The sequence below is a fragment of the Arthrobacter ginkgonis genome (assembly GCF_039540195.1).
Classification (GTDB): domain Bacteria; phylum Actinomycetota; class Actinomycetes; order Actinomycetales; family Micrococcaceae; genus Zafaria; species Zafaria ginkgonis.
In genome coordinates, this window is the sequence record NZ_BAABEO010000008.1 from 699,124 (window position 1) to 755,288 (window position 56,165).

Annotated in this window: 53 protein-coding genes (1 of these 53 running past the window's edge); 26 read left to right on the top strand and 27 right to left on the bottom strand. The window is 70.1% G+C overall.

Features of this window, described 5'->3' with window-relative positions; all coding sequences use genetic code 11:
• Positions 1-58: 58 nt before the first annotated feature.
• Both aroQ and ABD912_RS05830 read left to right on the top strand, forming a co-directional pair.
• Complete coding sequence (gene aroQ, locus ABD912_RS05825) at positions 59-538, top strand: type II 3-dehydroquinate dehydratase (protein ID WP_345149154.1); 480 nt, start codon at positions 59-61, stop codon at positions 536-538.
• Between the two features lie 67 nt (positions 539-605).
• Positions 606-1,604, top strand: coding sequence for a DUF2332 domain-containing protein (locus ABD912_RS05830; protein ID WP_345149157.1), 999 nt, complete (start codon positions 606-608; stop codon positions 1,602-1,604).
• Between the two features lie 17 nt (positions 1,605-1,621).
• On the opposite strand, the gene ABD912_RS05835 is transcribed toward ABD912_RS05830, so the two are convergent.
• Positions 1,622-2,809 carry a MarP family serine protease gene (locus tag ABD912_RS05835; RefSeq protein ID WP_345149158.1) on the bottom strand — a complete coding sequence of 396 codons (1,188 nt, stop codon included), beginning with the start codon at positions 2,807-2,809 and terminating at the stop codon, positions 1,622-1,624.
• 263 nt (positions 2,810-3,072) lie between these two features.
• On the opposite strand from ABD912_RS05835, the gene ABD912_RS05840 reads away from it, so the two are divergent.
• Positions 3,073-3,750, top strand: a complete 678-nt coding sequence (locus ABD912_RS05840; RefSeq protein WP_149956068.1) for a Crp/Fnr family transcriptional regulator — start codon at positions 3,073-3,075, stop codon at positions 3,748-3,750.
• A gap of 139 nt (positions 3,751-3,889) precedes the next feature.
• Here the strand turns inward: ABD912_RS05840 and ABD912_RS05845 are convergent, their stop codons facing one another.
• The 3 genes from ABD912_RS05845 to ABD912_RS05855 are packed head-to-tail and all read right to left on the bottom strand — an operon-like array spanning position 3,890 to position 5,511.
• A complete protein-coding gene (locus ABD912_RS05845) occupies positions 3,890-4,813 on the bottom strand; it encodes an NUDIX hydrolase (protein ID WP_345149428.1) in 924 nt (307 codons plus the stop codon).
• A gap of 43 nt (positions 4,814-4,856) precedes the next feature.
• Complete coding sequence (locus ABD912_RS05850) at positions 4,857-5,333, bottom strand: RidA family protein (RefSeq protein ID WP_345149161.1); 477 nt, start codon at positions 5,331-5,333, stop codon at positions 4,857-4,859.
• Positions 5,334-5,355: 22 nt separating this feature from the next.
• Positions 5,356-5,511: a hypothetical protein gene (locus ABD912_RS05855; protein WP_329861861.1), complete on the bottom strand. Its 156-nt coding sequence runs from the start codon at positions 5,509-5,511 to the stop codon at positions 5,356-5,358.
• A 79-nt stretch (positions 5,512-5,590) separates the two neighbouring features.
• Between ABD912_RS05855 and ABD912_RS05860 the strand changes: the two genes are divergently transcribed.
• Positions 5,591-7,828 carry a transglycosylase domain-containing protein gene (locus tag ABD912_RS05860; RefSeq protein WP_345149164.1) on the top strand — a complete coding sequence of 746 codons (2,238 nt, stop codon included), beginning with the start codon at positions 5,591-5,593 and terminating at the stop codon, positions 7,826-7,828.
• The gene (locus tag ABD912_RS05865) at positions 7,818-8,780 is read left to right on the top strand and encodes a metallophosphoesterase (RefSeq protein ID WP_345149165.1); all 963 of its coding nucleotides are present in this window, start codon (positions 7,818-7,820) and stop codon (positions 8,778-8,780) included. The genes ABD912_RS05860 and ABD912_RS05865 overlap by 11 nt, the downstream gene beginning before the upstream one ends.
• A gap of 107 nt (positions 8,781-8,887) precedes the next feature.
• Here the strand turns inward: ABD912_RS05865 and ABD912_RS05870 are convergent, their stop codons facing one another.
• Entirely contained in the window at positions 8,888-9,043 is a 156-nt protein-coding gene (locus ABD912_RS05870; RefSeq protein ID WP_345149167.1) for a hypothetical protein, read from the bottom strand.
• A 214-nt stretch (positions 9,044-9,257) separates the two neighbouring features.
• Here ABD912_RS05870 and ABD912_RS05875 point away from each other — a divergent pair, with 214 nt between their 5' ends.
• Entirely contained in the window at positions 9,258-10,472 is a 1,215-nt protein-coding gene (locus ABD912_RS05875) for a helix-turn-helix domain-containing protein (protein WP_345149169.1), read from the top strand.
• Between the two features lie 194 nt (positions 10,473-10,666).
• On the opposite strand, the gene ABD912_RS05880 is transcribed toward ABD912_RS05875, so the two are convergent.
• Both ABD912_RS05880 and purD read right to left on the bottom strand, forming a co-directional pair.
• Positions 10,667-11,572, bottom strand: coding sequence for a phosphoribosylaminoimidazolesuccinocarboxamide synthase (locus ABD912_RS05880; protein ID WP_345149171.1), 906 nt, complete (start codon positions 11,570-11,572; stop codon positions 10,667-10,669).
• Positions 11,572-12,858, bottom strand: a complete 1,287-nt coding sequence (gene purD / locus ABD912_RS05885; protein ID WP_345149173.1) for a phosphoribosylamine--glycine ligase — start codon at positions 12,856-12,858, stop codon at positions 11,572-11,574. The genes ABD912_RS05880 and purD overlap by 1 nt, the downstream gene beginning before the upstream one ends.
• 92 nt (positions 12,859-12,950) lie before the next feature.
• Between purD and ABD912_RS05890 the strand changes: the two genes are divergently transcribed.
• The 7 genes from ABD912_RS05890 to ABD912_RS05920 all read left to right on the top strand — a co-directional run bounded on the left by ABD912_RS05890 (position 12,951) and on the right by ABD912_RS05920 (position 19,064).
• A complete protein-coding gene (locus ABD912_RS05890) occupies positions 12,951-13,574 on the top strand; it encodes a class I SAM-dependent methyltransferase (RefSeq protein ID WP_345149175.1) in 624 nt (207 codons plus the stop codon).
• Between the two features lie 50 nt (positions 13,575-13,624).
• Complete coding sequence (locus ABD912_RS05895) at positions 13,625-14,629, top strand: asparaginase (protein WP_345149177.1); 1,005 nt, start codon at positions 13,625-13,627, stop codon at positions 14,627-14,629.
• Between the two features lie 91 nt (positions 14,630-14,720).
• Positions 14,721-15,104, top strand: coding sequence for a sterol carrier family protein (locus tag ABD912_RS05900; protein WP_345149178.1), 384 nt, complete (start codon positions 14,721-14,723; stop codon positions 15,102-15,104).
• A 3-nt stretch (positions 15,105-15,107) separates the two neighbouring features.
• A complete protein-coding gene (locus ABD912_RS05905) occupies positions 15,108-15,437 on the top strand; it encodes a hypothetical protein (protein ID WP_345149180.1) in 330 nt (109 codons plus the stop codon).
• A 74-nt stretch (positions 15,438-15,511) separates the two neighbouring features.
• The gene (gene purF, locus ABD912_RS05910) at positions 15,512-17,059 is read left to right on the top strand and encodes an amidophosphoribosyltransferase (protein WP_345149181.1); all 1,548 of its coding nucleotides are present in this window, start codon (positions 15,512-15,514) and stop codon (positions 17,057-17,059) included.
• A 14-nt stretch (positions 17,060-17,073) separates the two neighbouring features.
• On the top strand, positions 17,074-18,219 hold the full coding sequence (gene purM, locus ABD912_RS05915; protein ID WP_345149183.1) for a phosphoribosylformylglycinamidine cyclo-ligase: 1,146 nt from the start codon (positions 17,074-17,076) through the stop codon (positions 18,217-18,219).
• Between the two features lie 272 nt (positions 18,220-18,491).
• Complete coding sequence (locus tag ABD912_RS05920; protein WP_345149185.1) at positions 18,492-19,064, top strand: 2'-5' RNA ligase family protein; 573 nt, start codon at positions 18,492-18,494, stop codon at positions 19,062-19,064.
• On the opposite strand, the gene ABD912_RS05925 is transcribed toward ABD912_RS05920, so the two are convergent.
• From ABD912_RS05925 to ABD912_RS05945, 5 genes are all read right to left on the bottom strand, one after another.
• Positions 18,981-19,928 carry an AEC family transporter gene (locus ABD912_RS05925; protein ID WP_345149186.1) on the bottom strand — a complete coding sequence of 316 codons (948 nt, stop codon included), beginning with the start codon at positions 19,926-19,928 and terminating at the stop codon, positions 18,981-18,983. The two genes, ABD912_RS05920 and ABD912_RS05925, sit on opposite strands and share 84 nt — an antisense overlap.
• 50 nt (positions 19,929-19,978) lie before the next feature.
• Positions 19,979-21,307: an enolase C-terminal domain-like protein gene (locus ABD912_RS05930; RefSeq protein ID WP_345149187.1), complete on the bottom strand. Its 1,329-nt coding sequence runs from the start codon at positions 21,305-21,307 to the stop codon at positions 19,979-19,981.
• A 9-nt stretch (positions 21,308-21,316) separates the two neighbouring features.
• A complete protein-coding gene (locus tag ABD912_RS05935; RefSeq protein WP_345149188.1) occupies positions 21,317-22,918 on the bottom strand; it encodes an aldehyde dehydrogenase (NADP(+)) in 1,602 nt (533 codons plus the stop codon).
• A 133-nt stretch (positions 22,919-23,051) separates the two neighbouring features.
• On the bottom strand, positions 23,052-24,002 hold the full coding sequence (gene kdgD, locus ABD912_RS05940; RefSeq protein ID WP_345149190.1) for a 5-dehydro-4-deoxyglucarate dehydratase: 951 nt from the start codon (positions 24,000-24,002) through the stop codon (positions 23,052-23,054).
• Positions 24,003-24,158: 156 nt separating this feature from the next.
• Positions 24,159-25,043 carry a LysR family transcriptional regulator gene (locus tag ABD912_RS05945; protein WP_345149192.1) on the bottom strand — a complete coding sequence of 295 codons (885 nt, stop codon included), beginning with the start codon at positions 25,041-25,043 and terminating at the stop codon, positions 24,159-24,161.
• 165 nt (positions 25,044-25,208) lie between these two features.
• On the opposite strand from ABD912_RS05945, the gene ABD912_RS05950 reads away from it, so the two are divergent.
• The 4 genes from ABD912_RS05950 to ABD912_RS05965 all read left to right on the top strand — a co-directional run bounded on the left by ABD912_RS05950 (position 25,209) and on the right by ABD912_RS05965 (position 28,784).
• Positions 25,209-26,204: a Bug family tripartite tricarboxylate transporter substrate binding protein gene (locus ABD912_RS05950; protein ID WP_345149194.1), complete on the top strand. Its 996-nt coding sequence runs from the start codon at positions 25,209-25,211 to the stop codon at positions 26,202-26,204.
• 31 nt (positions 26,205-26,235) lie between these two features.
• Entirely contained in the window at positions 26,236-26,772 is a 537-nt protein-coding gene (locus ABD912_RS05955) for a tripartite tricarboxylate transporter TctB family protein (protein ID WP_345149196.1), read from the top strand.
• An 84-nt stretch (positions 26,773-26,856) separates the two neighbouring features.
• Complete coding sequence (locus ABD912_RS05960; RefSeq protein WP_345149197.1) at positions 26,857-28,383, top strand: tripartite tricarboxylate transporter permease; 1,527 nt, start codon at positions 26,857-26,859, stop codon at positions 28,381-28,383.
• Complete coding sequence (locus tag ABD912_RS05965; protein WP_345149199.1) at positions 28,380-28,784, top strand: universal stress protein; 405 nt, start codon at positions 28,380-28,382, stop codon at positions 28,782-28,784. Before ABD912_RS05960 ends, ABD912_RS05965 begins: the two co-directional genes overlap by 4 nt.
• A 105-nt stretch (positions 28,785-28,889) precedes the next feature.
• On the opposite strand, the gene ABD912_RS05970 is transcribed toward ABD912_RS05965, so the two are convergent.
• From ABD912_RS05970 to ABD912_RS05980, 3 genes are all read right to left on the bottom strand, one after another.
• A complete protein-coding gene (locus tag ABD912_RS05970; RefSeq protein WP_345149201.1) occupies positions 28,890-29,693 on the bottom strand; it encodes an IclR family transcriptional regulator in 804 nt (267 codons plus the stop codon).
• Positions 29,694-29,884: 191 nt separating this feature from the next.
• Positions 29,885-30,271, bottom strand: coding sequence for a universal stress protein (locus ABD912_RS05975; RefSeq protein ID WP_345149203.1), 387 nt, complete (start codon positions 30,269-30,271; stop codon positions 29,885-29,887).
• Positions 30,272-30,286: 15 nt separating this feature from the next.
• A complete protein-coding gene (locus ABD912_RS05980) occupies positions 30,287-31,282 on the bottom strand; it encodes a 2-hydroxyacid dehydrogenase (protein WP_345149205.1) in 996 nt (331 codons plus the stop codon).
• 291 nt (positions 31,283-31,573) lie between these two features.
• Between ABD912_RS05980 and ABD912_RS05985 the strand changes: the two genes are divergently transcribed.
• The 5 genes from ABD912_RS05985 to ABD912_RS06005 are packed head-to-tail and all read left to right on the top strand — an operon-like array spanning position 31,574 to position 37,367.
• Complete coding sequence (locus ABD912_RS05985; RefSeq protein WP_345149207.1) at positions 31,574-33,166, top strand: ABC transporter substrate-binding protein; 1,593 nt, start codon at positions 31,574-31,576, stop codon at positions 33,164-33,166.
• Between the two features lie 30 nt (positions 33,167-33,196).
• The gene (locus tag ABD912_RS05990) at positions 33,197-34,186 is read left to right on the top strand and encodes an ABC transporter permease (RefSeq protein ID WP_345149209.1); all 990 of its coding nucleotides are present in this window, start codon (positions 33,197-33,199) and stop codon (positions 34,184-34,186) included.
• 12 nt (positions 34,187-34,198) lie between these two features.
• Positions 34,199-35,221, top strand: a complete 1,023-nt coding sequence (locus ABD912_RS05995) for an ABC transporter permease (RefSeq protein ID WP_345149212.1) — start codon at positions 34,199-34,201, stop codon at positions 35,219-35,221.
• A gap of 2 nt (positions 35,222-35,223) precedes the next feature.
• A complete protein-coding gene (locus ABD912_RS06000; RefSeq protein WP_345149430.1) occupies positions 35,224-36,267 on the top strand; it encodes an ABC transporter ATP-binding protein in 1,044 nt (347 codons plus the stop codon).
• Complete coding sequence (locus ABD912_RS06005; protein WP_345149214.1) at positions 36,264-37,367, top strand: ABC transporter ATP-binding protein; 1,104 nt, start codon at positions 36,264-36,266, stop codon at positions 37,365-37,367. The genes ABD912_RS06000 and ABD912_RS06005 overlap by 4 nt, the downstream gene beginning before the upstream one ends.
• A gap of 73 nt (positions 37,368-37,440) precedes the next feature.
• Here ABD912_RS06005 and ABD912_RS06010 read toward each other — a convergent pair whose 3' ends face one another.
• Positions 37,441-38,118 (bottom strand): GntR family transcriptional regulator, encoded by a 678-nt coding sequence (locus tag ABD912_RS06010; protein ID WP_345149216.1) that lies wholly within the window; start codon positions 38,116-38,118, stop codon positions 37,441-37,443.
• A 193-nt stretch (positions 38,119-38,311) separates the two neighbouring features.
• On the opposite strand from ABD912_RS06010, the gene ABD912_RS06015 reads away from it, so the two are divergent.
• The 3 genes from ABD912_RS06015 to ABD912_RS06025 all read left to right on the top strand — a co-directional run bounded on the left by ABD912_RS06015 (position 38,312) and on the right by ABD912_RS06025 (position 41,680).
• Entirely contained in the window at positions 38,312-39,880 is a 1,569-nt protein-coding gene (locus tag ABD912_RS06015) for an ABC transporter substrate-binding protein (protein WP_345149218.1), read from the top strand.
• Between the two features lie 104 nt (positions 39,881-39,984).
• Positions 39,985-40,911 carry a dihydrodipicolinate synthase family protein gene (locus tag ABD912_RS06020; RefSeq protein WP_345149220.1) on the top strand — a complete coding sequence of 309 codons (927 nt, stop codon included), beginning with the start codon at positions 39,985-39,987 and terminating at the stop codon, positions 40,909-40,911.
• 49 nt (positions 40,912-40,960) lie between these two features.
• Positions 40,961-41,680, top strand: a complete 720-nt coding sequence (locus ABD912_RS06025) for a sulfite exporter TauE/SafE family protein (RefSeq protein WP_345149222.1) — start codon at positions 40,961-40,963, stop codon at positions 41,678-41,680.
• Positions 41,681-41,753: 73 nt separating this feature from the next.
• Here ABD912_RS06025 and ABD912_RS06030 read toward each other — a convergent pair whose 3' ends face one another.
• The 7 genes from ABD912_RS06030 to ABD912_RS06060 all read right to left on the bottom strand — a co-directional run bounded on the left by ABD912_RS06030 (position 41,754) and on the right by ABD912_RS06060 (position 49,301).
• On the bottom strand, positions 41,754-42,767 hold the full coding sequence (locus ABD912_RS06030) for a 2-hydroxyacid dehydrogenase (RefSeq protein ID WP_345149223.1): 1,014 nt from the start codon (positions 42,765-42,767) through the stop codon (positions 41,754-41,756).
• Positions 42,761-44,080, bottom strand: coding sequence for a glucarate dehydratase family protein (locus ABD912_RS06035; RefSeq protein WP_345149224.1), 1,320 nt, complete (start codon positions 44,078-44,080; stop codon positions 42,761-42,763). Before ABD912_RS06035 ends, ABD912_RS06030 begins: the two co-directional genes overlap by 7 nt.
• Before the next feature lie 140 nt (positions 44,081-44,220).
• Positions 44,221-44,913, bottom strand: coding sequence for a FadR/GntR family transcriptional regulator (locus ABD912_RS06040; RefSeq protein WP_345149225.1), 693 nt, complete (start codon positions 44,911-44,913; stop codon positions 44,221-44,223).
• Positions 44,914-45,015: 102 nt separating this feature from the next.
• Positions 45,016-46,194: an L-talarate/galactarate dehydratase gene (locus ABD912_RS06045; RefSeq protein WP_425548022.1), complete on the bottom strand. Its 1,179-nt coding sequence runs from the start codon at positions 46,192-46,194 to the stop codon at positions 45,016-45,018.
• Between the two features lie 142 nt (positions 46,195-46,336).
• A complete protein-coding gene (locus ABD912_RS06050; RefSeq protein WP_345149227.1) occupies positions 46,337-48,004 on the bottom strand; it encodes an MDR family MFS transporter in 1,668 nt (555 codons plus the stop codon).
• Positions 48,005-48,124: 120 nt separating this feature from the next.
• Positions 48,125-49,030 (bottom strand): Sir2 family NAD-dependent protein deacetylase, encoded by a 906-nt coding sequence (locus tag ABD912_RS06055; protein ID WP_345149230.1) that lies wholly within the window; start codon positions 49,028-49,030, stop codon positions 48,125-48,127.
• A gap of 49 nt (positions 49,031-49,079) precedes the next feature.
• Positions 49,080-49,301 (bottom strand): DUF3073 domain-containing protein, encoded by a 222-nt coding sequence (locus ABD912_RS06060; RefSeq protein WP_345149232.1) that lies wholly within the window; start codon positions 49,299-49,301, stop codon positions 49,080-49,082.
• 194 nt (positions 49,302-49,495) lie between these two features.
• On the opposite strand from ABD912_RS06060, the gene ABD912_RS06065 reads away from it, so the two are divergent.
• Entirely contained in the window at positions 49,496-50,125 is a 630-nt protein-coding gene (locus tag ABD912_RS06065) for a septum formation family protein (protein ID WP_345149234.1), read from the top strand.
• 60 nt (positions 50,126-50,185) lie between these two features.
• Here ABD912_RS06065 and clpB read toward each other — a convergent pair whose 3' ends face one another.
• The 4 genes from clpB to ABD912_RS06085 form a co-directional block, all read right to left on the bottom strand.
• Positions 50,186-52,771 carry an ATP-dependent chaperone ClpB gene (gene clpB / locus ABD912_RS06070; RefSeq protein ID WP_345149236.1) on the bottom strand — a complete coding sequence of 862 codons (2,586 nt, stop codon included), beginning with the start codon at positions 52,769-52,771 and terminating at the stop codon, positions 50,186-50,188.
• Positions 52,772-52,905: 134 nt separating this feature from the next.
• Positions 52,906-53,889 (bottom strand): quinone oxidoreductase family protein, encoded by a 984-nt coding sequence (locus ABD912_RS06075; RefSeq protein ID WP_345149237.1) that lies wholly within the window; start codon positions 53,887-53,889, stop codon positions 52,906-52,908.
• A 101-nt stretch (positions 53,890-53,990) separates the two neighbouring features.
• Positions 53,991-54,779 carry an IclR family transcriptional regulator gene (locus ABD912_RS06080; RefSeq protein ID WP_345149238.1) on the bottom strand — a complete coding sequence of 263 codons (789 nt, stop codon included), beginning with the start codon at positions 54,777-54,779 and terminating at the stop codon, positions 53,991-53,993.
• A 129-nt stretch (positions 54,780-54,908) separates the two neighbouring features.
• Positions 54,909-56,165 carry the 3' portion of an MFS transporter gene (locus ABD912_RS06085; protein ID WP_345149239.1) on the bottom strand. Its footprint extends 93 nt past the window's final position, so the window shows 1,257 of its 1,350 coding nt (coding positions 94-1,350); its start codon lies off the right edge, out of view; it ends in the stop codon at positions 54,909-54,911.

Genomic DNA, 56,165 nt, shown 5'->3' on the forward strand with positions numbered 1-56,165 from the left:
GCGGAAGGTGCGGCGCGCCGCCGTCGTACGTCCAGGACGTGCGTCCTTTAATGGACCCATGACTGAGAACACCGCCCCGCCGGCCGCAAACACGGACTCCGAAAACACGATCATCGTCCTGAACGGCCCGAACCTGAACCTGCTGGGCACCCGCGAGCCCGCCGTCTACGGCAGCCAGACGCTGGCCGACGTCGAGGACCTCTGCCGCACCGCCGCCGCCGCGGAAGGACTCGGGGTCCGGTTCGTCCAGTCCAACCACGAGGGCGCCCTGATCGATGCGATCCACGCCGCCCGCGGCACCGCCGTGGGGATCGTCTTCAACCCCGGCGCCTACACGCACACCTCGATCGCGCTGGCCGATGCCGTCTCCGGCGTTGAGCTTCCGGTCATCGAGGTGCACATCTCCAACGTGCACAAGCGCGAGGCGTTCCGCCACCACTCCTACATCTCCCCCGTCGCCGCCGCGGTGATCGTGGGCGCCGGCACCAACGGCTACCGGCTCGCCATCCAACACCTCGCGTCCATCACCCGCGACTGAACTTCCCGCCTCCGCCACTGAACGGACAGCACCCGCGACGGGCCACGGCCCGCCGGAAAGGAACGCCATGGAGAACCACCCGGACCGCACCGGCAGGACGGCCGCCGAGGAGGTCGCCCACGCCTGGGCGGGCTACGCCCAGGTCTGGTTCCCCGGCCATTCCGAGCTGTACGCGCAGTGGTGTTCCCGTACCGCCGCGGACCCTGACCTGCTCGCGCTCATCGCCGCGCTGCCCCCGGAGAAGCGGACCCCGCTGCTGGTGTTCGCCGCCGCCCGCTACCTCGGCTGCGGCGATGTCCCGTATCCCCGGTTCCGCGCGTTCGCCCTGGAGCGCTGGGAGGAGGTGGCCGGCGTCGTGCTCGGCCACCGCGTCCAGACCAACGAACCGGCCCGCTGCGCCACCCTGCTGCCGGCCCTGGCGCTGGTGGCCGAGCGGGAGCGGCGCCCGCTGGCGCTGATCGAGGTCGGCCCGTCCGCCGGGCTGTGCCTGCTGCCGGACCTGTACTCCTACGAATACGACGGCGGCCCCCGGCTGGGTTCCGGGACGCCGCTGCTGCGCTGCGCCACCTCCGGCAACCCGCCGCTGCCGGACCGGCTGCCGGAGGTGGCCTGGCGGGCCGGGGTGGACCTGAACCCGCTGGACGGCACCGATCCGGACACCGTCCGCTGGCTCGAGGCCCTGGTCTGGCCGGGCGAGACGGAGCGCTTGGCGAACCTGCGTGCGGCGCTGGAGACCCTGCGCCAGGCCCGGCCCCGGCCGGTGCTGGAGCGCGGGGACCTGAACGAACGCATCGCGGACCTGGTGCGCCGGGCCCCGGAGGGATCCGCCGCCGTCGTCTTCCACTCGGCGGTACTGGCCTACCTGTCCCCGCCGGACCGGGCGCGCTTCGCCGAGACCGTGCGCGGGCTCGACTGCCACTGGATCTCCAACGAATCCTTCTTCCTGGACGCGGCCGGGGATGAATCGCCGGCCGCACGCGTTGGGTATTTCACGCTCTCGCTGGACGGGACGCCGCTGGCCCACACGGGCCAGCACGGGGCGGAACTGCACTGGCTGCGGGACTGACGGGCAGCCGTTGGGGGTTAGTGGACCGAGCAGGCGCCCGTGGAAACGGTCTCGGTGAGGTACGGGGAATCCTCGACCAGCGGTTCCACCTCGTCCAGGCCGAGGGCGTAGCCCACCTCAAGCCCGTCCGCTGCCTTGGCGAAGACGACGCCGGTCAGGCGGCCCTGCGGGTCCAGCAGCGGGCCGCCGGAGTTGCCCTGCCGGACCTGCGCACCGATCTGGTAGATCTGCAGGGGCGAGGGGTCGGCGCCGTAGATGTTCTGCACGCTGACCGTGCGCAGCGACTGCACCACGGCCGGTTCGGCGCTGAACGGGCCGCCGGCCGGGAAACCCATGAACACCGCGGTGTCGCCGGTGGACAGGTTCTCCCCCACCGGGACGGGCGCCAGGTCCAGGCCGTCGACGGCAAGCACGGCCAGGTCCCTGACGGAATCGAAGTGGACCACGCGGGCCGGCAGGGCGCGGCCGTCCTGGGTGTTGACCACCGGGTCGGAGATGCCGGAGACCACGTGCGCGTTGGTCACCACGCGGTCGGTGGCCGCGGCGAAACCGGAACCGGTCTGGTTCACGCCGCATTCGAAGGCCGTGCCGGTGATCTTCACCACGGAGTCCTCCGCGGCCTCGACGCCTTCCGAATCCGGAAGTTCGGCCGGGGCGGCCTCCACGGTGGTGGGCGCGAACGGCTCCAGCAGTTCGGGGATGGTCTGGCCCATGACCAGCGACCGCGCCTGGGCCATCGCGGTGTCCACTGGGGTTGGGGTCAGGTCGCGGATGGACTGGATGACCCGGGAGGACGCGATCTGCTGGGACAGCAGGGGCAGGCCCATGGTTGCCGCGGAGAAGGCGACGGCGGAGACCACCACGGCGGCCACCGCGACATTCGCCACACCGCCCAGCAGGCGGTCGAAGGACTTCAGCGCGGGCAGATTCAGCCAGAGGCGTACCCGGGCGCCGATCGTGGAGCCGATCGCCTGGCCCATGAGGATCAGCACCACTGCGGTGGCCACCACCCAAAACAGGCGCCAGCCGGGGGCCGTGACCCAGGTGGAAACCACCGGGATGGCGAAAAAGGTGGCGATGCCGCCCACCACGACTCCCACGATCCCGCCGAGCGTGACGAAAAAGCCCTTGCGCAGCCCGGAAATCAGGAAGCCGGCCAGGAAAATGAGCAGGATGACATCCAGCCAACCGAACCCGAAAACCACCAAAGGACTCCAAACTGACGCGGCCGTGAAGAAGCATCGCCGGTCTTCGGCCGGCGCGGCCATACCCCACCAGTCTACCGGGCGCCGACCCCGCCGCCGGAACCCCTCTGTTTCCCCCGTGACGGAATCGCCACCCTCCGGGCCGGCGGCGGCACGCATGACGAAGATCCCAAATCAAGGCCCTAAGCCTGTGGAAGGTGTCACAGGGCCGCCAACATGCGGCACAATGGGGGGAGCGCCAAACACACGTGACAGGAGAATTCATGGATATCGAGGTACTGCGCCGGGCCCCCCTCTTCGCAACACTGGGCGATGAGGTGTTCGCAGCCCTCACCGATGAGCTGACCGAAGTCGACCTTTCCCGCGGGGCGTCGGTCTTCCGCGAAGGAGACCAGGGCGACCAGCTCTATTTCATTGTCTCCGGAAAGATCAAGCTGGGCCGCACCGCTCCCGACGGCCGTGAAAACCTGCTGGCCGTGCTCGGCCCGGGCGAGCTCTTCGGCGAGATGGCGCTCTTCGATCCCAGCCCCCGCAACGCCACCGCCACCGCGGTCTCCGAGACCCGCCTGGCCGGGCTGCGCCACGAGAACCTGCGCAAGGTCATCCAGAGCAACCCCGAGGTTTCCGCCCAGCTGCTCCAGGCCCTGGCCCGCCGCCTGCGCCGCACCAACGAGTCGCTGGCCGACCTGGTCTTCTCCGACGTTCCGGGCCGCGTGGCCAAGGCGCTGCTGGACCTGGCCGACCGCTTCGGCCGTCCGGCCACCGACGGCATCCTGGTTGCCCACGAACTCACCCAGGAGGAACTGGCCCAGCTGGTCGGCGCTTCCCGCGAGACCGTGAACAAGGCCCTCGCCGAGTTCGTCCAGCGCGGCTGGCTGCGCCTGGAGGCACGCGCCGTGGTCATCCTGGACATCCAGCGCCTGCGCCAGCGTTCCCGCTAACGCACAGGGCAGGCCCTCTCGTGTCGACTTCGTCGCCACGAAGAGGACCCGGCTGACCCGCGCTTGCGGGGCAGGCCAAAAGCAGAAGGCGGTGGCGCCGAACCCACGGGTTCGGCGCCACCGCCTTTTGTTTTCGGCCTCAGCGGCCGCGCGCCCGTCCGCCGCCCTCGCTCGCGGTGCTGGCGGTGACGTCGAGGTAGAAGTCTCCCCCGATCTCCACCAGGCCGGGGTGGTAGCTCATCAGGTCGCGGCGGTGCGAGAGGTAGGCCACCGTGCCCCGGGTCGTGGCGATCTTCTCCAGGGTGACCTCGACCGCCGGGGTGGTGATCTCGCTCAGCGGCAGGCCCGCGGTGTCCGGCTGGCCGACCTCGTCGCCGAGCTCCGCCGTCGCGCGGGAGGCGACCACCTCGGCCGCCGTCTTCCATTGCCCCCAGACCCCCTTGCCGCGCAGCAGCGTCGGCTCCTGGTGCAGCGGCACGGCCGCGGCGAAATACCAGGTGTCGAAGCGCCGGTGCGCGAAGTCGGGGCTGATCCAGTGCGAGAGCGGACGCAGCAGGTCGGTGCGCAGGCCCAGCCCGCGCTTGGAGAGGACCTGGGAGAAGGGCTTGTCCTGGCCGGCTACCGCCTCGCGCACCTCCATCCATTCGGCGGTGGCGGTGTTCTCCACGGCAGCCAGGCCGTCGGTGCCGGCCAGCAGGACGCCGGTCTCCTCGAAGAGTTCGCGGATCGCGCAGACCACGTGGCTGCGTGCCACGCGGTGGTCCAGGATCCCCAGCCGGGCCGCCCATTCACCCGGCGTGGGGCCGAACCATTCGACCTCGTCCTCGTCGCCGGGCACGAAGCTCCCGCCGGGGAACGCCACCGCGCCCAACGGGGACTGGCCGGGCCGGTAGCCCAGGTACGTCTCGACCCCCCGGCCGCTGTCCCGCACCAGGACCACGGAGGAGGCACGGCGGACGCTGCGCGGAGTGCGGGCACCATAGGTCACCCAGCTCGCGGCGGCCTCGCGCTGCTCCGGCGGCAGGTGGTACAGACGGCGCAGGAGCCCGGTCGGCGGACGGATGGGTTCCGCCGGGGGCTCCTGCGCTCGGTCGTTCGGCTGGGGGTCAGCTGAATTCGGCAACCAGCTCGACCTCGACCGGGGAATCCAGCGGAAGCACGGCCACGCCGACGGCGGAACGGGCGTGGGCCCCGGCCTCGCCGAAGACGCTGCCCAGCAGCTCGGAGGCGCCGTTGATGACCCCGGGCTGGCCAGTGAAGGACGGGTCGGAGGACACGAAGCCCACGACCTTGACGATCCGGGTGATGCGGTCGAGGTCGCCGATGACGCTCTTGATGGCGGCCAGGGCGTTGACGGCGCAGGTCGCGGCCAGTTCCTTGGCCGCTACAGGGTCGACACCCGCACCGACCTTGCCCGTAGCTGGGAGTTCGCCCTTAATAAACGGCAGCTGCCCGGACGTGTGGACCAGGTTGCCGCTCACTAGGGCGGGCACGTAGGCGGCGACCGGCGCGGCAACCTCGGGAAGCTCGAGTCCGAGCTCGGCCAGGCGGCGTTCAACGGCGGAAGTGGGCTGGTTTTCCAAGGTTTCTCCGGTTCTTTCGGCGTTACTGCTTGGGGCGCTTGAGATAGGCGACCGGGGCGTTCCCGTCGGGGCCTGCAATGACGGTGACGAGTTCCCACCCGTCCTCCCCCCACTGGTCGAGAATCTGCTTCGTGGCGTGAATGATGAGCGGTAGTGTCGCGTACTCCCATTTGGTCATAACGGATAGGGTAACTCGTCCTTGTAAACTGGGGGGCATGGCCCCTCGCAAGTCTCCTTTCTTTGATACGGCTACCACCATGGGCAAGATCGTCGCCTTCTTCGGTGTGAGCGCGCTCTGTGGCGTGCTCGCCGCCGGACTGCTGGTTCCCGCAGCCTCCGTCGCGGGCGCCAGCGCCACCGCCGGCGTCGAATTCTTCAACGCGCTTCCGGCGGAACTCCGCCAGGAGCCGCTCTCGGTGCCGTCGAAGATCCTGGACTCCAACGGCAAGACGATCGCCACCTTCTACGCCGAGAACCGCGTCCCGGTCACGCTGGACAAGGTCTCCAAGCCGATGCAGGACGCGATCGTGTCCATCGAGGACGAACGCTTCTACCAGCACAGCGGCGTCGACATCCGCGGCATCACGCGTGCGGCGATGCACAACCTGACCAGCTCCTCCCAGCAGGGCGCCTCCACGCTGACCCAGCAGTACGTGAACAACGTGCTGATCAACGCGGACAGCCTCAACGGCGTGAGCCAGGAGGACCTGACCATCTCCGGCACCAAGTCCTACGCAGACAAGCTGCGCGAGATGAAGCTGGCCATCGCGGTGGAGAAGGAGTTCACCAAGGAGCAGATCCTCCAGGGCTACCTGAACATCGTCCTCTTCTCCGGCACCACCTACGGCGTCGAGGCCGCCTCCCAGCGCTTCTTCTCCGTCCCGGCCTCCAAGCTGAGCATCCAGCAGGCGGCCCTGCTGGCCGGCATGGTCCAGCTGCCCAACGTCTACAACCCGATCAGGAACCCGGAGGCCAGCCTCAAGCGCCGCAACGTGGTCCTGGGCGCGATGCTCAAGACCGGGGCGATCACCCAGGACGAATATGACGAAGCCGTGGCCACCGACCTGGACCTGAAGGTCAAGGACGTCAAGTCCGGCTGCGTCGGCGCCAAGACCGCCGCGTACTTCTGCGACTACGTCACCCACCTGGTCCTTTCCGACAAGGCCTACGGCGAGACCGAGGAAGACCGCACCAACCTCCTGTACCGCGGCGGCCTGACCATCAAGACCACGCTGGACAGCCGCCTGCAGAAGGAGGCCGAGGCCGAGGTCGTGAAGGCCATTCCCGCCAACGACTCCTCCAACGTCGGCACCTCGCTCGTGTCCGTGCAGCCGGGAACGGGCAAGATCCTCGCCATGGCGCAGAACAAGATCTACGGCCCGCAGGAAGGCTCCAAGTACACGGAGTACAACTTCAACGTGTCCAAGTCCCTGGGCGGCGCCGGAGGCTTCCAGGGCGGTTCCACGATGAAGCCGTACACCACCATCGCCTGGCTCGAATCCGGCCACCACATGTGGGACACCATCAACGCCGCCCGCGACTTCTACCCCAACTCCTTCGCGTGGAAGGCCTCCTGCCTGTCCAAGGGCTACGCCTACGCGCTGACCGACGACGGCGGCTGGAACGTGAACAACGCGACCGCCGGCTTCAAGCGCTCCATGACCGTGGACTACGGCCTGTACTGGTCCATCAACACGGCCACCGCCGCGCAGGCGTCGCAGCTGGACCTGTGCGACATCGCCGACGCCACCGAGCGCCTGCACCTCGTCGACGGCGTCACCGGCGAACCGCAGAACCCCGCCAACCCGTCCTTCATCCTCGGCACCACCAACGTGACGCCGCTGGCCCAGGCCTCCGCCTTCGCGGCCCTGGCCAACGAGGGCGAATACTGCGCCCCGCGCGCCCTGCTCTCCGTCAAGGACGCCGCCGGCAACAAGTACAAGGTCCCGGGGGAAGACTGCGAGGACGCGCTCGAACCGGACGTCGTGGCGAACCTGAACGGCACCCTGTCCAAGATCGCCGGCCAGCGCATCGCCAAGGGCACCATCAACGTCCCGATCGCCGGCAAGACCGGCACCAACAACGGCGCCTCCTCCACCTGGTTCGTCGGGTACACCACCGGCGTCGCGACCGCCGCCTGGGTGGGCCGCTACACGGACATCGCCCCCACCATGGGCATGCGGATCAACGGCGTCACCCGCGAGTGGGTGGACTCGGCCACCTTCGCCGCCCCGCTGTGGCTGTCCTACATGAAGGACGTGATCGGCTACTACCCCGCCGAGGGCTTCGGCAAGGCCGACACGAAGCCGGCCCCCGTGATCACCGAGGTCCCGGAGACCCAGTCGCAGGACACCGAGTCCACTTCCGAGGATGACGCCGCCACCGATACCCCGGCCACCGACAACGGCAACGGCGGGGGCAACAACGGAAACGGCAACGGAAACGGCAACGGCGGAGGCAACGACGAGTCCGACGGCGGCGGCGATGACGACTAGCAGCGCGGCGAACCGCCTGGGGGGCGCCCTGCGCACCGTGGCGGCCAAGACCGCCTACGGGACCGGGGCGGCCGCCGCCCTGGCCGGCACCGTGGCCGGGTACGGCCTGTGGGAACGCAACCAGTTCGGCCTGCGCCACGAGACCCTGCCCCTGCTGCCGCCGGGCTCCGTGCCGGTCCGCGTGCTGCACCTGTCCGACATCCACATGGTCCCGGGCCAGGAGCTGAAGCGCCGCTGGCTGCATTCCCTGGCGGACCTGCGCCCGGACCTGGTGGTGAACACCGGGGACAACCTCAGCCACCGCCAGGCCGTGCCCTACCTGATTGAGGCCCTGGCGCCGCTGATGGCCTTCCCTGGCGTGTTCGTGCCGGGGTCCAACTGCTACTACGCACCGCGGCTGAAGAACCCGCTGCGCTATCTCAAGGGCCCCTCCGGTACGCCGAAGAACCATCCCTCGTTCGAACTCCCTTGGCGGGAAATGCACCGCGCCTTCGGCGCCGCCGGCTGGCTGAACCTCACCAACAAGGCCATCTCCGTCCCGTTCCCGGGCCTGCGCCTGGACTTCAGCGGCGTCGACGACCCGCATCTGGGGCGGGACCGCTTCGCGGGCTGGCCGCGCGGCTCCTCCACCTCCGCGCAGGCCCCGCACCTGCGCATCGCCTTGGCCCACGCCCCCTACCAGCGGGTCCTGGACTATCTGGCCGACGCCGGGGCTGACCTGATCCTGGCAGGCCACACGCACGGCGGGCAGGTCTGCGTTCCCGGGTACGGGGCAGTGGTCTCCAACTGCGACCTGCCCACCTGGCGCGCGCGCGGGCTGAGCGTGTGGGAGCACGACGGCCACCAGGTTCCGCTGAACGTTTCGGCAGGAATCGGCACCTCCCGGTTTGCCCCGTTCCGCATCGCCTGCCGGCCCGAGGCCGTGCTCATCACGCTCATGCCCCGCAGCTGACCCGGCGCCACTCCCCGACACCGCAACGGCCCCCGTCCCGGATTCCTCCGGGGCGGGGGCCGTTGTCTTGGGCGGCCCGTGAGCTCCGCCGCCCTAACAGATAAGCGCTAGTTGGTGGTCGGTTCCGTGGAACGGACCTTGTGGGGCCATTCGCCCACGGCGACATTGGTCTGGCCACCGCTGTGCGGCCATTCCCCTACGGATACAAAGCTTGCTCCGGCAATAGCGGCAGCAACAGCAAACGCGGCAATCAGCTTCTTCATCTGTTCTCCTCCAGGAGCTAGTGGTCTAGAGCGTTCTCTCCAAGTGGCGCATATTTTTATAAGTGGCGCAGCACTTAACATTCATTGTAAATTGATACAAACGCTTGGCGTCAAGGATTGATGGCTACACGGCGCGTCGCGGCATAGTGAGGGCCTCGGGGAGGGCCTGCGAGTTTAATAAGGGGTCAAATTGGGGATAAAATTCGGCGAAAAGTTGCGCAACGCTCGCCTGCAACACAAGATGACGCAAGCCCAGTTGGGTGCCGGAAAGTACTCGACCAGCTACATCTCGCTGTTGGAGACCGGAAGCCGGGAACCGACGATGGAGATCATCTCCGAATTGTCCGCGCGGCTGGGCATGGACCGCGAGACCATGGAGTCGTGGAACACCCCGGTCTCCCCCGACGAGGCCGAATTCGTGCTCCTTGAGCACCGCGCCCGGCAGTCGTACACGGCGCGCGAATACACCGACGCCGAGGCCAGCGCCGCGGAAGCCGCCGTCGTCGCCCTGCGCCTGAAGAACGCCAGCGCCTGGTGGAACATGATGTTCCTGCGCGCGGAGGCGCTGCGCGACCAGGGCCGCTTCGAGGAATACCGGGCTGCGGCCGAGGAGGTACTGGCCCACCCGCTCACCGAGGAGTCGCTGGCCCTCAAGGTCCGCGCCGAGACCCTGGTCGCGAACTCCTACCTGGGGCTGGGCCGGCTGCACCTGGCCGTGGACCACGCGCTCACCGCCGTCGACCTCGGCCGGGACCTGCCGCCGCACTCGCTGATCCAGATCTCCGCGCTGTTCGCGCTGATCGCCTCGCTGGCCGAATCCGGCCAGCTGGAGGAGGCCTGGCGGACCTGCCAGACGCTCTCCGCGGCCGTGGCCGAGGGCGCCCCCAGCCAGACCGCCGGCAATGCGTACTGGGCCATCGGCAACGTCGCCTTCAAGCGCCAGGACATCGAGGCCGGGCTGGAAAACCACCAGCTGGCGGCCCAGCGGCTGCTCCCCGCCAGCGACATCGAGCTGTGGGCGCGCTTCAACAAGGCCTCGGCCAGCATGCGCTTGGCCGCCGGGGTCGTGGAGCCGGAGACCCTGAACTGCATCGAGAGGGCGGAGCTGGCGCTGAGCGTCATCGGCGGCACGCTGAACGACACGCTGGAGCTGCAGCTGATCCGTGCGCGCTGGCTGCACCTGAACGGCGACGTGGAGGCGGCGCTGGAACAGCTCAAGCCCGTGGAGGAGAACCGCGACGCGCTGCCGCCGAACTTCCAGGGAGAACTCGACCTGCTCAGCGCCCGCTGCCTGGTGGGCCTGGGGCGGGGCACGGAGGCGCTGGACCAGCTGCGCCGCGCGCAGCTGGTCTTCGCCGAGGCAGGCGCGCCGAACCGCGCCGCGATCGCGATCGAGCTGGCCACCGAGATCCGCGCGGCGAACCGCTAGCGCCAACACGGCAGGGCCCGGGTCCCGTCCGGGCCCGGTGCATGTCCGTGCGTCGCGTGCATGCCGACGCGTCAGCCGCATCCGACGCACGGACATGCACACTTCCTGGCGGGCTGCGGGGACGTTGGCACCAGTGCGCAGAACAGGCCCCGGCGAAAACGCCGGGGCCTGTTCCTCAAGGCAATTGGGACTTGTTAGGCCGTGAAGGTGCGGCCGGTCAGGCGCTCGTAGGCCTCGATGTAGCGGGCGCGGGTGCGCTCGACAATCTCCTGCGGCAGCGCCGGGGGCTGCTCGCCGGAGGACTTGTCCCAGCCGGACTCGGCCGAGGTGAGCCAGTCGCGCACGAACTGCTTGTCGAAGGACGGCTGCGCCTGGCCCGGGGCGTAGGTCTCCGCGTCCCAGAAGCGGGAGGAGTCCGGGGTGAGCACCTCGTCGCCGAGGGTGATGGCGCCGGTGGCCGGGTCCGTGCCGAACTCCACCTTGGTGTCCGCCAGGATGATGCCGCGGGCGCGGGCGATCCCCTCCGCGCGGCTGTAGACCTCAAGGGTCAGGCGGGCCAGCTCGGCGGCGTTGTCGGCGCCGATGCGCTCCTCGACCTGGGCGAACGTGATGTTCTCATCGTGCTCGCCCACCTCCGCCTTGGCGGACGGGGTGAAGATGGCCGGTTCCAGGCGGGAGCCGTCCACCAGGCCCTCGGGCAGCGGCAGCGAGCAGACGGTGCGGGAGGCCTTGTACTCGGCCAGGCCGGAGCCGGTGAGGTAGCCGCGGGCGATGCACTCGATCGGGAACATGTCCAGCTTCTTGCACACCATCGCCCGGCCGGCCACGGCCTCCGGGACGTCGGTGGAGATGACGTGGTTGTCGATCCCGTCCAGCTGCTCGAACCACCACAGGCTCAGCTGGGTGAGCACCTTGCCCTTGTCCGGGATCTCGGAGGTGAGCACGAAGTCGTAGGCGCTGATGCGGTCGCTGGCGACCACCAGGACGCGGTCGGCCTCCTCGGCCGGCGCCCCCTCCGGCACGTAGAGGTCGCGGACCTTGCCGGAGTAGACGTGCGTCCAGCCCGGCAACTGCAGGGTTTCGGTTTCGAAGCCGGCCATTACGCTGCACCTCCCGCCACGGTGATTTCGCCGTTCGCGGCCTTGAGCGCAATGTCCGTGCGGTGCTGGGCACCGTTCCAGGCGATCTCGGCGACGCCGGAGTAGGCCTTGTCCCGGGCCGAGTGCAGGTCTTCGCCGAGGCCGACCACGGCCAGGACGCGCCCGCCCGCGGTGACGGTCTCGCCGGCGTCGTTCGTCGCGGTACCGGCGTGCAGGACGCTGACGCCCTCGATCGCGGCGGCCGCGTCCAGGCCGGAGATGGCGTCCCCCCTGACTGGGGAGTCCGGGTAGTTGGCGGCGGCCATGACCACGCCGACGGCGGTCTCCGGGCGCCAGTGCAGCTGCTCGGCGTCGTCGAGCGTCCCGTTCGCGGCGGCCAGCAGCAGCCCGCCGAGCGGGGTCTTGAGGCGGGCCAGGACCGGCTGGGTCTCCGGGTCGCCGAAGCGGGCGTTGAACTCGATGACGCGGATGCCGCGGCGGGTCACCGCGAGGCCGCAGTAGAGCACGCCCACGAACGGGGTGCCGCGCCCGGCCATCTCCCGGATGGTCGGGTAGGCGACGCGGTCCATGACCTCGTCGACGAAGCCGGCCGGCAGCCACGGCAGCGGGGTGTAGGCGCCCATGCCGCCGGTGTTGGGGCCGAGGTCGCCGTCGAAGATGCGCTTGAAGTCCTGGGCGGGGGCCAGCGGAACGGCGTGCTTGCCGTCGGAGATGACGAAGAGGGAAACCTCGGGGCCGTCGAGGAACTCCTCGATGACCACGGAGCCGCCGGCGGCGAAGCAGGCGTTGGCGTGCGCCAGGGCCTCGGCGCGGTCCTCGGTGACCACCACGCCCTTGCCGGCGGCGAGGCCGTCGTCCTTGACCACGTACGGCGCGCCGAAGGCGTCCAGCGCGTCGGAGGCCTCCGCCTCGTTCACGGCCACGCGGGCCATGGCGGTCGGGACGCCGGCCTCGGCCATGACGTCCTTGGCGAAGGCCTTCGAGGCCTCGAGTTGGGCCGCGGCGCGGGAGGGCCCGAAGACCGGGAACCCGGCCTCGCGCAGGGCGTCGGACACCCCTGCGGCAAGCGGGGCCTCCGGACCGATGACCACAAGGTCGGAGCCGAGTTCGCGGGCCAGCGCGACGACGGCGGCAGGATCCTGCGCGTCCACCGCGTGGACGGGGACGTCCTGGGCGATGCCGGCGTTGCCGGGGGCGCAGTGCAGTTCCGTGACGTACGGATCGGCCTGCAGGGAACGGACGATGGCGTGTTCGCGGCCGCCGGGGCCGATGACGAGAACCTTCACGAGGTACAAGCCTACCGGGCGAGGGCCCCGCGCCGAGCGCAGCGAGGTGCGGGAGCCCGGGAGGCGCTACCGGGGGCGGCTACGCTGGGCGGATGGGAAACGATGGTGGCACGCGCAAGGAATCGTTGTGGGAGGCGCAGGTGCGCCGCAGCCCCGGCCATTCGGAATGGTACATCCAGCGGTTCGAGCAGATGCGGGCCGAGGGGGCGGACCTGCACGGCGAGGCCCGCCTGATCGATGCGATGGCCGCTCGCGGCAGCCGCATCCTCGATGCCGGCTGCGGCCCGGGCCGGGTCGGCGGCGAACTCGCCCGGCGCGGCCATACCGTGGTGGGCGTGGACGTGGACCCGGTCCTGGTCGCCGCGGCGGCCAAGGACCATCCGGACTGCACCTGGCTGGAGGGCGATCTCAGCGAACTGGACCTGCCGGCGTCGGGCATCGCCGAGCCGTTCGACCTCATCGTGTGTGCGGGCAACGTGATGGCCTTCCTGGCCCCCGGCACCGCTCCCGAGGTGCTGGCCCGCTTCGCCGCGCACCTGGTCCCGGGCGGACGCGCCGTCGTGGGCTTCGGGGCCGGGCGCGGCTACGAATTCGGGCAGTTCTTCGCCGACGCGCAGGCCGCCGGCCTGGCCGTGGACCTGCGGCTGGCAACCTGGGACCTGCGGCCGCTGGAGGCCGATTCGGACTTCCTCGTCGCGGTCCTGGCCAGGCGCTAGGAAAGGTAACCCCCGTGGCCCCGCACTCCCCCGACCTTACAATTAAACCCATGCCCGAAACCTTTGCCTCCGCCCACGCCGTCGACCTCGCCGTCGTGGACCGAAACGGGTTCGTGGAATCCCGCCATGCCGGTTCCGCCGTCGTTTTGGACCGGGCCGGCCGCGTGGCCATAGAACTGGGGGACATCGGCACCCCGGTCTTCCCCCGCTCCGCGCTCAAGCCCTTCCAGGCGCTCGCCTCGATGCGCGCCGGGGTCCCGCTGCGGGGCGCCCAGGTGGCGCTGGCCTGCGCCAGCCACGTCGGCAGCGCAGCGCATCGGGAGGTCGTGACAGGCATGCTTGCCGCAGCCGGCCTCGACGCGGACCACCTGCGCTGCCCGACCGGATGGCCGGGCGACGAGGAGGATCGCATCGACCTGATCCGGGCCGGCCTGGGCAAGTCGGCACTGGCCTTCAACTGCTCCGGCAAGCACGCCGCGTTCCTGTGGGCCTGCGCCGAGAACGGCTGGGACACTGGAACCTACCTGGAACCGAACCACCCGCTGCAGCGCCTGGTGCTGGAAACGATCGAGGAGTTCGTCGGCGAAACGGTGGCTCACGTGGCGGTGGACGGCTGCGGCGCCCCCGTGCCGGCGATTTCGCTGCACGGGCTGGCCCGCGCCGTGGGCACGCTGGCCAAGGCCCCCAGCGACAAGCACGCCGATGCCCGCGCCGCGACCATCGCGACCGCCATGCTCGACTATCCCTGGGCCGTGCACGGGCAGGGGCGGGAGAACACCGTGGTGATGGAGGAACTCGGCGTGCTCGCCAAGCTCGGCGCGGAGGGCATCATGGTCCTCGGCGCACCGGACGGAACATCCTGCGCGCTCAAGGTCCTCGACGGCAGCGGACGCGCCGCCACGCTGGTGGGCCTGAACCTGCTCGCCGCCGCCGGTGCCGTCCCGGCGGCGAAGGTCGCGGCCGTACTGGACAAGGTGATGCGCCCGGTGCTCGGAGGGGCGGTGCCGGTGGGCGGCATCCGCCTGGCCGGACCGGTCGCCGACCTGCTGACCTAAGACGGCCGACCCGAGCGAGCCGAGTTGGCGCGGCTGGGCTGAATCGGAACGGCTGGGCTGAATTGGCGCGGCCGAGGGAAGGACAACACGCATGGCAGTACGACGCCGGATCGCGCCCGAGGCGGGCGGCGCCGCCGTGCGCACGTGGCTGGCGGCGGACCCCGCGGCACGGGCCACGCTGCCGCGCCCGGTGCTGGCCACCGCGGTCCGCTACGCGCTCGAGGAGCTTTCCGCGGTAGCCGAGGGCAACTCCGTGGAGGTGCGCGTGCCGCCCTTCGGGGTGGCCCAGTGCATCGAGGGGCCCCGGCACACCCGCGGCACCCCGCCGAACGTGGTGGAAGTGGACGCGCAGACCTGGCTGGGTCTGGTGACCGGGATCACTCAGTGGGATTCAGCACTTTCCGGGGGCTCCGTGTCGGCCTCCGGGCTGCGCGCGGACCTGTCCGGGTTGCTGCCGCTCTTCGGTACCCTTTAAGGCATGGAACCGCAGCAGCACAACGCCCAGCCCTCCCCCGAATCCGGCCCGTCCCGGCCCATCGAGGTGACGGTGCGCAGCTCCCCGAAGTTCTGGCCTTTCCTGGTCACCGGGGCCCTCATCGGCGTGTTTGCGGCGATCGTCTCCGCCTACACGGGCGAGGAGGCCGTCGAGTTCACCCGCGGCGCCGTCCTCGGGTTCCTGGCCGTCTTCTTCGGGATGGCCGGCCTGACGCTGGGCGCGATCGCCTGGCTGGTCACCGATCGGGTACTGCGGAAGCGGACCCGCCGCGCAACGGCCGTCCCCCTCGAGGGTCCCAACGCCGCCCACTAGGCCCTTCCTCCTGCGGGTTGCGGGACCGGAGCCCGACGGCGGCCATCGCTCCGGCTCATGAGAGAATGAGTCACATGGTGCGTGGCGACGGAATGCTTTCACATGATCTTCTTCCCTACGAGAAGGGTCCGCAGGACGAATGCGGGGTCTTCGGAGTTTGGGCCCCCGGCGAGGAAGTCGCCAAACTGGCCTATTACGGCCTGTACTCACTGCAGCACCGCGGACAGGAATCGGCGGGCATCGCCACCTCCGACGGCAAGCGCATCAACGTCTACAAGGACATGGGCCTGGTCTCCCAGGTGTTCGACGAGAACACGCTGAACTCCATGACCGGGCACATCGCGGTGGGACACTGCCGCTACTCCACCACCGGCGCAAGCCACTGGGCCAATGCGCAGCCGACCCTCGGCGCGACCAGTGACGGCACGGTGGCGCTGGCCCACAACGGCAACCTGACCAACTCCGCCGAGCTGATGGAAATGGTCGTCGCCAAGCACGGCACCTCCCCGCGCGGCGAGATCGCCCAGGGCAACACCACGGATACCGCCCTGGTGACCGCGCTGCTGGCCGGCGAAGAGGGACGCACCCTGGAGCAGACCGCGCTGGAGCTGCTGCCCAAGATCAAGGGCGCCTTCTGCTTCGTCTTCATGAACGAAAACACCCTCTACGCGGCCCGCGACGCCTACGGCGTCCGCCCGCTGGTCCTGGGCCGCCTGGAGCGCGGCTGGGTGGTCGCTTCCGAGCAGGCCGGCCTGGCCACCGTGGGTGCCAGCTTCATCCGCGAGATCGAACCGGGCGAATTCATCGCCATCGACGAGGACGGCGTCCGCTCCCAGCGGTTCGCCGAGGCGACCCCCGCCGGCTGCGTCTTCGAGTACGTGTACCTGGCCCGCCCGGACGCCGCCATCAACGGCCGCTCCGTCTACGAATCCCGCGTCGAGATGGGCCGCCAGCTGGCCCGCGAGAACGAGGCCGAGGCCGACATCGTCATCCCCGTGCCCGAATCCGGCACCCCGGCCGCGATCGGCTACGCCGAGGAGTCCGGCATCCCGTTCGCGCACGGCTTCGTGAAGAACGCCTACGTGGGCCGCACCTTCATCCAGCCGTCCCAGACCCTGCGCCAGCTGGGCATCAAGCTCAAGCTCAACGCCCTGGAACCGGTCATCAAGGGCAAGCGCGTGGTGGTCGTGGACGACTCGATCGTGCGCGGGAACACGCAGCGCGCCGTCGTGCGCATGCTGCGCGAGGCCGGCGCCAAGGAGGTCCACGTGAAGATCTCCTCCCCGCCGGTGAAGTGGCCGTGCTTCTACGGCATCGACTTCGCCTCCCGTGCGGAACTGATCGCCAACGGCGCCGCCGTGGATGAGATCAGCGCCTCCATCGGAGCCGACTCGCTGGCCTACATCTCCGAGGACGGGATGATCAACGCGACCCTCCAGCCGCGCGAACGCCTGTGCACCGCCTGCTTCACGGGCACGTACCCGATCGAGCTGCCCTCCTCCGACCGGTTGGGCAAGAACCTGCTCGAGCGCGCCGCGGCCGACCTGACCGACTGCGATCCGGGCCCGGACGCCGAGTTCGAACCCACCCTGACCGACGCCGAAAAGACCCCGAGCAAGTAAGGACTCCCCCTGACATGACTTCCGCAACGCCCGACACCCCCGCCGGCATCACCTATGCCTCCGCCGGCGTCGACGTCGAAGCCGGGGACCGCGCCGTCGAACTGATGAAGGACGCCATCAAGGCGACCCACAACGCCTCCGTACTCGGTGGCGTGGGCGGCTTCGCCGGCCTCTTCGACGCCTCCCGCCTGCTCACCTACCGCAAGCCGCTGCTGGCCACCTCCACCGACGGCGTCGGGACCAAGGTCGCGATCGCGCAGGCCATGGACATCCACAACACCATCGGCCACGACCTGGTCGGCATGGTGGTGGACGACATCGTCGTGGTCGGCGCCGAGCCGCTGTTCATGACCGACTACATCGCCTGCGGCAAGGTGGTCCCGGAGCGCATCGCGGACATCGTCCGCGGCATCGCCGAGGCCTGCTCCCTGGCCGGCACCGCGCTGGTCGGCGGCGAGACCGCCGAGCACCCGGGCCTGCTGGGCGAACACGAGTACGACGTCGCCGGCGCGGCGACCGGCGTGGTCGAGGCCGACGCCCTGCTGGGCCCGGAGCGCGTGCGTTCCGGCGACGTGGTCATCGCCATGGCCTCCTCCGGCATCCACTCCAACGGCTACTCGCTGGTCCGCCGCGTGATCAACCACGCCGGCTGGGCCCTGGACCGCGAGGTCTCCGAGCTGGGCCGCACGCTCGGCGAGGAACTGCTGGAGCCGACCAAGGTCTACGCCGCGGACTGCCTGGACCTGATCCGTGCCCTGAACAAGGACGGCGTGGCCCCGCTGCACGGCTTCAGCCACGTCACCGGCGGCGGCCTGGCCGCGAACCTGGCCCGGGTGCTGCCGCAGGGCCTGATGGCCACCGTGGACCGCTCCACCTGGGAACTGCCGGCGATCTTCAAGCTGGTCGCCGAGCTGGGCGGCGTGCCGCAGGCCGACCTGGAGCGCACCCTGAACCTGGGCGTGGGCATGGTCGCGATCGTCGAGGAGTCCGCGGCCGATGCCGCGCTGGCCCGCCTGAACGAACGCGGCGTCACCTCCTGGGCCATGGGCACCGTCGGCGCGCTCGATGCGTCCGCGGCCTCCGCCGGACCGGACTTCGTCCAGGGCGCCAAGGGCGTCGACGGCGGCGCGGTCCTGCTCAAGGGCGCCTACGCCTCCTAGTCCGCACAGCACGATGGCGGGCCCTCCTTCGGGAGGGCCCGCCATTTGCGTTTCCGCGGCTGGGTCCGGTGCTGCGCAGGGCCAGCGGCGGGCACCCTGACAAATCTGCACTTACCACGCTCGGTCCCTCGAAATCGGGGCAACACCAGTCACACGCGTGCCCGTGTGTAACCCCAAGTGCAGAATCCCCACGCGGGAAATGACCATCCATGTCCCCCGCCCCGGCTCCGCACCTAGTCCGCATCTGGTGCCGGCGGTGGGAAACTGTGTGCATGGGCGTCTACGTGACGGTGGTGTTCATCGAGCCGCTGGCTGCCGGGACGGAGTTCCTGCAGTCCGCCTGGCCGCTGCACGTCACGCTGGTCAGGTTCGATTCGGCGGTCCCGGTTCCCGAGCTTGCCGCGGTGCTGGAGGCCGCTTTGGAGGGCCGGGAGGCGTTCACCTCCGTGGTGGGCCGGGACGCCCGGTTCGGCCGCAACGGCTCGGTCCCGGTCTCCCTGGTCGATCCAGACACGGGGCTGGTGGACCTGCACGAGGCCCTGCTGTACGGGCTGCTGCACGAACTCGGCGAGCAGATCCGCCTTCCGGGCCCCAACCACACCCGGGCGAACTACCGCCCGCACGTCACCCATCGGGAGCGGCGGCTGCATTCCGGGGACACCGTCCAGGTCAGGCAGGTGGCGCTGGTGGACATGTTTCCGGACCGGGACCGGCGGTTTCGCCGGGTGCTGGCGGCCTGGACGCTCGGCGGGGAGGTGCCGCTAGCCGAGCAGGAGGACGGCGAGCAGCACGGCCGGCAGGGACAGCACGGAGCTGAGGAAGGAAACGTCCCGGGCCAGGGTTGAGGGCATCCGGAACTGGCTCGAGAACAGGAAAACGTTCTGGGCCGTCGGCAGGGCGGCCATGACCACGACTCCCAGCAGTTCGATGCCCTGCAGGCCGAAGGCGAAGCGCGCCACGGCCCAGGCCGCCACCGGCATGATGGCCAGCTTCACGAACGAGGCCCACACCAGGTCAGGCAGCAGGCTCCGCTGAGTGAACGGCCGCTGGCCGTACATGCTCATCCCGAACATCATCAGCAGGAGCGGAATCGAGGCGTGGCCCAGCATCTCGATCGGGGTCCACACCACCTCCGGCGGCTTCCAGCCGCTCAGCGAGAGGCCCGCGCCGCCAAGCGTCGCAATCGTCACCGGATTGCCGATCGAGCGCAGGACGGTGCGCCACAGGGGCACCGCGTCGGCCACCTCCGCTCCGGCCGGCCGCGGCGCGCACCACGCGAAGATCGACAGGTACACGGGCGCCACCACCAGGAGCTGGGCGATCAGCACGGAGACCACCGGCGCCGAACTGCCCACCGCGTACAACGCGATGGGCAGCCCGATGTTTCCGGCGTTCACATAGGAGGAGGCCATGGCCCCGACGGCGGCGTGCGGCGCCCCGCGCCGCAGCACCCAAACGCTGCCGAGCGCGTAGACGGCACCTGCCGCCAGCGCCGTGAGCAGCGCGACCGGGGCGTAGACGCCCAGGACCGCGCCGAGGTCGGTCTCCGCGAGCAGCAGGAACATCAGCGCCGGGTTGGTGACGTAGTACACCGCCGGGCCCAAACCCGCCTGCATGGCGACCGCCTTGCCCGGAAGCAGGGCGGCCGCCACGAAGCCCACGGCAACGATGACCAGGACAACGCCGAAGCCCAGCAGTACGCCCTCCACCGGCTAGCGCCCCCCGTCCGTCAGCTGACGGGTCGTCACCGAACGGGTGATCATCGAACGAGGCACGGGCGCTTGGGGTCGAACTCCCAGCCGGGGATCAGGTACTGCATCGACGTCGCGTCGTCGCGGGCTCCGAGGCCGTGCTCGAGGTAGAGCTGGTGCGCGGCCTCGACGCGGTCCCGGTCCAGTTCGATGCCCAGGCCCGGTGCGGTGGGGACCTTGATCTCGCCGTCGCGGATCTGCAGCGGGTCCCGGGTCAGGCCCTGGCCGTCCTGCCAGATCCAGTGCGTGTCCAGGGCCGTGATCTCGCCCGGGGCCGCGGCGCCCACGTGCGTGAACATGGCCAGGGAGATGTCGAAGTGGTTGTTCGAGTGCGATCCCCAGGTCAGCCCGAACTCGTTGCACAGCTGCGCCACCCGGACGGAACCGGCCATGGTCCAGAAGTGCGGGTCCGCCAGCGGGATGTCCACGGCGTTGGTGCGCACGGCGTGGGACATCTCGCGCCAGTCGGTGGCGATCATGTTGGTCGCGGTCTGCAGGCCGGTGGCGCGGCGGAACTCGGCCACGACCTCGCGGCCGGAGAACTTGCCTTCGGCACCGCACGGGTCCTCGGCGTACGCGACGATGCCGCGCATGCGCTTGCCCAGCCGGATGGCGTCCTGCAGGAGCCAGCCGCCGTTGGGGTCCAGCGTGATGCGCGCGTCCGGGAAACGCTCCTTGAGCGCGGTGACGGCGTCGACCTCCAGGTCCCCGGACTGCACCCCACCCTTGAGCTTGAAGTCCTGGAAGCCGTACCGGGCCTGCGCGGCCTCGGCCAGGCGGACCACGGCCTCAGGAGTCATGGCCTCCTCGCGACGCACGCGCTCCCACTCGTCGGCGCCGTTGGGCTCGCGCAGGTAGGGCAGGTCAGTGGCGTCCGGGTTGCCGACGTAGAAGAGGTAGCCGAGCATCGGCACGGCGTCGCGCTGCTGGCCGTCGCCGAGCAGCTCCGCGACCGGAACGCCGAGGAACTGGCCGTGCAGGTCCAGCAGGGCCGATTCGAGGGCGGTGACGGCGTGCACCGTGGTGCGCAGGTCGAAGGTCTGCAGGCCGCGGCCGCCGGAGTCGCGGTCGGCGAACGCCGCGGCGACCTGGCGCAGCAGGCTGCGGAAGCGGGCGACCGGCTGGCCGGCCAGGAGCGCGCCGGCCTCTTCGATGGTGGAGCGGATCTTCTCGCCGCCCGGGACCTCGCCGAGGCCGGTGCGGCCCTCGGAGTCGGTCACGATGGTGATGTTGCGGGTGAAGAACGGGCCGTGGGCGCCGGAAAGGTTCATCAGCATGGAGTCGTGGCCGGCGACCGGGACGACCTCCACGCGGGCGATGGTGGGCTGGTGGGTCATGATGGGTGCCTATTCTCCTGCGGGGACGATCGTGCCGTCGATGCGGCGGTTGAGGTGCCACGGGTTGGCCTCGCGCAGCGGCTGCGGCAGGAGGGCGTCCGGGATGTTCTGGTAGGCGACCGGGCGCAGGAACCGGTCAATGGCCAGGGTGCCGACCGAGGTGGTGCGGGTGTCCGAGGTGGCGGGGAAGGGCCCGCCGTGGACCATCGCGTGGCCCACCTCGACGCCGGTCGGCCAGCCGTTGGCCAGGATGCGCCCGGCCTTCCGCTCCAGCACCGGAAGCAGCGGGGCGACGGTGGCGTGGTCGGCGTCGGTCAGGTGCAGCGTGGCGGTGAGCTGGCCCTCCAGCCGGCGGGCGGCGTCCACCAGGTCGGTGGCGGAGGTGTAGCGCACCATCAGGGACGCGGCACCGAAGATCTCTTGGTGCAGCACCCCGTTCTCCAGGAACGTCGGGACGTCCGTGCCGAAGACGGTCGGGGCGGGGGCGTTCTCGGTGGCCCCGTCCTCGCCGCGGGCCACCACTGCGACGCCGTCCTGCGCACCGAGTTCGGCGACGCCGGCGTTCCAGGCGTCGGCGATGCCCTTGGTCAGCATGGTCTGGCCGGCGGCCGGGGCCATGGCGCGGTTCACGGCGGCGGCGAACGCGTCGCCAGCGTCCCCGGCGGGAATGAAGACCAGGCCCGGGGCGGTGCAGAGCTGCCCGCTGGAGCCGGTGACGGAGCCGACGTAGGCCTGGGCCAGCGCCTCGACGTTGCCGGCCAGCGCACCCTCGAAGAAGAACACCGGGTTGATGGAGCTCATCTCCGCGTAGACAGGAATCGGTTCCGGACGAGCGGCGGCGGCGGCGACCAGCGCCGTTCCGCCGCCCCGGGAGCCGGTGAAGCCCACGGCCTTGATGGCCGGGTCGGTGACGAGGGCCTGGCCGATGCTGGCGCCGGGTCCGTAGATCAGGGAGAACACGCCCGGGTGCAGGCCCAGGTCGCGCACGGCGTCGGCAATGGCGCGGCCGACGATTTCGCTGGTGCCCGGGTGGGCGTTGTGGGCCTTGAAGACCACGGGGCATCCGGCGGCCAGTGCGGAGGCGGTGTCGCCGCCGGCGGTGGAGAAGGCCAGCGGGAAGTTGCTGGCACCGAAGACGGCGACCGGGCCCAGGGGCACTTTGCGCTGGCGGATGTCCGCCCGCGGCATCGGCCGGCGTTCGGGCAGGGCCGGGTCGATGCGCACGCCGCGGAAGTCGCCCTGGCGCACGACGGCGGCGAACAGGCGCAGCTGGCCGGTGGTGCGGCCGCGCTCGCCGGTCAGGCGGGCCTCGGGCAGGCCGGTCTCGGCCATGGCCCGGGCAACGAGGTCGGCGCCGACGGCCTCGATGTTCTCGGCGATGCGCTCCAGGAACGCGGCGTGGGTCTCCGGGTCCAGCGAGCTGAAGGACTCGAACGCCTCCTCGGCCGCGGCGGTGGCCGTGGCGAGCTGGTCGCGGTCGACCAGGGTGTAGGCCGGTTCCAGGGGGGTGTTGGTGGCCGGGTTGAAGCCGTTGACGGTCCCGCCGCTTCCGGGGACCTCCCGGCCGGCGATGATGGAGTGGCCGGCCAGTGTTGCCTGCATGGTGGGCATCGGGTGCTCCTCGTGGGGTTGGGGGTGGGGCGGTGCCCCGGGGTGTTCGCGCCCCGCCGCGGCGGGGACTTCGGTGCCACGGCCGAAGGAAGCGGACACCGGGATCCGGGTCCGCTTCCTTCGGCGGGCGGGGCTAGACGCCCTGCGTCAGCGTGGCGTCGGCCGGACGGATGCCGGCGGCGTCGATCAGCGCCGAGAGGTCCTGGAGGTCGCGCTCGGTGAGGTCCTGCAGCGGCGGGCGGACGGAGCCGGCGTCGCGGCCGATGACCTTCAGGCCGCCCTTGACGATGGAGACGCCGTAACCCTTGGCGCGGTCGCGGATCTCCAGGTAGGGCAGGACGAAGCGGTTGAGCTTCTCGGTGACGGCGACGCGGTCCTGGTTGCGCACGTCGCGGTAGAACTCGAGGGCGAACTCCGGCACGAAGTTGTACATGGCCGAGGAGTAGGTGCTCATGCCCAGCTGCAGCAGCGGCAGGGCGAAGGTTTCCGCGGTCGGCAGGCCGCCGAGGTAGAAGAGCCGGTCGCCGTTCTTGGCGTAGACCTTGGTCAGGTGTTCGATGTCGCCCAGCGCGTCCTTGAAGCCGATGAAGTTCGGGTGGCGCTCGGCAAGCTTGGCCACGGTGTCCGCGGAGTAGATGGCGTTGGCGCGGTTGTAGACGATCACGCCGATGCTGGTGGAGGCGCAGACGGCGGAGACGTGCTCCAGCAGGCCGGCCTGGTCGCACTCGGTCAGGTACGGCGGCAGCAGCAGCAGACCCTCGGCGCCGGCAGCCTCGGCGTCCCGGGCGTTCTGGATGGCCTGGTGGGTGGAACCGCCGGCGGAGGCGAGCACCGGGACGCGGTCTCCGGCTTCCTCAACCGCCATGCGGACCACGCGGGCGGCCTCGTCCGGGCTCAGGCTGAAGCCCTCGCCGGTGCCGCCGGCGGCGAACAGGCCGGCCACGTCGAAGCTGGACTGCCACGCCAGGTGCCGGCGGTAGTTCTCCTCGTCGATGCCCAGCTGGGCGTCGAAGGAGGTAACGGGGAAGGACAGCAGGCCTTCCTTCAGGCGGGCGGCGAGTTCCTGGGGCGCGTACTGGGCCACGGGGCACTTCCTTTCAGCGGTGGCCGCGGGCGGCCGTCGATGGGTTCAGAAACCACCATAGGAAGCGGACATGATGCATGTCCAAGCCCAAATTTGTATGGATTGATGCACGCATGGCATCGACGGCGTTGGTGGAGGGGTTGGTCCGCGAAGGGCCTAGTCGGCCCCCAAGGTCAACTCGTCCAACAACCTGTGCAGGGCCGGGTTCCGGGAATCGCGCAGCCAAACCACGTGCAGTTCCACCTCGTTCCCTACGGCCCCGGCCAGGTCCAGGTAGGACACGCCATTGATCCCCAGCAGGCGGGCGGATTCCGGGACGAAGGCGACCCCGCGCCCGGAGGCCACCAGGGCCACCATGGTCAGCACCTGGCTGACCGTGTGGACCACGTTGCGGTGCTCGATCGGCACCAAGCGCACCGCCATGTCGTAGAAGTAACGCGCCTTGACGGGCGAATGCATGATCAGCGGAACGTCGCGCAGGTCCTCCACCGCCACCGGTCGGGCCAGCCTGTCCAGCGGGTGCCCCGTCGGCACGGCGACCATAAAACGCTCGGCCAGCATGAGCCGGGAGGCGAAGGCCTCCCTATCGAAGAGCGGGCGGGCCAGCCCCAGGTCCAGGTCTCCGTCCGCAATGGCCTGGAGCTGCTCCCCCGTTACCAGCTCCTCCAGTTCCACGTCCACGTCCGGGAGCGCCTCCGCGATCGTGTCCAGCAGCGGCCCCAGCAGGCTGAAGCCACTGGAGGCGGTAAATCCCACCCGCAGCGTGCCCGATCGGCCCGCCGCGATGCGCCGGGCCGACGCCGGCGCCCGGTCCGCCAGCACCACCAGGCGCCGGGCGTCGTCGAGGAAGGCCTTGCCGGCAGCCGTGAGGACCACTTTCCGGTTGTCGCGCTCGAGGAGCCCCACCCCCAGCGCCTTCTCCAGCTTCTGGATCTGCCGGCTCAGCGGGGGCTGGGTCATGTTCAGCCGCTCCGCGGCCCTGCCGAAGTGCAGCTCCTCGGCGACGGCGATGAAGCTTCGGATCTGGTCAAGCGTGTACATGATGCACTCCCGGTATCAGTCAATGCAGTAAGGGGGTTGGACATGCATCATACTTGCTCCCTAGTCTTTCTTAGCGAACCGCAGGTGATAACGGTCACACGCAGGGACTCCCCCAACCCGCGGACCCGCAGTCACCTCAGGCCCACAGACATATAAGGGATTCCCATGAAGCAGATCTTCACTCGCCGTACGATGCTTGGCACCGCAGCCGTTGCAGCCGCCCTGGCCCTGACCGCCTGCGGCGGCAATGTAGGCGGCGGCGGCTCTGGGGAAGAGTTCCCGAGCAAGCCGATCAACGTCACCGTCGGCGCCGCTCCGGGCGGTTCCACCGACCTGATCGCCCGCGCCGTGAGCGAAGGCGCGTCCACCGACCTCGGCGTCGCCATGCCGGTGGTCAACAAGCCGGGCGCCAACGGCGCCCTGGCCATCAAGGAGGTCCAGGGCAAGACGGCCGACGGCTACGAGCTGGCCACGCTGAACGCTTCGCTGGTCACCATCACCCCGCTGGCCGTCGGCGAGTCCGAGGCCGTGTCCCTGGACGACGTCGACGTGATCGTCGGCCTCTCCCAGGACGACTACGTGATGGTCGCCAGCCCGGAGTCCGGCGTCACCAACCTCGACGGCCTGAAGGCCGCCCAGGACCTGACCTTCGGCACCACCGGCGTGGGCACCGGCTCGCAGCTGGCCCAGGCGCTGCTGCTCAAGCAGGCGGACATCAAGGGGACCGAGGTGCCGTTCGATTCCGGCGCACCGGCCGTGACCGCGGTGCTGGGCAACCAGGTGCAGCTGGCCACCGTCCAGCTGGGCGAGGCCAAGGCGCAGATCGACGCCGGCAAGCTGGTCCCGATCGTGGTCTTCTCCACCGAGCGCAACCAGTACCTGCCGGACGTGCCCACCGCCACCGAGGAGGGCTACGACATCCCGGTGTCGCAGTACCGTGCGGTCGTGGCGCCGAAGGGCACCCCTGAAGACGTCAAGGCCCGCCTGAAGACCGCGTTCGAGAACACCTTCAAGACCGACGCCTACAAGCAGTTCAACGAGCAGAACCTGCTGACCCCGCGCGAAATCTCCGGCGAAGAGGTTGTCACCGAGTGGACGGCCCTGGCCGACAAGTACAAGGAGCTGACCGAGAAGTACGGCGTCTCCCTGAAGCAGAACTGAGCCAGTGCCACGAGCACACAGGAGAACCACCATGCATGAGACCACCAACGCGGTTCCCACACCGGCCGACCCCGAGGAGGACCTGACTCCCGAGCAGCTGGCCGCGAAGTGGGAGGCGGAGGCGCCGCCGGCCGCCGGCCCCGTCGCCAACCTGGCCTCCTCCGCGGTGGCCACCCTGATCGGCATCGCCGGGATCGTCTTCTCGGTGAAGCTGGGGCTGGGCACGCCCGCCCAGCCCCAGCCCGGGATGTGGCCGTTCATCATGAGCCTGGTCATCGTGGTGCTCGGCCTGTCGCAGATGTTCATTGGCCGCCACGGCGGGGAGGGCGAAAAGTTCTCCCGCCTCTCCTGGCTGGTGCTCTTCGGCGTCGCGACGCTGGTGGGGCTGGTGGCGCTGATGCCCGTCATCGGCTTCGAAATCCCCTCGCTGCTGCTCTGCATCGTCTGGATGAAGTACCTGGGCGGCGAAACGTGGCGGTCGACCTTGCTCTACTCGACCCTCGTCGTGGTCGCCTTCTACGCCATCTTCATCCTGGCTCTGGGGACCACCATTCCCCACCTGTTCTAACGGGTTGGGCGCTCCCACAGTGTCGGCTTCGCCGCCACGGTGGGACCCTCGCGCCCCACCCTTGCCTTCGACTTAAGGTTTCGCATGGAATTCCTGCAACCGGTGCTGGACGGCTTCGGCGTCGTCCTTGATCCCACCAATTTGCTCTACTGCCTGCTGGGCGTCGTCATCGGCATGCTCATCGGCGTGCTCCCGGGCCTCGGGCCCGCGGCGACCATCGCCATCCTGCTGCCGCTGACCTACGGCGTCGAACCGGTCACCGCCATCATCATGCTCGCCGGCATCTTCTACGGCGCCCAGTACGGCGGCACCATCACCTCGGTGCTGCTGCGCCTGCCCGGCGAGGCGAGCTCAGTGGTCACGGTCTTCGACGGCTACCAGCTGGCCAAGCAGGGCAAGGCCGGCACCGCCCTGGGCATCGCTGCGATCGGCTCCTTCATCGGCGGCACGGTCGGAATCATCGGGCTGACCTTCCTGGCCCCCATCGTCGCCGGCTTCGCGCTGGACTTCGGTCCGCCGGAGTACGCGGCCCTGGCCCTGCTGGGCATCCTGCTCGTGGCCACCATCAGCAACGGCAGCAAGTCCAAGGCACTGATCGCCGCGGCCTTGGGCCTACTGCTGGCCACGGTCGGGCGCGACGTGTTCACGGGCGCCGAGCGGTTCACCTTCGGCAACCTGAGCCTGGCCGACGGCATCGACTTCGTGCCCGTGGCCATGGGCCTGTTCGGTCTCGGCGAGATCCTCTACAACCTGGAGGAACGCCACCGCGCCGCCAAGGCGCCGGCGAAGGTCGCCAACGTCTGGCCGTCCCGGGCGGACCTGAAGCAGTCCTCCGGCGCGATCGGCCGCGGCTCGGTCCTGGGCTTCTTCCTGGGCATCCTGCCCGGCGGTGGCGCCACGATCTCCTCGATGGCCGCCTACGCGATGGAGAAGAAGCGGTCCAAGAACCCGGAGCGCTTCGGCCAGGGCGCCGTCGAGGGCGTCGCCGCACCGGAGACGGCCAACAACGCCGCCGCCACCAGCTCCTTCATCCCGCTGCTGACCCTGGGCATCCCGGCCAATGCCACCATGGCCCTGATGTTCGGCGCGCTGCTCATCCAGGGCGTCACCCCGGGCCCGCAGCTGGTCGAGCAGCACCCGGACCTGTTCTGGGGCGTGGTGAACTCGATGTACATCGGGAACATCCTGCTGCTGATCATGTCCATCCCGCTGGTCGGCGTGTTCGTGCGCATCCTGCGCGTGCGCGGCGCCATCCTGGCCCCGATCACCGCACTGATCACGCTGCTGGGCGCCTACACGATCAACAACTCGATGTTCGACGTCATGCTGGTGGTCTTCTTCGGAGTCGTCGGCTACCTGATGAAGAAGTTCGGCTTCGAGCCCGGCCCCCTGGTGCTGGCCTTCGTGCTGGGCGAACTGCTGGAGGCCAACCTGCGCCGGTCGCTGCTAGTGTTCAACGGCGACCTGTCGGGGGTCTTCGGACGGCCGATTTCCCTCTCCCTGCTGCTGGTCTTCGCCGTCGTGGCCCTGTGGCCGGTCGCCAAGACCCTGTTGGCCCGCCGGCGCACCGCCGCGGCCGTTGAAACCGTCAAGACAAAGGAAAACGCATGAGCGTCCTCGTTGGATACGTCCCCACCCCGGTCGGAGAGGCGGCCGCGCAGGCAGCCATCGTCGAGGCCAAGCTGCGGGGCGCGAAGCTGTTCATCGTCAACTCGGTGCGCGAGGGCGCGCTGGTGGACAAGTCGGTGGCCACGGACGAGGACCTGGCCCGGCTCGCCGCCGACGCGGCGGCAGCCGGCGTCGATGCCTCCATCCTGACCCCCACCTACTCCGACGACCTGGCCGAGGAGGTGCTGGCCCTGGCCGAGGCGCACGACGTGTCGCTGATCGTCATCGGGCTGCGCCAGCGCTCCCAGGTCGGCAAGTTCATCATGGGCTCGCACGCGCAGCGCATCCTGCTGCAGGCGGACCGGCCGGTCCTTGCCGTGAAGGCGGGCCGGCACGGGCGCTGACAACCCACGCAAAAAGCGGGGCCGGACGGAATACCGTCCGGCCCCGCTTTTTGCGTCTGCGGGCGGCGCGAACCAGCCCGGCCGCCGCTCCCGTCCCGTGGAGATTCAGGTCAGGCGCTCCCCCAGCGCGTCCAGGATCTCCGCCACGGTGGCGGCGGTCTCCTCCAGCGCGGTGGCCACCTCCCGCTCGCGGCCAGGCACCAGCTCCTCAACGGCCATGGAGACCGAGAGGGCGTCGGGCGTCGGTGCGGGGCCCTCGACGGCCACCGCCAGGCAGGCCAGGCCCGCGGCGCTTTGCTCGCGCTCCAGCGCGTATCCGCGGCGCCGCGTGGCGGACAGGGCCCGCTCCAGCGCCTGCGGCGAAGTCAGCGTGCCCGGTCCCACGGGGGCGAGCGCGGCCGGAAAGTGGGCCGGCGCGTCGGGGCCCAGGCGCGCGAGGATGGATTGCCCCAGGGCGGTGGAATAGGCGGGCAGCCGGCGGCCCAGCCGCGGGACCTCGCGGCCGCGGCCCGGCGCTTCCCAGGTGGCCAGGTAGACGATGTCGGTGCCGTCCAGCCGTCCGAAGTGCACGGTGGCCCCGACCCGCTGGCCCAGCCGGGACATGTGGGGGCGCACCACCTTCAGCAGGGGGTCCGCGTCGAGGTAGGTGGTGCCGGCCAGGAGGGCCCGGATGCCGATGCTGTAGCGCGAACGGCTGGCGTCGGTACGCACCCAGCCGGCCTCGATGAGGGTCCGCAGCAGGGCGTAGAGGCTGCTGCGCGGGGCATCGATGGCCTCGCACAGCTCGCGGATGGTGATCGGCTCATTGCCGCGCGCGGCCAGCTGCTCCAGGATCTCGATGGTCCGCGCGGCCGACTTGACCTCCCGCACGCCTGCGGGCCGGCCCGCGGAAGACTGGTGCTCCCCCATTCCTGCTGCCCCTTCCGGGCCCTGCCCCTATGCAGTGCCGATACGCAGTGGCGCCTCGTTGCGCCTTGCCGCTTCCGCGTCGCTCGCAGCAGGGTAGCAGAGCAGCCGTGTAATAGAGCAGCCTGGGTCCCGCGCACAAAGCGTGCCGGACCCAGGCTCTTGCTCTTGACCCGCTTGCGCCGCGGGCGGGCTCAGCCGCGCGGTCCGACCCTTACCTTCACCGCCTGGACGGCGCAGCCCGCCTCCAGGATCACGCGCTGCGAGGTGGAGCCCAGGAACAGCTTCCCCACCGGCGAGCGGCGCCGGACCCCGATGACCACCAGCTCCACGCCCGGCTGGTAGGACGCGTCGATGAGCGCGTCGCCCAGGTCCGCATCCTGCGGCAGGGTCTGCCTCTCGGCGCTCACGCCGGCCTGCGCCGCTTCGGCGAGGATCAGGGAGAGCTCCTCCGCCGGCGTCCCTGTGCCGGCGGACTCCAGCAGCACGACGCCGGTGCCGCGCAGCTGGGCCTCGGCCGTGGCCGCGCGGGCGGCGGCCAGGCCCTCGGGCGTATCGGTGTATCCAATGACGACGGTCATGGCGGTCCTTCCGGTTCAGGCCACGGGGGTGGCCAGCGTGCCGTCGCGCAGGAAGCTGCGCAGGTTCTCCAAAGTCAACGCGGCCATGTCCTGGCGCGTCTCCTCCGTGCCGCTGCCCAGGTGGGGCAGCAGGACCACGGTGTCCAGCTCCAGCAGCTCGGCGGGCACCTCGGGTTCGTGGGCGAAGACGTCCAGTCCCGCCCCGCCGAGCCGGCCCTGGACCAGGGCCTCCACCAGGGCGTCCTCGTCGATGACGGAACCCCGGGCGATATTCACCAGGTAGCCGGCGGGACCCAGGCTTTCCAGCACCTGCGCGTCCACCAGGCCTGCGGAGTCGGGACCGCCCGCCGCGGCGACGACCAGGACGTCGACGGCCGCCGCGAGTTCCGCCGCCGAGGGCTGGTAGGCGTAGGCGGAACCTTCGATCGGCCGCCGGTTGTGGTAGTGGATTTCGCAGCCGAAGGCTTCCAGCCGGTGGGCGATGGCCTGTCCGATCCGCCCCAGCCCCAGGATGCCCACGCGCTTGCCGGAGGCCCGCACCGCCAGCGGGAAGTTGCCCTTGGCCGTCCAGTCGCCGCGGCGCACGTAGCGGTCCGCCGCGGAGACGCGGCGCAGCACGTCCAGGTAAAGGGCCAGCGCGGTGTCGGCGACGCAGTCGGTGAGCACGTCGGGGGTGTTGCTGATGAGGATGCCGCGCTCGGCTGCCTGGGCCACGTCCGTGGTGTCGTACCCGACGCCGAAGTTCACCACCGCGCGCAGCTGCGGCAGCTGCCGCATCAGTTCCGTTCCGACGCCGAAGCGGCCGGAACAGACGGCCACCCGGATCTCGCCGGCGTGGGCGTCCAGGAAGGCCTCGCGCTCCTCCGGAACCTCGGGAAGGCGTAGGGCGCCGAACTCCTCGGTGAGGGCGGCCTGGACGTCCGGGTTCACGGGCCCAACCTGCAGGATGGTGTGGCCGACGGTGGCAGTGGCGTTGGCGGCGCCCGCGGGGGCCGGAGCGTAGTTAGTCATGCCTGCACAGTAGGAAACCGGGCGATGCGGGTCCAACACGCAAATAACATGGATCAATACCCTCGGGGCATCGCTAATGCAACATCCCCGGAATGTAGCGGAAGTCACACCGGTTTGCGCCGCCGGGAGCCTTCCACGGCGGAATTCCGGCTCTTTTGCGGCCCCGTCACACCCAAATCTTTCCTTGACGGGCGCTCCGGGCGCTTCCAAGCTGATGCATACACATCCAGCTTTTGGCTTCATATGTAGACACGCTGGCACCCCACCCTCTTTTCCGCACCTGGAGGAACAATGACGTTTTACGCAGCCCGCCCCGCCACGGATGCAAAGAAACTCCGTCCGCGCCGCGGCGCCCTGGCCCTCGCGGTGCTCGGCGCCGGCGTCGTGCTGAGCGGCTGCTCCGTGGCCAACTCGGGCGCTGCCACCGGCGGCGGAGCGGCCGCCGCCTCCGACACGCTCCGCGTGGTCCTGCAGCAGGAGCCGCCGACCCTGGAGCCGTGCGAGTCCAACCTGACCAGCACCGGCGTGGTCGATCGCTCCACCGTCACGGAGCCCCTGGTGGAGCGCAATCCGAGCACCGGCGAACTGGAGCCAAAGCTCGCCACCGAGTGGAGCTCGGAGGACAACAAGGTCTGGACGTTCAAGCTCCGCGAGGGTGTGAAGTTCCACGACGGAAGCGCCTTCACCGCAGAGGACGCCGCCGCGACGATCGACCGGGCCGTCAACTCCAAGCTGGGCTGCAACGTCGAGGGTTATGTGTTCGGCGATGACGACCTCGGCGTCGAGGTCGTCGACGACACCACCCTCACGGTCACCGCCAAGCAGGCGGACCCCATCCTCCCGCTGCGCGTTTCCTTCCTGGAGGTCGTCCCCGCGGAGACCTCCGCCACCGAGAAGGTCCGTGAACCGATCGGCACCGGACCGTACAAGCTGGAGAGCTGGGACGCGGGACAGAAGATCACCCTCGCCCGGTTCGACGGCTACTGGGGCGAGCAGCCCGCCTACGCCAAGGCCGAGTACCAGTGGCGCTCCGAAGGCAGTGTCCGTGCCGCCATGATCACCTCCGGCGAGGCGGACATCGCCACGGGGCTGAGCCCGGAGGACAACATCGGGGATCTCGGCGTTCCGTACCCGAACAACGAAACCGTCGCGATCCGCATGCACAACAACAAGGCCCCGTTCAACGACATCCGCGTTCGCCAGGCAGTCAACTACGCCATCGACAAGGAGGGCATCGTCGCAAGCCTCTATGGAGGCCGCGACAAGGTCGCCGCGCAGCTGGTTCCGGAAGGCGTCGTCGGACACAACGCGAACCTCAGCCCGTGGGCGTACGACGCCGAGAAGGCCAAGCAGCTGGTGGCCGAGGCCAAGGCGGACGGCGTCGACACCGGCGCACAGGTCAGCCTGGTGGTGCGCAACGCGCAGTTCCCGAAGATCCAGGAGCTGGCACAGGTCATCCAGGAGCAGCTCACCCAGGCCGGCCTGAACGTCAAGCTCAAGATGCTCGAAACCAGCCAGCAGCTCACCTACCAGGTGCGTCCGTTCGCGGAGGACGAGGGCGACATCGGCCTCATGATCCAGCACGGCAACCAGGCCGGCGACGCCGCGTTCACCGTCGACCAGTACATGACCACCAAGGGAGCCCAGAGCGCCTTCGGCACTGCGGAACTCGATGCGCTGATCAAGAAGGCCGACGCCGCCACCGGTGAGGAGCGCCAGAAGGCCTTCGAGGACGTCTTCGCCTACCAGAACGAGAACGTGGTGCAGTTCGCCCACATCTCGCACCAGACCGGCATGATCGGCAAGGCCGCCACCGTGGACTACACGCCCAACTCCTCCACCGGCGACGAGCTCCGCGTGGCCGAAGCCAAGCCCGCACAGTAGCAGCGGCACCACGGAAAAACGAGGGAAGCAATGCTGACGTACCTGAGAAAGCGAATCGTCTCCAGCGCCCTGCCGCTGGTGGTGGTGATCGTGGGCGTGTTCGCGCTGGCCAGGCTCACCGGAAACCCGGCCAGCCTGTACCTGCCGCTGAACGCCACGGACCAGATGCGCGCGGATTTCGCCGCCCGCAACGGGTTGGACCAGCCGCTGCTGGTCCAGATGGCCGACTACTTCGGCGGCGTGCTCCAGCTGGACTTCGGCACTTCCCTCCGGACGGGAGAGTCCGCGGCGGCCATGGCGCTGCGGGCTTTCCCGGCCACCCTCCAGCTCGCCGCCACCACGATGGTGATCGCCATCGTGCTGGCGGTGATCGTCGGCAGCTGGGCCGCCCTGAAGCCGAACGGCATCGCCGACCGGATCTGCAGCTTCGTGTCGATGGCCGCCGCTTCCATCCCGGACTTCTGGCTCGCGATCGTGGGCATCTGGGTCTTCGCCATCACCCTCGGCTGGGTCCCGACCTCCGGGGTCGCCGGCGCCGCGGCCTGGGTCCTGCCGATCGGGACGCTGGTGATGCGGCCCTTCGGCGCCCTGGTCCAAGTGGTGCGCGGGGCCATGGTGTCCGCCCTGGCCGAGCCGTACATCAAGCTCGCGCGCAGCAAGGGCGCCTCCCAGTCCCGGGTGGTCACCCGCCACGCGCTGCGCAACGCCGCCGCGCCGGCCCTGACCGTCGCCGGCGACCTGACCGTGGGCCTGGTCAACGGGGCCGTGGTGGTGGAAACCATCTTCGGCTGGCCCGGCATCGGCAAGCTGATGATCGACTCGATCCTCCAGCGCGACTTCGCCGTGCTGCAGGCCTGCGTGCTGCTGACCGCCCTGGCCATCTTTGTCCTGAACATCGTCATCGACCTGCTGTACGCGCTGCTCGATCCGCGCGTCCGCCCTGCGTCGGCCGCATCCCGCCGGCGCGCCAAGGCCAGCCGGGCCGCCGTGCCCGCGCAGAGCGCCCCGGCCAACGCCTAAGGAGGAGAACCCATGAGCCAGACCACCCAAGACCTCCCCGGCACCGGCCCGGACGGAACCAAGAAAACCCCGGCCGGCCATTCCGCGACCGAGCCGGCTTCCCCGGCCCGGCGGGAGGCCAAGTCGACCACCCCGAACCTGTTCCGGCTGCTGCTGCGGGACAAGTTCGCCTGCAGCGGCGCCGTGGTGCTGTTCGTGGTCCTGCTCACCGCCGCCTTCGGGCCGGCACTGATGGGCGATTTGGCCACCAAGCAGAACCTGCTCTTCGCGAACAAGGCGCCCTTCAACCCGGCCAACGGCTGGGAATACTTCCTCGGCTCGGACTCGCTGGGCCGCTCCGTACTGGGCCGGCTCGTGGTGGCCACCCGGACCACCCTGCTGGTGGCCGTCCCCGCGGTAGCGGTGGCGATGCTCATCGGCTCCCTCTGGGGCGTCTGGGCCGGCTACCACCGCGGCTGGCGGGAGAACGCCTCGATGCGCATCGCGGACGTGATCATGAGTTTCCCCTCGCTCCTGCTTGCCGTCGTCGTCCTGTACGTGTTCAGCCCCTCGATCGCCAACATCGTGCTGATCCTGGCCCTGACCCGCATCCCGATCTACCTGCGCACCGCCCGCGCCGAATCGGCCGAACTGCAGAGCCGCACCTTCGTCGATGCGGCCCGCACCTTCGGCGCCCGTCCCAACGCGATCATCGTCCGGCACGTCATCCCGGTGGTCACCCCGACCATCCTCACGCTGGCCACCCTGGAGTTCTGCTACGTCATGCTGGCCGAGTCCTCCCTGTCCTTCCTCGGCATCGGCATCCAGCCGCCGGACGTCAGCTGGGGCCTGCTGGTTTCCCAGGGCCGCCAGTACCTGCAGACCGCCTGGTGGCTGTCCATCTTCCCCGGCCTGGCCATCGTCATCACGGCCATCTCGGCGAACCTGCTGGCCGCCTGGCTGCGCATCGCCACCGACCCGTCCCAGCGCTGGCGCCTGGCGGTGCCCGGCCGCAAAAAGCTCATCACCCGCATCCCGGCCAAGGAGTCCAAGTGACCATGACGGCAACCATCGAAGGGACCCAGCGCCCCGGCGAGCCACACCCCGTCGTCCTGCGCGTAGCGGGCCTGGACGTCGACATCCGCACCCCCTCGGGGGAGGTCCGCGCGGTCAGCGGCGCGGGCTTCATCGCCCGCGCCGGCCAGACCCTGGCCCTGCTCGGCGAATCCGGCTGCGGCAAGTCCATGACCGCCAAGGCCGTCGCGGGCCTGCTGGACCCGGTCGCCCACGTCTCCGGCGGCACGGTGGAGCTGGACGGCAAGGACTTGAACCGGATGTCCGCCAAGCAGCGCCGCAAGGTCGCCGGCGCCGAGCTGGGCATCGTCTTCCAGGACGCTCTGACGGTCCTGAACCCCGTCTACCCGGTGGGCGTCCAGCTCGGCGAGGCCTTCCGCATCCACCGCGGACTCTCCGCCAAGGCCGCCCGCAAGGAGGCGATCGCGCTGATGAGGCGCGTGGGCATCCCCGAACCCGAATCCCGCGTGGACGCGTTCCCGCACCAGTTCTCCGGCGGCATGCGCCAGCGCATCCTCATCGCGATGGCCGTGGCCCTGAGCCCCAAGCTGCTGATCGCCGACGAGCCGACCACCGCCCTGGACGTCACGGTCCAGGCGCAGATCATGGACCTGCTCCGCCGCCTTCGCCAGGAGGAGAACATGGCGGTGGTCCTGATCACCCACGACCTCGCCGTGGTCGCCGAGGAGGCCGACGACGTGTCCGTGATGTACGCGGGCACCGTCGCCGAGCAGGGACCGGTGGAGCAGGTCTTCGCCACCCCCCGCCACCCCTACACCAAGGGCCTGCTCGAATCGGTGCCGGTGGACGCCGAACGCGGGGCCAGCCTGTCCTCGATCCCGGGCAGCCCGCCGGAGCTGAAGCACATCCCCGCCGGATGCGTCTACCAGGACCGCTGCCCGCTGGCGCGGGAGCTGTGCCGCCAGGAGCGCCCGGTGCTGCGCGAGGTGGCTCCCGGCCAGAAGGCCGCCTGCCACTTCTCCGAACTCCTGGCCACCGACGAAACCCTTGAGGAGATCAAGTCATGACCGCTCTGCTGGACCGTCCCCACTCCGGGGCCGACGTCGCCCTCGAGGTCCGCGACGTCACCAAGACCTTCCAGGTGGCGCGCAGCGCCTCGGGCAACAACCGGCTGCGGGCCCTGGACGGGATCAACCTCACGGTCGGCCGCGGCGAGACCCTCGGGCTCGTGGGCGAGTCCGGCTGCGGCAAGTCCACCCTGGCGCGCACGCTGATGCTGCTGGAGAAGCCGGATTCCGGAACCGTGGCCTTCGAGGGCCAGGACCCGTTCGGCCTCAAGGGCAAGGAGCTGCTCGCCTGGCGCCGGCGCGTCCAGATGGTCTTCCAGGATCCGTTCGCCTCGCTGAACGCCCGCATGACCGCCGGGGAGATCATCTCCGAGCCTTGGGCCACCCACCGCAGCCTCTACCAGACCGCACGCGAGCGCGAGGCGCGCCTGCACGAGCTGCTGCAGCTGGTGGGCCTGCGCCCCTCGGACGCGAGGAAGTCCCCGCAGGAGTTCTCCGGCGGCCAGCGCCAGCGCATCGGCATCGCCCGCGCGCTCGCCCTGAACCCCGAGCTGATCATCCTCGACGAGCCCGTCTCCGCCCTGGACCTCTCCGTCCAGGCCCAGGTGCTCAACCTGCTCAACGAGCTCCAGGAGAAGCTCGGAGTCAGCTACATCTTCATCTCGCACGACCTCTCGGTGGTCCGCCACGTCACGGACCGCGTGGCCGTGATGTACCTGGGCCGAATCATCGAGAGCGGCACCACCGAGGACGTCTTCGAACGGCCCCTGCACCCCTACACGGCCGCCCTGATGTCCGCCTCGCCGAAGCTGGATCCCGCGGCGCGCCCCGCCGAGCGCATCGTCCTGCGCGGCGAGCTGCCCTCGCCGCTGGATCCGCCGTCGGGCTGCCGGTTCCGCACCCGCTGCTGGAAGGCGCAGGACATCTGCGCGCAACAGGCTCCGCCGGCCACCACGGCCGCCCAGGCCGGGCGCGTCCACCTGGGCACCCCGCACCTGCGGGCCGCCGGAACCGACGCCGCGCCGGTCCACACCGCCGAGTGCCACTTTCCGCTGGAGGATCCGCAGAAGGCCGGCCTGCGGGCCGTCGCGGCCGGATAGCGCAGCCAAGACCGGGAAACGCGCCGGGGCGGGCACCGTCGGATCGGTGCCCGCCCCGGCGGCGCAACGGCCGCTAGCCGTCGGGAAGGATCGCGAGGATGCGCTCGAAGAAGCGCGTCATGTGCTTCTCGGAAAGATCGGCCGCGACATCGGCTTGGCCGGCACGGGCGGCGTCGAGGATCTCTTGATGTTCGAGCCATTCCCTGCGGTAGGCGGGGACCTCGTCGTCGTTTCCGGCGGCGCGCCAGCCGAACACGCTGATCAGCGCCGTCCGGTCGCGCAGGTTGTCCAGCACTTCGAGCAGCAGGGGGTTGCCGCAACCGGCGTACAGCGAGGCATGGAAGTCGCGATTGAGCAGGCTCAGGGTCGCGCGGTCGTTCGTCTCCAGCAGTCCGTGCGCGCGTTCCAGGATCTCGGCGGCCCGGTCCCAGTAATGTCCGGCGCCGAGGGCGACCGTCCGGCGGACAGCCTCCGGCTCCAGAAGCAGCCGCAGGTCGCGTACGGCCAAGGTCAGCGTGCGGTCCACTTCCTGGACCCGGGCCCCTTTGTAGGGAGCGAACTGCACGAGGCCTGAGTTCGAGAGGATCTTCAGGGCCTCCCGCACTGGGGTCTTGGAAACGCCGAGGCGCTGGGCCAGTTCCGCCTCCACCAGCGGCTGCCCGGGGAGCAGTTCACTGGTGAGGATTCCGTGGCGGATCGCGCCCAGCACGGCGTCGATGCGTGACTGCGGCAGTTCCACCTGCATGCCCATCTCTGTGGCCCCTCTCTTTTGTTCGACTCTAGCGGGTCGGAATGCCCGGGGTGCGCTGTGACCCTTGACACTCGTTTTCCACCTTCATAGGGTTCATACATCATATATGAGATATGAAACTCGCATCGCCGGAGGTTCGCATCGCTTCAGCGCGGGCCGCGGCGAACTGATGCCCTACCGATGGAGGAAATCCATGGCAACACTCGTGAGGAAGTCAAAGAGGAGCCGGCAGGCCACAGGCGCCATGCTGGCCGTGGCCGCCATGCTGGGAGTGCAGGGATGCGCAGTGGGCGGAGCATCGGGCAGCGACGCCGCCGCCGCGGCGGATACCATCCGGATCGTGCTCAAGGAAGAGCCGCCCACGCTCGAGGCCTGCCAGGGGTCGCAGAACTCGACGGGACTCGTGACCCGCAACAACATCGCCGAGGGCCTGACGTCCAGGGACGCCGCAACGGGCAAGATCAATCCAGCGCTGGCCACCGCATGGGAGCAGACCTCCGAAAACACCTGGACCTTCACGTTGCGCGACGGGGTGAGGTTCCATGACGGTTCGACGTTCGAGGCCGAAGACGCCGCCTTCTCCATCGAACGGATGCTCACCCCGGAACTGGCTTGCGACGTCGCCGGCCAGTTCTTCGGCGGTAACGACTTCAAGGCGGCCGCGATCGACGCAACGACGCTGGAAGTCACCACCAAGGTCCCCGATCCGATCCTTCCGCTGCGCCTGGCGTTCGTGGGCATCGTCCCCTCGACCACCGATGCGACGCAGAAGGTCCGCGAGCCGATCGGCACCGGCCCCTACGCCGTCTCCGGCTGGGACGCCGGGACCAAACTGACCCTCAAGCGGTTCGACGACTACTGGGGCGAGGCGCCGGGCTTCGCAACGGCCGAGTACATGTGGCGGTCCGAGGGGACGGTCCGCGCCGCGATGGTTGCCAACGGCGAGGCGGACGTGGCCATCACGCTGGCCCCGGAGGACGGCGCTGGCGACTACGGCGTCCAGTACAACACCAACGAAGTCACGTTCATGCGCATGGACGCCGGCATCGCCCCGTTGAACGACCGCCGCGTGCGCGAGGCCATCAACTATGCGCTGGACAAGGAAAGCATGCTCGCAACGATCTTCGGCGGGCAGGGAAAACTGGCCACCCAGTTGGTGCCCGAGGGCGTCGTCGGACACAACCCGGACATCGAGGCTTGGCCCTACGACATGGGCCGGGCCAAGGCCCTGATCGCCGAGGCCAAGGCCGACGGGGTCCCCGTGGACCAGAAAATCACCATCATCGGTCGCAGCGGCTTCTACCCCAAGGCCGACGAGGCCATGGAGGTAGTGCAGAACGAGCTGATCGAGGCCGGCCTGAACGTGGAGATCCAGATGGGCGACGTCAACACGTGGCTCCAGCACCTGCTGCGTCCGCTGCCCACCGACTTCGGCCCGCGGCTGCTCATGGGCATGCACGGAAACCAGGCCGGCGACGCGTCCTTCACCATGCGAAACAACCTGGGCAGCGAAGGCGGCCAAAGCAGCTACGGAACCCCGGAACTTGACGCCCTGATTGAAGCGGGGGAACTGGCCACGGGCCAGAAGCGCGCCGACGCCTTCGCCCAGGCCCTCGCCTACGGGCATGACGAGATTGTCCGGGACGCGATGATGGTCCAGGTCGGCGCCCTCATGGCGATCTCGCCGAAGGTTTCCTACGAGCCGGACTCCGCCTCGGGCGACGAAATGCGGGTGGCGGACATGCACAAGGCAGGGCAGTGACGCCGATTGCCCCGGACCCGTCGGCACCGGCCACGGACCCCGGAACGAACCGGCAGCAAGGAAACCACCGAGGCCCGATTCCGGGCGGAAGGATCCAGACCACCATGTTTGAGCAACTGCGGGAGCACCTGGCGGGGGTCGTGGCCATTGCCGTGACACCCTTCGACGGAGCCGGACGGATCGACGAAGGTCCATTCGTGCGGATCGTGGAGAGGATGGTCGACGCCGGCATACGGGTCGTCACCCCGAACGGCAACACCAGCGAATACTACTCACTCACCGACGCCGAACGCGCCCGCTGCCTGGACCTTGCCGTCGGAGCGGTGGGGGGCCGGGCGACCATCCTGGCCGGCGTCGGCGGGTCGGTGGCCAGCGCCGTCGAGGCCGCCATCCAGGCGCGCGAGGCCGGAGCGGACGCGATCATGGTCCACCAGCCCGCACACCCCTTCGTCTCCAACGCCGGCTGGCTCGAGTACCACCGCGAGATTGCCCGGGCCGTCCCGGAACTCGGCGTCGTGCTCTACCTGCGCAACGCGCGCATCACCGGCGCGACGATAGCGGACCTCGCCCGGTCGGCCCCCAACCTCGTCGGGGTCAAGTATGCCGTCGCGGATCCGGTGCGATTCGGCACCGTGCTGCGCGAGTGCCCGGACACGGAGCTGGTCTGGATCGCGGGCCTGGCGGAGCTGTCGGCACCCGGATACTGGGCCCTCGGAGCGAGCGGCTTCACCTCCGGATTCGCCAACGTGGATCCGGGCCTCTCGCTGCGCATGCTCGATGCGCTGCGGCGGGGCGATACGCGTGCGGCAATGCAGGTATGGGACCTCATCCGGCCGTTCGAGGAGTTGCGGGCCCTCAACGAGTCCGAGAACAACGTGTCCGTCGTCAAGGAGGCCCTGGCGCAACTCGGCCTCTGTGCCGCCGACGTGCGTCCGCCCATCAGCGCACTGGGTTCACGGGACAAGGAACTGGTCACCGCGATGATGGACCTGTGGAGTCCGGAGGCGGTGAGGCAGCGAGCCACGGCATAGCGGCGGTGCCCCTGCCCGAACCCCGGCCATCCTGCGGTACGGTCCACTGATGGACGCCGGGACCTTCGCACTCCTCGCGGCGACGATGTTCGTCGCCGCGGGGCTGCAGGGCTCGATCGGCTTCGGCGCGGGATTGGTTGCGGCTCCCGTGATCGCGCTGGTCGAGCCCGATCTGTTGCCCGCGCTGGTGGTCATGCTGGCGTGTGTCCTGACGCTGCTGGTCGCGATCCGCGACAGGGCACACCTCGACGTGAGGGGCGCCGGCTGGGCCTTGGCCGGGCGGGTTCCCGGAAGCGTGCTGGGCACCTGGCTGGTGGTGGCGGTGTCGACGACCGCACTGTCCTGGATCGTGGCCGTCGCGGTGCTCGTGGGCATCGGATCGGCCTTCCTCGGATGGCGCCCGGCGCGGACCCCCGTCTCGCTGGCCGTCGCCGGTGCCCTGTCCGGCGTCATGGGGACCGCCACGTCGGTGGGCGGGGCTCCGATGGCCATCATCTGGCAGGGCCTTCCCCCCGCGCGCATCCGGGCCACCATGAGCGCCTTCTTCCTGGTGGGATCGCTGATGTCCGTGGGGCTGCTGACCCTCGCCGGCCTCGTGACGTCCGCGGTGGTAGAGGCCTTCCTGCTGTTGAGCCCGGTGGTGCTGGCTGGCTTTTTCGCGTCCCGCTGGCTCAACCGCTTCCTCGACGCCGACCGGCTGCGCCTGGTGGGCCTGCTCGCCGCGGCGGGCGGCGCCGTCGTGCTGGCCGTGCGGCTGATCCTGGGCTGAGCCGGACAAACGCAGATGCCCCGGCCGCCGTGGAAAACGGCGGCCTGGGCATCTGCGTTTGTCCGGACGGTGCTCAGACGGTGACGCCCGGCCGCACCCGGTTGCGCAGCGCCGAGCCGGAAGCGACGGCCTCGACATTCGCGGCGATGTCCAGCACGCGGCGCTCGAAGGTGCTTGAGGCCAGGCCCGAGTAGTGCGGTGTCAGGATGGCGTTGTCCAGCTCGGCGAACGGAAAGTCGGCCGGAGGAGTGCGGCCCGGCTCCGGCGCGCCCCACCACACGTCGATCGCCGCACCGGCGATGCTCCCGCCCGCCAGGGCGGCATAAAGGGCGGCCTGGTCCACCACGGGTCCGCGGGCCACGTTCACCAGGAAAGCGGTCTCCTTCATGGCGGCGAGCTCGGCGGAGCCGATCAGGCCCTCCGTGGCCGCGGACAGCGGCACGGTGACCACCACGACATCGGCTTCGGCCAAGAGGCGCGGCAGGTCGCCGTCCCCGCCGACCCAGCGCGGGGCGACGCCCTCGGGCAGGGGCGCCTCGGGGCGGTGGCGGACGGCGATGACGTCCATGCCGAACCCCGTGGCCAGCCGGGCCGTCTCGGCGCCGATCGTGCCCAGGCCCACCAGGCCGATGGTCATCGTGTCCAACGTGGGGTGCAGCGGGGCGGTGGGATCCGTGAGGATCGTCCGCCACGTGCCGCCGCGCAGGTCCCGGTCGGTCGGCAGCAGGCGCCGCACCAGGGCCAGCGTCGTCATCATGACGTGCTCGGCGATGGGCCGGGCGTGGTGGAACGTGTTGGCGACCGCGGCGGACGCCGGCAGGTCGGCGACCGCCACCCGGTCCACGCCGGCGCCGGTCACGTGGACCAGCCGCGCCGAGGAGACGGTGCGCGCCTCCTCGGGCGACATCCGCGAGCAGACCACCACGTCGGCGTTGGCGAGGTCGGCGGCACGCTCGGCGACCGGGACGTCAGCCAGGAACTTCCAGCGGTGCGAGGGGGCGCCGGCCACCAGTTTCTCGGCGTAGGTGCCGATGATCGGATCGGTGACAACGACGTCCAGGACCTCGGCGGAGGCGCCGGCTACCAACGCGGGCTCTTGAGCTCGTAGCCGGGGTGGACGCGCTGCATGTAGCCGGTATCGTCGCGGCTGCGCAGGCCGCACTCCAGGTACTGGCGGTGGAGCTTCTCCAGCCCGTCCTGGTCCAGTTCGATGCCCAGCCCCGGACCGGTCGGGACCGCGACCGCCCCGTCCTTGAAGCCCAGGACGCCGGGAACGATGATGTCCTCGTCCTCGGACTTCCAGGGCCAGTGGGTGTCGCAGGCGTAGTCGAGGTTGGGGGTGGCCGAGGCGAGGTGGACCATCGCGGCCAGGGAGATGCCCAGGTGGGAGTTCGAGTGCATGGACAGGCCCAGCCCGAACGTTTCGGCGATGCCGCCCAGCGTCTGGGAACGGCGCAGCCCGCCCCAGAAGTGGTGGTCGGAGAGCACGACGTCGACGGCGCCGGCGGCGATCGCGGGCGGCAGGTCGTTGAAGCTCACCACGCACATGTTCGTGGCCAGCGGCATCTGGACCTGGCGGCGGACCTCGGCCATGCCGGGGATGCCGGGGGTGGGGTCCTCGAGGTATTCGAGCACCCCTTCCAGGCGCTTGCCGATGCGCACGGAGGTCTCCACGGTCCAGGCGGCGTTGGGGTCGATGCGCAGGGGCAGGCCCGGGAACTCGGCGCGCAGGGCCTCGATGGCCTCGGCCTCGGCGTCGGGTTCGAAGACGCCGGCCTTCAGCTTGAGCGCGGTGAACCCGTACTCGTCCACCATGGTCCGGGCCTGGGCCACGATGCCCGCCGGATCCAGGGCCTCGCCCCACTTGTCCTCGGCCTGGCCCGGGTGCCCGGCCCACTTGTAGAACAGGTAGCCGCTGAACGGCACCGCTTCGCGCACGGCCCCGCCGAGCAGCGCGGAGACCGGCACCCCGAGGAGCCTGCCCTGGATGTCCAGGGCTGCGACGTCGAACGGGGACAGGACCCGGTCCGCGGTGGAGGAACCGGTCACCATCCCGCTCATTCCGTGCCCGCCGGCGGTGGTGTCCGCCACGAGCGCGCGGGCCACCCGGTAACGCAGCTGGTTGGTGTTGAACGGGTCCGCGCCCACCAGGGCTTCCGCGGCCAGCCGCAGCCGCGCCAGGTGCCCCTCGTCGCCGTACGTCTCCCCCAGCCCGGTGACCCCGGCGTCGGTGTGCACCTGGACGATCGCGCGCAGGGCGAACGGCTCGTGCACCCCCACCGTGTTCAGCAACGGCGGATCCGCGAACGCCACCGGCGTGATCGTCACGCCGGTGATCGCCACCTGGCCGGCGTGTGCAGCGGTATCGGCCGGAACGGGCACGGTGTCGGAAACAGGCATGAAGGATCGATCCTTTCAGGGGCGAACCCGCCAGCGGCAGGAGGTCCCCCTCACGCTAACCGGGCCCGTCGATGCGTGTCCAAGATCACTTATGCACCGAATGATGCCCCCTCGGCATCATCCATCCGGCTGTCCTCCGCCTAGCGGCGCCCCGCTCCCCCGGCGAGGCGGCGGCGGGACGCCGCCAAATGCGCACGCATGGCCGCGGCCGCCCCCTCGGGGTCGGCGTCGGCAATGGCGTCGTGGATGCTCGCGTGCTCGTGCACGGACTGGGCGAAGAAATCCTCGCGGTAGGCCGGGCTGCCCTCGCCGAGCCGGGCGCGGGGCATCGCGATCATGGTCGGGCCCAGCCGGGCCAGCCCCTCGGCGTAGTAGGCGTTGCCGCTGGCCTGCGCCACGGCCTGGTGGAACTCGAAGTCGTACCTCATGGCCTCGGCCGGGTTGTCGATGGCAGCGGCGAACCCGGCCAAGGCCCCGGCGATCGCGGCCAACTGGGTGGGCGAGCGCCGGGTCGCGGCCAGGGCCGCCGCCTGCGGCTCCAGCCCCAGCCGGAACTCCAGCAGCGCCAGCCGGTCCTCCAGGGTCCGCACCGGACGGGTTCCGGCGGCGTCCGGGGCCGGCGGCACCAGGGCGAAGCTTCCCGCCCCGCGCCGCGACTGCACCAGGCCCTCGGCCTGGAGCCGCGCGATCGCCTCCCGCACCACGGTCCGGCTCACGCCGTGGCGCGCGATCAGTTCGGATTCGCTGGGCAGCTTGTCCCCGGGGGCCACCGTGCCGTCAATGATCATGGCCCGCAGTTCGGCCACGAGGGTTGCGGTCAGGGTGCGGTTCATGGTCCCCATCGTTTCACGGCGCGGTGTTTCCCAAAGCTTCGTTTCACAACGCGTGCGGGTCCCGGCGTACCGATCAGAGCCGGGGCCCGCAGGGTGCGAAGGTTAGGCGCGGCCGAACTCGACCGTGTCGGTGGTCCAGGCGCGCGCCTGGTCGCTGAACGTGAAGCCCAGGCCCGGACGGTTCGGAACCAGCATGCGCCCGTCCTTGGTCTCCAGCCGCTCGTTGAACAGCGGGTCCAGCCAGTCGAAGTGCTCCACCCACGGCTCGCGCGGGTAGGCGGCGGCCAGGTGCAGGTGGATCTCCATCGCGAAGTGCGGGGCCAGGTCCAGTCCGGCCTGGTCCGCCAGCGTGGCCAGGCGGAGGAACTGGGTGATGCCGCCGACGCGCGGCGCGTCCGGCTGGATGATGTCGCAGGCGCGGGCAGCGATCAGGCGCTCGTGCTCGGCAACGGAGGCCAGCATCTCGCCGGTGGCGATCGGGGTGTCCAGCGCGGCGGCCAGGGCGGCGTGGCCCTCGGCGTCGTAGGCGTCCAGCGGCTCCTCGATCCAGACCAGGTCGAACTGCTCGAGCTTGCGGCCCATGCGCAGCGCGGTCGCGCGGTCCCACTGCTGGTTGGCATCGACCATCATCGGCACGGAATCGCCGAGGTGCTCGCGCACCGCCGTCACGCGGCGCAGGTCCTCGGCCGTGTCCGGCAGGCCCACCTTGATCTTGATGCCGCCGATCCCCTCTTCCAGGGAGCGGCTGGCGCGTTCCTTGACCTCTTCGATGGAGGCGTTCAGGAAGCCGCCGGAGGTGTTGTAGGTGCGCACGGAGTCGCGGTGGGCGCCCAGGAACTTGGCCAGCGGAAGGCCCGCGCGCTTGGACTTGAGGTCGTAGAGGGCGATGTCCAGGGCGGCCAGCGCCTGCGTCGCGACGCCGGAGCGGCCCACGGAGGCCCCGGCCCAGAGCAGCTTGTTGTAGAGCTTGGCGATGTCGTTGGGGTCCTCGCCGATCATCGTCTCGGCGACCTCTTTGGCATGCGCGTACTGCGCGGGCCCACCGGCACGCTTGGAGTAGGAGAACCCCATGCCCTCGTGCCCCTGCTCGGTGGTGATCTCGGCGAAGAGGAAGACAACCTCGGTCATGGGCTTCTGCCGGCCCGTGAAGACCTTGGCGTCCGAAATCGGGACGGCCAGCGGCAGCGTGACGGTGGAGAGCTTGACGTGGCGGATGGCGTCGGGCGTGTAGACGCCAAAGGCGTTGGGCGTGGTGCGGATGGCGTCGGGCGCGTAGGTCACGGGTTGTCCTCGGGTCGGGCTGCTGGGAACAAAAGTAATAGTACAAGTTCCCAACTTGTATTACTAGTGTCGATTTCCGGCAACCCACCTAGCCTCCGGCCGGGCCCGCCTCGATCCCCCGAAGCACCTGCCCGCGTCCCCTTCAAGCCGTGCGGCCGTCTGGCGCGGCATCGCGAGTACGCCGATGCGCAGGCTGCGCCCGATGGCGCCTCTCCCGGTGCTGCTTCGATCCGGCGGAGTCGCGCCCGCTCCGCTGCCGCACAGGTGCACCGCCGCCGTCGTCGTCCGCAAACGCAACGGTCCGCAGCTCGCGCTGCGGCAGGAACAGCGCCAGCACAAAGGCGGCGGCGAGCACGATCGCCGCATAGACGAAGACCGGCGGCAGGGCCCCGCCGAAGGCCTCCTGCACGGCGGCACGGTCCTCGGCCGGCAGGCCCGCGAGCAGCTGCGGCGTCAGCGAGTTCAGCCCCTCCCCCAGGCTCGCAGCCACCTCCGTGGGCACGGCCGCGACGAAACGGGCCGTGATGAGCGAACCGAGCACGGCCACCCCGATCGCCGCGCCCACCTGCCGCAGGAGCGTGAGGGTCGACGTCGCGGTGCCAAGGTCCCTCCGGCCGACCGAGTTCTGCACCAGCAGGACCATGACCTGCATAACCAGTCCGATGCCGAACCCCAACCCCAGCGTGGCGGCCAGGACCACCCAGATGCTGCTCCGTGAGTCCAAGGTGCTGAACAGCCAGGCTGCGGGCACGGCAAGCGCCGTCCCGGCCACCGGATAGGCCTTGTAGCGACCGGTCCAGGTGATCAGCAGCCCAGAGACTGTCATCGTCGACAGGAGGCCGACCACCAGCACCAGCAGCACCCCGCCGGAGGCGGTGGCGGACAGGCCCAGGCCCACTTGCAGGAACGCCGGCAGAAAGCTCACCGTCGCGAACATGGCGAAACCGATCAGGAAGCTGATGGCTGTCGGGATCGCGAAGGACCGGTCACGGAACAGGCCAAGGGGGATGATCGGGTCAGTGGCCCGCCGGGCGGTCAGCAACCAGCCCGCCACGCTGGCTGCGGCGGCGAGGGCCAGGAACGGAGTCTCCCGGCCTGCGGCCCCGCCGCACAGCAGGATCACCAACACGATGGCCAGGCACAGCAGGGCCGCCCCGGCGTAGTCGACGGGTTCGTGGCGTGCGGGGGCCGCCAGGTGCAGGGTCATGGACACCACCGCGAGGGCGGCGATCCCCAACGGAATGTGGAGGTAGAAGATCCAGCGCCAGGTGAACAGGTCCACGGCCACCCCGCCGGCCAACGGGCCCACCACGGCGGCGGCGATGAACGCGGAGCCGATGATGCCCAGGTAGCGGCCGCGCTCGCGCGGGCTCACCAGTTCGCCAATGATCGCCTGGGCGCTGATCATCAGCCCGCCTCCGCCGATTCCTTGGACGGCGCGGAACGCAATGAGTGCGGGGACAGACTGGGCCAGCCCGCACAGGACCGCTCCAAGAATGAAGACCACGAGGGCGGACTGCAGGATCCGCTTGCGGCCGAAGGCGTCCCCCAGCTTGCCGGCCAGCGGCATGGCGGCCGTGGCGGCAACCAGGTAGCTGGTGATGATGGCCGGCATCCGGTCCAGGCCATTGAGGTCCCCCGCAACGCTGGGCAGCGCCGAGGCCATGATCGTCTGGTCCAGCGCGGCCAGGAACATCACCAGAAGGATGCCGGGCAGCGCGGCGCGGATCGCCGATGGCCGGGCCCGGTGCCGCACTGTGACATGGCCGGCAACACGGTCGGCGACGACGTGCGCTGGCTTGCGGAACATGGCTGCCTCCCCGGACCCTGCCTTGGGGATCCACCGTTAGAGAACGGAGAGTTCCCTCACGGTACGTCCGGCGGTCCGAGGCATCAAGGGGCTTGCCGGATATGGCTGGAAGACGGCGAGCTAGAGGGCGGCGAGCAGATGCTCGAGGGCGGGCGCGATGCCGGTGCGCCAGCGGAAGTCGGCCTTGGCATCGCCGCGGGTGGGCCCGCCGTTGATCACGGCGACCGGCTTGCCGGCGCGTTCGGCGTCGAGGACCAGCTTGTAGCCGCTCATCACGGCCAGGCTGGAGCCGACCACCAGCAGGGAGGCGGACTCCCCCGCCAGGTCCCGCACGGCCGCCTTGCGTTCGGCGGGCACGTTCTCCCCGAAGTAGACGACGTCCGGCTTCAGTTCCACGGAACCGCAGGCCAGGCACCCGACCATGGTGAACTCGTCCACGTGGCTCTGGTCCAGGGTGACGTCGCCGTCGGGGTTCACCAGGGAGGGATCCAGTTCGACGCGCTCGATGAAGCCGGGGTTCGCCTGAGCCAGCCGGCGGTCCAGGGCGGGGCGGTCCTCGATGGCGCCGCAGCTCAGGCAGGCCACCTTGGCCAGGTCCCCGTGCAGGGCCACCAGGCGGCGCGCCCCGGCGCGGGCATGCAGCCCGTCGACGTTCTGGGTCACGGTGCCGACCACGTGGCCGCGGCGCTCCAGCTCGGCCAGGGCACGGTGGGACGCGTTGGGTTCGGCGACGGCGACGTGGCGCCATCCGACGAAGCTGCGGGCCCAGTAGCGGTGCCGCGCGGCCGGATCGTACTTGAACTCCTGGTACGTCATCGGCCGGTGGCGGCGCAGCGACCCGTTGGGCCCGCGATAGTCGGGGATCCCCGAGTCGGTGGAGACGCCCGCGCCGGTCACCAGCAGGACCCGCCCGGCGCGCAGCAGCGCAAGGATGCCACCAAAGGCCACGGAGGGGTCCTGGAGTTCCGCTGTCTCGTGAACGACGCGTTCGATGGAACGGATCGCAGCACGGTGCGCGGTAGCCACGGGGAGGTCAAGACCGCTAGGGCGGCCGGACCCGGGGGGCCGGCTCGAGTCAGCCGATGCGACGCTTGTCTTCCTCATCGTCGTCGTAGTCTCCGTACTTGTCCTCGTAATCCGAGTCGTACGTGTCCCTGGCATGCTGCGGGGGGGCGCCACCGGTCTGGTGGGTGCCCCCGAGCTCGCGTTCAAGTGCGGACAAATCAGTGGCCGGGGAGAAATACTTCATATCCCTGGCCTGCCGCGTCGCTTTTGCCTTCTGACGGCCGCGCCCCATGGCGTGACCCCCTTTTTTTAGTAGATCCGGAGGTGGTCCGCCGTGTTCGGCAAAGGCCCCGGAATATGTGCCAAATTATTTCGTAATCCCAAGGTTAACACGCTTCGGCCCCAACTGCCCTCCCGACCGGCCCGCGTCGCGGCGGATAGAGTGGAAAGCCAGCCCGCACCGAAGCACCACCGAGAGGACCCGCCGTGGAAGAAGCCCCGGACGAGCGCCCGGCCCCCTCCCCCTACCAGCCCGCGCGCCGCGCGGACACCAAGGTCACGCGCCGCTTCGGCGGCACCTGGGGCTGGATCGCACTGGGAGCGATCGGCGTCGCGCTGCTGGTGGTGTTCGGGGCCGGCAGGTTGTCCAACGCCACATCCGCCGGGCCGGCCGTCCAGTCCACCGTTCCGCGCAACGCGAACCCCGGCATCGACGGGGTGGTGGCGGCCAATGCCCCGGCCTCCCAGTTCGAGGTCGGGGACTGCCTGCGTGGCTTCAGCAGCCCGCTGAAGCCGGCCACGATCGTCCTGTGCACGGCCTCGCACGACGCCCAGCTGATCGGCCTGGCCACGCTGGACGACACCCCCTACCCGGGCGACGCCCGCACCGAGACCAAGTCCGAGGCCGCCTGCCGGGCCATCAAGCTCGAAGCCACGGTGGCCCTCAACGGCGACTGGTCCTACCAGTTCAGCCGCCCCTCCTCCGGGACTTGGGCGGAGGGCGACCGGGCGGTCGCCTGCTTCCTGTCCCTGGAGGAGGGCACCGTGGACGCCTCGCTGCTGCCCGCGGCCGGCGGCGGCAAGGCAGGCGGCAGTGCGGCGGCCGGCGGCAGGTAGGCCGCAGCGACGGCGGGCGGCCGGGGCACCCGCCCCGGCCGCCCGCCGTCGCACTGTCCGCTACGCCTTGGCGAGCGCGAGCCCGTCCGCGTCAGCGGCGGTGTCCACGCGGATCGTGTCCCCGTCCGCGACGGCCCCGGAGAGCAGCGCCCGGGCGAGCCGGTCGCCGATTTCGCGCTGGACCAGGCGGCGCAGCGGCCGGGCCCCGTAGGCGGGGTCGTAGCCGCTCAGCGCCAGCCATTCGCGGGCCCCGTCGGTCACGTCCAGGACCAGCCGCCGGTCCGCCAGGCGCTTGGCAAGCGCGTCGACCTGCAGGTCCACGATGCTGCCCAGCTCCTCGATGGTGAGCGGATCGAACATGATGACGTCGTCCAGGCGGTTCAGGAACTCCGGCTTGAACGCCCCGTGGACCACGTTCATGACCAGGTCCCTCTTGGTGGCCGGATCCAGGGTCTGGTCCACCAGGAACTGCGAGCCGAGGTTGCTGGTCAGGACCAGGATCACGTTGCGGAAGTCCACGGTGCGGCCCTGCCCGTCGGTGAGCCGGCCGTCGTCGAGGACCTGCAGGAGGATGTCGAAGACCTCCGGATGGGCCTTCTCCACCTCGTCGAGCAGGATCACCGAGTAGGGGCGGCGGCGCACGGCCTCGGTCAGCTGGCCGCCCTCCTCGTAGCCGACGTATCCCGGAGGGGCACCGACCAGCCGGGAAACGGAGTGCTTCTCCGAGTATTCGGACATGTCGATGCGGACCATCGCCCGTTCGTCGTCGAAGAGGAAGTCGGCGAGCGCCTTGGCCAGTTCCGTCTTGCCCACGCCGGTGGGGCCGAGGAACAGGAAGGAGCCGGTGGGCCGGTCCGGGTCGGAGATGCCGGCCCGGGCGCGGCGGACCGCGTCGGAGACCGAGGCCACCGCCTTGGACTGGCCGATCAGCCGCTTGCCGAGGAAGGATTCCATCTCCAGCAGCTTCTGGCTCTCCCCCTGCAGCATGCGCCCGGCCGGGATGCCGGTCCAGGCGGAAATCACCTCGGCGATGTCGTCCGCGGTGACCTCCTCGGAGAGCATGAGGTCGCGCTCCCCGTTCTGCTCCTCGGCGGCCTGGGCGGCGTCGAGCTGCTTCTGGAGGGCGGGGATCTCGCCGTAGAGCAGCCGGGAGGCCCGCTCCAGGTCGCCCTCGCGCTGGAACTTGTCCGCCTGGCCGCGCAGCTCGTCGAGCTGGACCTTCAGGTCGCCGACCTTGTTCAGTCCGGCCTTCTCCGCCTCCCAGCGAGCGTTCAGGCCGGCCAGCTTCTCCTTCTTGTCCGCCATGTCCGCCCGCAGCGCCTCGAGGCGTTCCAGGGATCCGGGGTCGGTTTCCTTCGCCAGCGCCAGTTCCTCCATGGTCAGGCGGTCCACGGCGCGGCGCAGCTGGTCGATCTCCTCCGGGGCGGAGTCGATCTCCATGCGCAGCCGGGAGGCGGCCTCGTCGACCAGGTCGATGGCCTTGTCCGGCAGCTGGCGGCCGGAGATGTAGCGGTTGGACAGGGTCGCGGCGGCCACCAGGGCGGAGTCGGCGATCTGGACCTTGTGGTGGGCCTCGTAGCGCTCCTTGAGTCCGCGCAGGATGCCGATCGTGTCCTCCACGCTCGGCTCCCCCACGAACACCTGCTGGAAGCGGCGTTCCAGGGCCGCGTCCTTCTCGATGTTCTCCCGGTACTCGTCCAGGGTGGTGGCGCCGATCAGGCGCAGCTCGCCGCGGGCCAGCATGGGCTTGAGCATGTTGCCCGCGTCCATGGCCCCCTCCGAGGCTCCGGCGCCGACGACGGTGTGGATCTCGTCGATGAACGTGACGATCTGCCCCTCGGAGGACTTGATCTCCTCCAGCACGGCCTTCAGCCGCTCCTCGAACTCGCCGCGGTACTTGGCGCCGGCGATCATGGAGCCCAGGTCCAGCGAGACCAGGGTCTTGCCCCGCAGGGATTCGGGAACGTCGCCGGCCACCATGCGCTGGGCCAGGCCCTCGACGACGGCGGTCTTGCCGACGCCGGGCTCGCCGATGAGCACCGGGTTGTTCTTGGTGCGGCGGGAGAGCACCTGCACCACGCGGCGGATCTCCGAGTCGCGTCCGATCACCGGATCCAGCTTGCCGGCCCGCGCCACCGCGGTCAGGTCGGTGCCGTACTTCTCCAGCGCCTGGAAGGTGCTTTCCGGGTCCGGGGAATCGACCTTGCGGTCACCGCGCAGGCCCGGCAGGGCAGCGTTCAGCGCGTCCGGACCCGCGCCGGCGTCGCGCAGGATCCCCCCGGCCTTGCCGGCGTCGGCGGCCAGCCCCAGGAGCAGGTGCTCGGTGGAGACGTAGCTGTCCCCGTAGCGCGCCGCGGCCTCCTGGGCCGCGTTGATCACCTGGAGCATGCCGCGGGAGAACTGCGCTTGGGCGACGGAGGTCCCCGAGGAGGAGGGCAGGGCCTTGATCGCGGTGCTCGCCTGCACGGACACGGCGTCCGGCTCGACGCCGGCGGCCTTGAGCAGGGCGACGGCCACCGATTCGCGCTTGTCCATGAGCGCCTTGAGCAGATGGACGGGCTCGACCTGCGGATTGCCCGCGGTGGAGGCGTTCATGCCGGAGGCGGCGAGGGCTTCTTGGCTTTGGGTGGTGAATTTGGTGTCCACGCGGATCCCTTCTGTCATCTGGCGTACCACTCAAACTTGAGTCTAATAAGCTCAACTTTGAAACGCCACACCCTATTCCCCGCGCCGCGGGGACGCCTGAAGATCCCGGCGTCCCCGCCAGACTGATTCCGTGCTTAGGGGATGAGCAGCAATTTGCCCTGGGTGGACCGGGACTGCAGCTTCTCCTGGGCCTTGCGGGCTTCCGCGAGGGGGAAGGTCTCCTCCACGCGGATCGTCAGCGACCCGTCGAGCACCGCGTCGAACAGTTCCCCGGCGCGCCAGTTGCGCTCGGCTTCGTCCTGCAGGTAGTCGTCGACGGTGGGACGGGTGACGTACAGCGAGCCGTGGCGGTTCAGCCGCTGCAGGTCGAAGGGCGGGACCTGCCCGGAGGAGGCGCCGAAGAGCACCAGCATCCCGCGCTTGCGCAACGCCCGGAGGGACTCGTCGAAGGTGTCCTTGCCCACGGAGTCGTATACGACGTCGGCCCCGCGCCCGCCGGTGAACTCCCGGACCCGATCGGCGAAGTCCCCGTAGCCGACCAGCGCGAGGTCCGCGCCCAGCGAGCGCGCGGTTTCCGCCTTCTCCTCGGAGCCGACCAGCGCCACGACGGTGGCGCCCTGGCGCTTGAGCAGCTGTACGACCAGCCCGCCGACCCCGCCGGCGCCGGCGGTAATTACGGCGACCTCGCCCTCCCGCACCGGGTACGTCGAACGGACCAGGTAGTGGGCCGTCAGCCCCTGTCCGGGGATCGCCGCGGCGACCTCGTCGGAGATGCCGTCGGGCACGCGCATCGCCTTGTCGGCGTCGACCAGGAACGCATCGGCGTAGGTGCGGGAGGCCTGAGTGGTGGTGATCCGGTCGCCGGGCGCGAAGCCCTCCACCGCGGAGCCGACGGCGGCGACCACTCCCATGCCCTCGGAGCCGGGCGTGAAGGGGTGCTCGACCGGGTAGGCGCCCTCGCGCTGGTAGATCTCGATGAAGTTCACCCCCACCGCCCGCGTCTGGACCAGCAGCTGGTGGGGCCCGGGCTCGAGGGCGGGACGCTCACCGATGGTGAGGACCTCGGGGCCTCCGGCCTTCTCGATCACGATGGAGCGGACCGTGTTGGAGTGGACCATGGCATGTACCTCCTGGATGGGGTAAGGGATTCCCGGCGCCCTGGCGCGGGCGCGGCGGGAAACGGGTGGAAAGGACGCGGGCGGTGCCGCGCCCGGGGACGCTAGCCCAGCGTCTTGGCGATCTCCTCCGCGGTGGCGCGGAGTTGCTCCACCGTGCTGGGCAGGCGCCCGGACTTCATCCGCTGGTCGGGCCCGGTGGCGGTCAGCACGCCCAGCAGCAGGCCGTCCGCGTCCCGGACGGCAACGGAGACGGCGAAGAGGCCTTCCTCAAGCTCGTTGTCGATCACGGAGTATCCGTTGGCGCGGACGTCCCGGATCTCGCGCAGGAGCGCCTCGCGGCCGGTGATCGTTTGCCGGGTGTAGGAGGCCAGGGTTTCGGGCAGGATCTTGATGACCCGGGCGTCGTCCAGGTCGGCCAGGAGGATCTTGCCGGTCGCGGAAGCGTGCAGCGGGTACTGGCGGTGGAGGTAGAGGTTGGAGACGCGCAGCATCCGGGAGGAGGATGCCTCCGCGACGATGTCGTATTCCGTCGGGCCCTTGGCGAGCGCGAAGCTGATGGTCTCGTTGACCTCCTGGGCGAGCCGTTCAAGGATCGGCTGCACCTTCGCGGCCACCCCCGCCGTGGGGTCGGCCAGCCGGCCGAGGCGGGCCATCTCCCAGCCGAGGGTGTAGTTGTTGTCGATGCGGTCCACGAAGCCGACCTGCTCCATGCTCAGCAGGAGACGGAAGGCGGTGGGCCGCGTCATTCCGACGGCCTGGGCGAGCTCGGTGACGGTGATGCCGCGGGGATGGCGCCCCAGCTCGCGCAGCAGGCCCATGGCCTTGACGACGGACTTGTTGGCCAGGTCCGGCGCCTCGGTGCCCTCTGCGTTCACGTCTGTTTCCGGCATGGTCACGTATTCCTCTCGGGCCGGCCTCGGCCGTGTTGCCTCGGCACTACCACCATATGTGCGCATCGCACGGCCGACCGACACCGACCCCGGCGCGGGGACGGTGCCGGGGTCGGCAGGGCCGTGGGGTTACCCCTGGGTCCGACCCCCCGAGGCCGCGCTGAGGGCCAGGCCCTTGGTTTCGGGTGCGAGGAAGTGGGAGACGATGCCGCCGATGATGGCGACGGCGGCGGCGAAGAGCATCGTGGGGGCGACGCCGAGGCTTTCCATGGAGACCGGGAGCACGAAGGTGCCGACGGCGGCGCCGACGCGCGAGGCGGCGGTGGCGAAGCCGACCCCGGCTCCGCGGATCTCGGTGGGGAAGACCTCCCCGGGGTAGACGCCGGTCAGCGCGGTGGAGACGGCGTTGAAGAAGGAGAAGATGAGGAAGCAGAGGATGACCACCGTGGGCGAGGCGCCGGCGAAGAGTCCCACCAGGAGCAGGGCGGCTGCGGAGATCCAGAAGGGCGGGATGGCCAGCTTGCGCCGGCCCACGCGCTCGATGAGCACCACGGAGGTGATCGAGCCCAGGACGACGACGGCGTTCAGGGCCAGCGCTCCGGTCAGCCCGTCCTCGAGGCCGAACTGGGTCAGGACGATCGGGGCGAAGGTCGCGATGGCGAAGTACGGGGTGACGTTGCAGATCCAGAAGACGCTGACGAAGACGGTCATCTTGAGGTGCTCCGGGGAGAACAGGCGGCGGAAGCTGGCCTTGCGGACCTGCTCCTGCATGAGGTCGCGCTGGTCCTCGGGGCTCATGTACTCGGCGGCGATCTCCTCGGCCTCCCGGGTCCGCCCCTTGCTCATCAGCCAGCGGGGGGACTCGGGGGTGCCCAGGCGCATGAGGAAGACGATGACCGACGGAATGGTGCTCAGGCCCAGCACGAGCTGCCAGTCGATGGTGATGTTGCTGACCAGGACATAGCCCAGGGCGTAGGAGAAGAGGTAGCCGACGTACCACGCGACCTCCTGGACGGCCAGCAGCTTGCCGCGCAGCTTGGCCGGCGCGAACTCGGCCAGCAGGGGCCAGCCGATCGCGTAGTCCGCGCCGATCGCCATGCCCATCAGGAGCCGGACGAGGAACAGCGACCACGCGTCGGCCAGGAAGAACTGGGAGACCGAGCCGATCAGGAAGATGGCCAGGGTGTAGGTGAACATGGGCTTGCGGCCCACCTTGTCGGCGAGGTATCCGCCCAGCGGTCCGCCGAAGAAGATGCCAATCAGGGCCGAGGCCCCGATCAGGCCCTGCCAGGCGGCCGAGAGCTGAAGTTCGTCCGTGATCGCGGGCATAACCACGCCGATGCCGCCGAGGATGAACCCGTCGATGAACATCCCTCCGGCAATCAC

Bases quoted from the DNA above. Each gene is read 5' to 3' on its own strand.
- ABD912_RS06010 (WP_345149216.1), bottom strand. From the start codon at position 38,118: ATGGGCATGCAGGTGGAACTGCCGCAGTCACGCATCGACGCCGTGCTG.
- ABD912_RS05905 (WP_345149180.1), top strand. From the start codon at position 15,108: ATGGAACCGCAGCAGCACAACGCCCAGCCCTCCCCCGAATCCGGCCCG.
- ABD912_RS06000 (WP_345149430.1), top strand. From the start codon at position 35,224: ATGACGGCAACCATCGAAGGGACCCAGCGCCCCGGCGAGCCACACCCC.
- ABD912_RS05955 (WP_345149196.1), top strand. From the start codon at position 26,236: ATGCATGAGACCACCAACGCGGTTCCCACACCGGCCGACCCCGAGGAG.
- ABD912_RS05880 (WP_345149171.1), bottom strand. From the start codon at position 11,572: ATGGCCGGCTTCGAAACCGAAACCCTGCAGTTGCCGGGCTGGACGCAC.
- ABD912_RS06020 (WP_345149220.1), top strand. From the start codon at position 39,985: ATGTTTGAGCAACTGCGGGAGCACCTGGCGGGGGTCGTGGCCATTGCC.
- ABD912_RS06005 (WP_345149214.1), top strand. From the start codon at position 36,264: ATGACCGCTCTGCTGGACCGTCCCCACTCCGGGGCCGACGTCGCCCTC.
- ABD912_RS05995 (WP_345149212.1), top strand. From the start codon at position 34,199: ATGAGCCAGACCACCCAAGACCTCCCCGGCACCGGCCCGGACGGAACC.
- ABD912_RS06050 (WP_345149227.1), bottom strand. From the start codon at position 48,004: ATGTTCCGCAAGCCAGCGCACGTCGTCGCCGACCGTGTTGCCGGCCAT.
- ABD912_RS05870 (WP_345149167.1), bottom strand. From the start codon at position 9,043: ATGAAGAAGCTGATTGCCGCGTTTGCTGTTGCTGCCGCTATTGCCGGA.
- ABD912_RS05890 (WP_345149175.1), top strand. From the start codon at position 12,951: ATGGGAAACGATGGTGGCACGCGCAAGGAATCGTTGTGGGAGGCGCAG.
- ABD912_RS06075 (WP_345149237.1), bottom strand. From the start codon at position 53,889: ATGGTCCACTCCAACACGGTCCGCTCCATCGTGATCGAGAAGGCCGGA.
- ABD912_RS06080 (WP_345149238.1), bottom strand. From the start codon at position 54,779: ATGCCGGAAACAGACGTGAACGCAGAGGGCACCGAGGCGCCGGACCTG.
- ABD912_RS05900 (WP_345149178.1), top strand. From the start codon at position 14,721: ATGGCAGTACGACGCCGGATCGCGCCCGAGGCGGGCGGCGCCGCCGTG.
- ABD912_RS05975 (WP_345149203.1), bottom strand. From the start codon at position 30,271: ATGACCGTCGTCATTGGATACACCGATACGCCCGAGGGCCTGGCCGCC.
- ABD912_RS05840 (WP_149956068.1), top strand. From the start codon at position 3,073: ATGGATATCGAGGTACTGCGCCGGGCCCCCCTCTTCGCAACACTGGGC.
- ABD912_RS05945 (WP_345149192.1), bottom strand. From the start codon at position 25,043: ATGTACACGCTTGACCAGATCCGAAGCTTCATCGCCGTCGCCGAGGAG.
- ABD912_RS06040 (WP_345149225.1), bottom strand. From the start codon at position 44,913: ATGAACCGCACCCTGACCGCAACCCTCGTGGCCGAACTGCGGGCCATG.
- aroQ (WP_345149154.1), top strand. From the start codon at position 59: ATGACTGAGAACACCGCCCCGCCGGCCGCAAACACGGACTCCGAAAAC.
- ABD912_RS05950 (WP_345149194.1), top strand. From the start codon at position 25,209: ATGAAGCAGATCTTCACTCGCCGTACGATGCTTGGCACCGCAGCCGTT.
- ABD912_RS05965 (WP_345149199.1), top strand. From the start codon at position 28,380: ATGAGCGTCCTCGTTGGATACGTCCCCACCCCGGTCGGAGAGGCGGCC.
- ABD912_RS05985 (WP_345149207.1), top strand. From the start codon at position 31,574: ATGACGTTTTACGCAGCCCGCCCCGCCACGGATGCAAAGAAACTCCGT.
- ABD912_RS06060 (WP_345149232.1), bottom strand. From the start codon at position 49,301: ATGGGGCGCGGCCGTCAGAAGGCAAAAGCGACGCGGCAGGCCAGGGAT.
- ABD912_RS05895 (WP_345149177.1), top strand. From the start codon at position 13,625: ATGCCCGAAACCTTTGCCTCCGCCCACGCCGTCGACCTCGCCGTCGTG.
- ABD912_RS05970 (WP_345149201.1), bottom strand. From the start codon at position 29,693: ATGGGGGAGCACCAGTCTTCCGCGGGCCGGCCCGCAGGCGTGCGGGAG.
- ABD912_RS05855 (WP_329861861.1), bottom strand. From the start codon at position 5,511: ATGACCAAATGGGAGTACGCGACACTACCGCTCATCATTCACGCCACG.
- ABD912_RS06035 (WP_345149224.1), bottom strand. From the start codon at position 44,080: ATGCCTGTTTCCGACACCGTGCCCGTTCCGGCCGATACCGCTGCACAC.
- ABD912_RS05990 (WP_345149209.1), top strand. From the start codon at position 33,197: ATGCTGACGTACCTGAGAAAGCGAATCGTCTCCAGCGCCCTGCCGCTG.
- ABD912_RS05860 (WP_345149164.1), top strand. From the start codon at position 5,591: ATGGGCAAGATCGTCGCCTTCTTCGGTGTGAGCGCGCTCTGTGGCGTG.
- ABD912_RS06015 (WP_345149218.1), top strand. From the start codon at position 38,312: ATGGCAACACTCGTGAGGAAGTCAAAGAGGAGCCGGCAGGCCACAGGC.
- purF (WP_345149181.1), top strand. From the start codon at position 15,512: ATGGTGCGTGGCGACGGAATGCTTTCACATGATCTTCTTCCCTACGAG.
- ABD912_RS06025 (WP_345149222.1), top strand. From the start codon at position 40,961: ATGGACGCCGGGACCTTCGCACTCCTCGCGGCGACGATGTTCGTCGCC.
- ABD912_RS05935 (WP_345149188.1), bottom strand. From the start codon at position 22,918: ATGCCCACCATGCAGGCAACACTGGCCGGCCACTCCATCATCGCCGGC.
- ABD912_RS05980 (WP_345149205.1), bottom strand. From the start codon at position 31,282: ATGACTAACTACGCTCCGGCCCCCGCGGGCGCCGCCAACGCCACTGCC.
- purM (WP_345149183.1), top strand. From the start codon at position 17,074: ATGACTTCCGCAACGCCCGACACCCCCGCCGGCATCACCTATGCCTCC.
- ABD912_RS05830 (WP_345149157.1), top strand. From the start codon at position 606: ATGGAGAACCACCCGGACCGCACCGGCAGGACGGCCGCCGAGGAGGTC.
- ABD912_RS05865 (WP_345149165.1), top strand. From the start codon at position 7,818: ATGACGACTAGCAGCGCGGCGAACCGCCTGGGGGGCGCCCTGCGCACC.
- ABD912_RS05960 (WP_345149197.1), top strand. From the start codon at position 26,857: ATGGAATTCCTGCAACCGGTGCTGGACGGCTTCGGCGTCGTCCTTGAT.
- ABD912_RS05930 (WP_345149187.1), bottom strand. From the start codon at position 21,307: ATGACCCACCAGCCCACCATCGCCCGCGTGGAGGTCGTCCCGGTCGCC.
- ABD912_RS05920 (WP_345149185.1), top strand. From the start codon at position 18,492: ATGGGCGTCTACGTGACGGTGGTGTTCATCGAGCCGCTGGCTGCCGGG.